The sequence below is a fragment of the Bowmanella pacifica genome (genome assembly GCF_014645355.1).
GTDB classification, from domain to species: Bacteria; Pseudomonadota; Gammaproteobacteria; order Enterobacterales; family Alteromonadaceae; genus Bowmanella; species Bowmanella pacifica.
On the sequence record NZ_BMLS01000004.1, the window covers coordinates 1 to 56,261 of the forward strand.

Consider the following 56,261-nt stretch of genomic DNA (forward strand, 5'->3'; position numbering starts at 1 on the left):
CGTTGCTTGCCTTTCCTTGAATCCTTCTGCCTTCCTGGCCTGGCGGGCTACCCCGTCGAAGTGGTGCGCATTCTAGAGATTTCCGCTCAGCCGTCAACAGGTTTTTTCATATTTCTTAATTTTTGTTGTTCAACCGATTATTTTCCACTCAATCGGCTATTTTTTGTTTTGTTTTGTTTATTTCTTGTTACTCTTGAACTCCTTTTCCGTACGAGAGTCCCATTAGAGACTTAGTCGTTTTGACACCTTCGGAAGTCTGTTCATGAAGAAAATACTATGTTCGGTATTGTTATTAGCCACGACAGGGACGATGGCAGTAGCAACAGAAACCACCGAGACAAATAAGAAGAACAGGGAAACAGTAGAGTTTATCCAGAGACAAGTGGCACAGAACATGTCTATCGGCCGCGCGGTCAAAAGCATTGTTAGTCATTATCCTCAGGATGTTGAGATAGTCGTGGGCACAGCCCTTGATCTGTATCCTGATCAATACAAGGAAGTCATTCATGCTGCGATTGCTGCGCAACCGGCTTTAACAGAAGACGTTGTGCGTATCGCTTTGGAAAAAGGCATAACCAGCTGCACTGATATAGTAGAAACTGCCATTAATGCCGAACCCAGCTATGTAGACTTTGTTGCGAGTGCAGCTGTCTATTCAACGCCTGAAGAATTAGATGACATAGTTAGGGTTGCAGTTGTCACCGAGCCAAACTCTGCAGATGCTATCGTTCGTTCTGTTGCTAAAGCCCACCCTAATAAGCTGGTCGACATTATTAAGACTTCGATGGAAGCCGTCCCCTTCGTTGGAGAATATATAGTAGATGCATTATTAGCGGCTTTTCCTGACAACGCAGACCAGGTGATAACCACAGCGATTCAGGAGTCTGCTTCTCATCATGAGAATCTGCAGCGCATACTTGAAACAGCGCGCAGTGCAGGCTTAACAGATGAACAATTAACAGAATATGCTTTTAAGGCAGGCGCGAATGCCGAGGAAGTGGCGGCAATATTAAATAAAGATTAAATAGTATAGAGAATAAAAAAACCGGGCTAAGCCCGGTTTTTTTATTTATCAGTCAGCTTATTCAGCTGCTGCTTCTTCGGTAGCTGCTTCTTCTACAACTGGACGGTCTACCAGTTCAACATATGCCATAGGGGCATTGTCACCGGTACGGAAACCACATTTCAAAATACGAATGTAGCCCCCTGGACGCTCGGTATAACGAGGACCCAGTTCATTAAACAACTTACCTACAACCTCTTTATCACCAGTGCGAGCAAAGGCCAAACGGCGATTTGCAACACTGTCTTGCTTAGCAAGTGTAATCAGAGGCTCAATAACGCGACGCAGTTCTTTCGCCTTAGGCAAAGTAGTTTTGATGATTTCGTGTTTCACCAAAGAACCTGCCATATTGCGGAACATCGCTTGACGATGGCTGCTGTTGCGATTTAACTGACGACCACTCTTACGATGGCGCATGGTTCTTTCCTTCTTAACAAATCAGTTTAACTTGCGACCTGATTAGTCTTTCTCAGCAATACTCTCTGGTGGCCAGTTTTCCAGGCGCATACCCAATGAGAGTCCGCGAGAAGCGAGCACGTCTTTGATCTCAGTCAGAGACTTCTTACCCAGGTTAGGGGTTTTGAGCAGCTCAACTTCTGTGCGCTGGACCAGGTCACCAATGTACTGGATAGCTTCTGCTTTCAAACAGTTGGCAGAACGTACCGTCAATTCCAGATCATCAACTGGACGAAGTAGAATCGGATCAAACTCCGGCTTCTCTTCTTTAGCCACTGGCTCTTTGATATCGCGCAGTTCAACGAAGGCTTCCAATTGCTCAGCTAAAATAGTAGCTGAACGACGGATGGCTTCTTCTGGGTCGATAGTGCCATTGGTTTCCATATCGATAATCAGTTTGTCCAAGTCTGTGCGTTGTTCAACACGAGCAGACTCAACACTGTATGCGATACGTTCTACAGGACTGAAAGAGGCATCCACTAACAAACGACCAATAGGTCTGTCGTCTTCTTCAGAGGTACGACGGGTAGCAGCAGGAATATAGCCACGTCCCATTTCCACCTTGATACGCATGCTGATTGAGGCTTCGCCTGTCAGCGTACAAATCTGGTGCTCTGGGTTCACAATAGTGACATCACCATCGTGCTGGATATCGCCTGCAACTACCGGGCCTGCACCAGACTTAACCAGGGTCAAGGTGGCTTCATTCTTACCTTCGAGACGAACAGCCAGACCTTTAAGGTTCAGCAAGATCTCGATAACGTCTTCCTGGACGCCTTCCTTAGTACTGTACTCGTGCAAGACGCCGTCAATTTCTACTTCAGTCACCGCACAACCTGGCATAGATGAAAGCAGAATGCGACGCAGTGCATTTCCGAGTGTATGACCGAAACCACGCTCCAACGGCTCAAGTGTTACCTTGGCGCGGGTTTTGGATACGTTATCTATCTCGACTAACCTTGGTTTAAGGAATTCAGTTACAGAACCCGACATTGTTTCCTCTCTTTGACCTTCTTTACTTACTGTAAAGTTCGACGATCAGCTGTTCGTTAATTTCGGCAGACAAGTCGCTACGCTCAGGAATACGCTTGAACACGCCTTCCATCTTCTTGCTGTCCACTTCTATCCAAGTAGGCTTTTCGCGCTGATCGGCTAGCTCAAGAGCAGACACGATACGTGCTTGCTTCTTAGCTTTTTCACGAACAGACACAACGTCTTCAGCAGATACGCTAAAAGAAGGAACGTTAACAACTGTACCATTAACCATAATGGCCTTGTGACTTACCAACTGACGCGCTTCAGAGCGAGTGCTGGCAAATCCCATGCGGTAAACCACGTTGTCAAGACGCTGCTCAAGCAATTGCAGCAGGTTTTCACCTGTGTTGCCTTTCAGACGTGCTGCTTCTTTGTAGTAGTTACGGAATTGCTTTTCCAGCACGCCGAACATACGACGAACTTTCTGCTTCTCACGCAACTGCACACCATAATCAGACAAACGGCCACGACGGGCACCGTGCTGACCAGGCGCAGTATCAATTTTACATTTCGAGTCAATTGCTCGAACGCCACTTTTCAGGAACAGGTCTGTTCCTTCGCGGCGGCTAAGTTTGAGTTTGGGACCCAAATATCTTGCCATGATCTTTCTCCAACTGTCCTAAAACGCTGCTTATACGCGACGTTTCTTAGGTGGACGACAACCGTTGTGAGGGATAGGAGTCACATCGGTAATGTTAGTGATACGGTAACCCGTCGCGTTCAGGGCACGGATCGCAGACTCGCGGCCTGGACCTGGACCTTTAACGAACACTTCAAGGTTCTTCAAACCGTATTCCTGGGCCGCAACACCGGCGCGCTCGGCAGCAACCTGAGCGGCGAATGGCGTAGACTTACGTGAACCACGGAAGCCTGAACCACCGGAAGTTGCCCAAGACAGGGCATTACCTTGACGGTCAGTGATAGTCACTATCGTGTTGTTGAAAGAGGCATGGATATGAGCCATACCATCAGCGACCTGGCGTTTTACGCGCTTACGAGTACGTACTGGTGCTTTTGCCATAAATCCCCCCGCTTACTTCTTAATCGGCTTACGAGGACCTTTACGGGTGCGCGCATTAGTTTTAGTGCGCTGACCACGAACAGGCAAGCTGCGACGGTGGCGCATGCCACGGAAACAACCTAGGTCCATCAAACGTTTGATGCTCATTGACACTTCACGACGCAAGTCACCTTCAACAGTGAATTTGGCGACTTCGTCACGCAGTTTGTCAATTTGCGTTTCATCAAGATCTTTGATCTTGGTAGTCTCTGCAACACCAGCGGCCGCACAGATGCTCTTCGCACGTGTAGCACCGATACCGAAGATCGCTTGAACAGCGATGACGGTATGCTTGTGTTCAGGGATGTTAATGCCAGCGATACGGGCCACTAACAGCACTCCTATAGTTAAATTGTCGTCAGCCTAAAAAGCCCGCTAGGATACTTATCCAACGACAAAATTGCAAATTAAGCTCTCAAATGAGCTCAGTTTTGATTAGCCTTGCCTTTGCTTATGCTTAGGGTCACTGCTACAAATCACGCGCACAACACCGTTGCGCTTGATGATTTTGCAGTTACGGCAAATCGCTTTGACAGATGCACGAACTTTCATTTCGTTACTCCGTAAATGCCAATCTTAGCGGCCGAAGCCTTTCAGATTGGCTTTCTTCAGAACAGACTCATATTGATGAGACATCAAATGGGTCTGGACCTGTGCCATAAAGTCCATGATTACCACAACGATAATCAGCAAAGATGTACCGCCAAAGTAGAACTGTACGTTCCAGGCAATCATCATGAACTCGGGCACCAAACAAATAAAGGTAATGTATAAGGCACCGGCCAAAGTCAGGCGTGTCATCACTTTATCAATATAGCGAGATGTTTGCTCACCGGGACGAATTCCAGGAACAAAAGCACCGGATTTTTTCAAATTATCGGCTGTCTCACGCGGGTTGAATACCAACGCCGTGTAGAAAAAGCAGAAGAAAATGATCGCTGCTGCATACAACATGGCATGCAGAGGTTGTCCGGGTGACAGCATCAGAGACACGTCTTGCAACCAGGATAACGATTCATTCTGACCAAACCAGCTCGCCAGTGTACCTGGGAACAGGATGATACTGGAAGCAAAGATTGGTGGAATAACGCCCGCCATGTTGACTTTCAGTGGTAAGTGGGTGCTTTGCGCCGCGAAAACCTTACGGCCTTGTTGGCGCTTAGCGTAGTTGACCACGATACGACGCTGGCCACGCTCCACGAATACCACAAAATAAGTCACTGCGATAACAATCACACCAATCAATACCAGGAACAGGAAGTTAAGATCCCCCTGTCTGGCTTGCTCCACAGTTTGACCGATAGCTGTAGGTAAACCTGCAACAATACCGGTGAAGATCAGAATGGATATACCATTACCGATACCACGCTCAGTGATTTGCTCACCCAGCCACATCAGGAACATAGTTCCTGTGACCAGGCTGACCACTGCTGTAAAGTAGAAGCCGAAACCAGGATTAATCACCAAGCCCTGCATCAAGTTTGGCAGACCGGTGGCAATGGCAATTGCCTGGAAGATAGACAACACTAAGGTAAGATACCTGGTGTACTGACTAATCTTACGACGACCCGCCTCGCCTTCTTTTTTCAACTCCGCCATCTGAGGATGAACAACCGTCAACAACTGCATGATGATGGACGCTGAAATATAGGGCATGATGCCAAGCGCCAGGATTGATGCACGTTCTAACGCACCACCGGAGAACATGTTAAACATTTCTACGATAGTACCTTTCTGCTGCTCGAATAAACTCGCCAGCACCGCCGCATCAATACCAGGAATAGGCACGAAAGAACCAAGCCTGAATACGATAATCGCACCCAAGACAAACAACAGTCTTGATTTAAGCTCGGTCAAACCGCCTTTGGCGCCTGAATCCAATCCTGGTTTAGCCATTTAGCTTATTCCTCTACTTTACCGCCAGCAGCTTCAATAGCTTCACGGGCGCCTTTAGTTACCTTCAAGCCGTTTACAGTAACAGCGCGAGCGATGTCACCACTTTTCATTACTTTAACGTGCAGCACGTCTTTCTTAACCAGACCTGCAGCTTTTAAAGTTTCCAGTGACACTACTTCACCTTCTACCTTCGCGATTTCAGCCAACGTAACCTGATCACTAACCAGAGACTTACGTGAAGTGAAACCGAACTTAGGCAGACGGCGCTGAATAGGCATCTGACCGCCTTCGAAACCGGCACGTACGGTACCGCCAGAACGTGAAGTCTGACCTTTGTGACCACGGCCACCGGTTTTGCCCAAGCCAGAACCGATACCACGGCCCAAACGCTTGGATGATTTTTTAGCTCCAGGTGCAGGAGCAATCGTATTCAAATGCATGAGTTACTCCTCAACTATCTCAACCATGTAGTTGACCTTGTTGATCATACCGCGAACAGCAGGAGTGTCTTCCAACTCACGAACATGACCAATACGACGCAGACCCAAACCAGTCAGCGTAGCCTTGTGGCTAGGCAAACGAGCGATTGAGCTCTTGGTTTGTCTTACCTTAAGTGTCTTAGCCATGATTCATTACCCCAAAATCTGTTCTACGGACAATCCACGCTTAGCCGCAACCTGCTCAGGGGACTTCATATCCACCAGGGCATTAATAGTTGCACGCACTACGTTGATTGGGTTGGTAGAGCCGTAACATTTTGAAAGTACGTTCTGTACGCCAGCGACTTCCAGTACTGCACGCATTGCACCACCGGCAATGATACCGGTACCTTCGTGTGCAGGCTGCATGTAAACCTGAGAGCCAGAGTGACGACCCTTAATTGGGTGCTGAAGGGTAGTACCATTCAGACCCACGGTAACCAGGTTACGACGCGCTTTTTCCATCGCCTTTTGAATTGCGGAAGGAACTTCGCGAGCTTTACCGTAACCGAAGCCTACACGACCGTTGCCATCACCAACTACTGTCAGCGCGGTGAAGCTCATGATGCGTCCACCTTTAACAGTCTTGGCTACACGGTTTACGGCGATAAGCTTTTCTAACAGTTCACCGTTTTGAACTTCTACTTTAGCCATAATCTACTCCTAGAACTGAAGACCTGCTTCGCGAGCAGCATCAGCCAATGCCTTCACTCGACCGTGATACTTAAAACCGCTGCGATCGAAAGACACTTCAGTAATGCCTTTTTCAATTGCGCGTTGTGCGATCACTTTGCCCACTGCAGTAGCAGCATCTGCATTACCTGTTACTTTCAGGTCTTTACGCAGATCGGCTTCAACAGTAGAGGCAGCCGCCAGCACTTCTGAGCCATTAGCGGCAATCAGCTGTGCATAGATGTGACGGGGAGTACGGTGTACTACCAGGCGGGTTGCGCCCAGTTCACTGATCTTTTTGCGAGCGCGAGTCGCGCGGCGCAAACGAGCTGTTTTCTTATCCATCGTATCAACCCCTTACTTTTTCTTGGCTTCTTTACGACGCACAACTTCATCGGCGTAACGAACACCTTTGCCTTTGTAAGGCTCTGGTGGACGGTATCCACGGATGTTAGCTGCAACCTGACCTACTTGCTGCTTATCAGCGCCTTTAACGACGATTTCAGTCTGAGTAGGAGTCTCTACGCTAACGCCAGCAGGCATTTCGTAGACTACGGGGTGAGAGAAACCCAGTGTCAGGTTCAGTTTGCTACCTTGTGCCTGAGCACGGTAACCAACACCTTGCAACTGCAGTTTTTTCTCGAAACCGTTGGTGACGCCGATCATCATGGCATTCAGCAGTGCGCGAGCAGTACCAGCCTGAGCCCAACCGTCTACAGCGCCTTCACGAGGCTGTGCTTTCAGATTGTTCTCTTCTTTAACTACTTCAACTGCACCGTTGAACTCACGGCTCAGCGTGCCGTTTTTACCTTTCAGTGTGACAACCTGACCTGCGATAGTAACTTCTACGCCGGCCTGAATCTCAACTGGGGCTTTTGCTACACGTGACATCGAATAATCCTCCGTTACGCTACATAGCCGATGACTTCGCCACCCATGCCAGCTTTACGCGCAGCACGGTCAGTCATCACGCCCTTGGACGTTGAAACAATAGCGATACCCAGACCACCCATTACTTTTGGCAGCTCATCTTTTTTCTTATAGATGCGCAGACCAGGGCGGCTGACACGCTCGATAGTTTCAATCACTTTCTTACCTTCGAAGTACTTCAACGTAACTTCAAGGGTAGGCTTAACGTCACCAGATGCCTGGAAGTCAGCAATGTAACCTTCTTCTTTCAGAACCTTAGCAATCGCAACACGCAGCTTAGAGGACGGCATAGTGACAGACACTTTGCTGGCCAGCTGACCGTTACGGATGCGGGTGAACATATCCGCGATAGGATCTTGCATACTCATATTAGCTACTCCTTACCAACTGGCTTTCTTCAGACCAGGGACTTCACCACGCATGGCGGCCTCACGCAGTTTGATACGGCTCAGGCCGAACTTGCGCAGGAAACCATGAGGACGGCCAGTAATACGGCAACGGTTATGTTGACGTGTACGAGCAGAGTCACGAGGTAATGATTGCAGCTTGAGCACAGCGTCCCAACGCTCTTCATCAGAAGAGTTCACACTGCTGATAATGGCTTTCAGCTCAGCACGTTTAGTGGCGTGCTTGGCTACCAGCTTGGCGCGCTTTACTTCACGCGCTTTCATTGATTGTTTTGCCATAACCCTACACCTTATTTCTTGAATGGGAAGTTAAAAGCAGCCAGCAGAGCGCGACCTTCCTCATCCGTATTGGCACTAGTAGTGATAGTAATATCCATACCACGTACCTTATCAACTTTATCAAAGTCGATTTCGGGGAAGATAATTTGCTCGCGAACACCCATGCTATAGTTTCCACGGCCATCGAATGATTTAGCATTCAGACCACGGAAGTCACGGACACGTGGGATAGCGATTGAAATCAAACGCTCCAAGAATTCCCACATACGCTCGCCACGTAGGGTTACTTTACAGCCAATCGGATAACCTTCACGGATTTTAAAACCCGCAACGGATTTGCGTGCAACGGTAACAACAGGCTTCTGGCCAGCAATTGCCTGCATATCGGCAGTTGCGTTTTCCAGAATCTTTTTATCCGCTACAGCTTCACCCAAACCCATGTTTAAGGTGATTTTTTCAATCCGAGGGACTTGCATGACGCTTTTGTAACCGAACTGCTTAGCAAGTTCTGCCACTACTGTTTCTTTATAGAAATCATGCAGTTTCGCCATCGTACTCTCCAATTAATTAAACCAGTTCACCGTTTGACTTGAAGAAACGTACTTTCTTCTCGTCTTCAAAACGGAAACCGACGCGATCAGCTTTACCCGTTTTAGGGTTCAGGATCGCTACATTCGATACGTGAATTGATGCTTCTTTCTCAACGATGCCACCAGCAACACCTAACTGAGGGTTAGGCTTCTGGTGTTTCTTCATCACATTCACACCTTCTACTACCAGACGGTCAGACTCAACCAGCACTTTCAGGACTTTGCCTGTTTTGCCTTTGTCTTTACCGGCCAATACGACAACTTCATCATCACGACGAATTTTTCTTGCCATTATCGTGACTCCTTATAGTACCTCTGGGGCCAGTGAGATGATCTTCATGAATTTATCTCCACGAAGCTCACGGGTTACCGGACCAAAGATACGCGTACCAATAGGTTGCTTGTTGTTGTTCAGCAACACGGCTGCGTTGCTGTCGAAACGGATCAAAGAACCGTCAGGACGACGAACGCCTTTTCTAGTACGCACCACCACTGCATTCAGTACGTCACCTTTTTTTACTTTACCGCGAGGAATTGCTTCCTTGACGGTAACCTTGATGATGTCACCGATATGTGCATAACGGCGATGCGAGCCACCAAGAACCTTAATACACATTACCCTGCGAGCGCCGGAGTTATCGGCAACATCCAGGCTAGTTTGCATTTGGATCATTGTTAGTGCTCCGCTGTTGTTAAGGCCTTTTCAGGCCGTTAGCTGCTTTAATAGTCATACCCCTATAAAAAGGGCGCGAAATAATAACAGAAAAGAATTTGCGGTGATACCCGAAATGTTGAAAAAAACGCCTGGGGTGTTCTCTCTTTAGCTTGGGGGACTCTGAGAAGCCGTATTAAGCTACAAACCTTTCCTTTTAATTCAAAGAATTAGGTGCATTTACCACGCTTGATGACAGCATCTCGCCCAGCGCTGAGTAGCCCTGTTTCTCTTGAATAGACAAAATTGGGGCACATAGCCGCAATTCCACCCCTGAACAGAAAAAAGGCCTCAAAATGAGGCCTTCAGATGTCCGTTATTTACGACTTAGTGCAATAGCACCACACGATAGCCGCTGGAAGAACTTACATCAGGCTCAATAGAGACCATGTAATTCACTGCCTCATCGATGGCTAGCGCTTCGGTACGATAGAGCAGCGTTTGATTACCACTATTATCGTCATGCAAGGCTATGATTTCGAAATAGTCACTAGGTAAGGATATATCCTCGCTATTTGCAAAGCCCAAACGCTTCACCTTATATTGCGCGGTTTCTACCGTCTCATCCTGACGAACAAAATAGATATCAATGTTGGCATAGTCCTTTACCAGGTTGACGACATTCATTTCATGTTCGTATACCTGGGGAAGCTCACTCTCTTCAAATGCTAAGGTAGTCAGCTTATCGTCTTTGTTAAGGTAAACAACCACCGTCTTCGCGTCGCCCTGGTTAAGGGTCAATAGGCGATTACTAAAGGAATAGTTATTGTCAGCTGTCAGCGCAGAAATCTGGTAATCACCATATTTTACCGAGTGGAATTCACCCAGCTCGCGGCTGACCAGTTCATCTTGATTATCCGTATCCGTGCCTTTCACACTCACGTTGGTGCTCTGTGCTTCCAGGCTGTTATATACCCGGTATTGTGCCCCGGCTCTGACATCTTTATAGCTAGAGATTGAGGTGGAGTTGATAACCAGGTCAACCGACAGGTTGTTCTGAGTCGTACCCGCAGATTGTCTGACCACCATGGTATATTCGGTGTCATAGCTGAATTTCATTGTTGGGCTTTCATAGATAACCTCAGTCTTACCCGGCTCAGTCAGGTACACCACATAGTCACCAGTATCCCAATTTGGATTCGTGCTATCCGCGTCCCAGTATTTACCTTCGACCACCTCGCCAAAACTCAGGCTGTCAATCTTACTGGCATCGTCAAAAGGCGCACCAGCATCAGCCATATATAAGTCATAGCTAGTATTTTCCACTGCGGACATAGCGTACAAAATGAAGTGATCCGTCAATTCCTGACGTTCAAACTTATGTTCAACCAGTGTGGGGGCTTCATAGTCGCCAATCAGCATAAATAGTGACTTTTGACCATCACTAAGCGTCACACTCTTGCTGATCACTTCAACCAGCTTGTCGCTCGCGTCTGTACGCTTCAGTGTCAGAGTTGCATCCCCGGCATCAACCGTGCTCAAACCCGATGCATCACCGTAGGCGGCACTGCCAAGGTCAGCATCATCAAGATAAAGATCGGTATCGGCACTGTTAGGGGAACCGTTATAGAACTGTATATAGGCGCTGGGGTACACGCTATCGTCGTCGCTGGAGCCACCGCAACCACTTAAGGCCAATACGGATGCTGATACCAGCAAGGGAAGAGAGAGAGCTTTGAAATGCATTTAGGGTCCTCGTTACATATAAGGTCGGCTTGACTTCCTGATGACCAAGCCAATACTCACAAGTTCTCGACGATTCACATTCTTTACCAATCTTTACATCGCTTTACAAAACCACCCCAAAAATGGCGCAATTAGATAGCTTTATTGTCTTAATCTTTCTCCATTTCTGCGCTAGCGGTTTATACCCTCCTGCTGATTTAGCGCCACTATGCGCCCCCTAAGACGCAATGTTGTCAGTGCTGATGCCGGCCCTTTTACATAGCCAGCTGTTATCCCCGCAGCTTTATTTACCGCCCCTCTCGTTACTTAGAAACTCAGCTCTCATGGGGGCACCATGAGAAATAGGCCGGTTACACCACCGAACTTCACCTTGCGAGCAGAAAAATGTGTATTAGAGTCATTTATGCATGCTTATGCATGTCTCACTGAGGCTGGAAGTAGTGAGCGGATGGCGTTCGCCATAACTATACAAGGAAAAGGATGGATACTATGTTGAAAAAAAGTCTGTTTCTCGGTTGTTTATTTGCCAGCTCTGTTTGTCACGCCGACCCGATACAAGATATGGGATTGTCAGGTCATGAAGCCGGATGGTTCCCTAACTTTATTCAGGGACAAGGCCCCATGACCTGCCGTAAAACCTGCGATATCTGGACAGGTCTGCCCGCAGAAACCGAAAAGGCCAACGATCTGGTGTCCGGCCGGGATATTGCGTCTGTCTGCAAGATTACCAAGGACCCTACCATTATCCACCAGGGCATTAACGACCCTTCCTCACACTGGCTATACGGAAATCAGCAGGACAAGGATCCTGTATGCACTGTTGGCTGGCAGGAAGCCTCAGGCAACCTGACGGTAACACAGCGTAAGGAATTTATGTGTTTGTGTGTATCGCCTTGACAAAGAAGGGGGCTTAGCGCCCCCAATCCTGTGTTTGAAGAGCAACCAAATACTCAGAAAAGCTCCTTCGCCCACAATAACCATGAACTGCATTCACAATGATTGCTTCATGGCTGCGTCAAGGTATCCAGATAGAAATCTTTGAGCAAAGTTTTCAGCGTACCATTCTGCCGGTATTCAATAATTTTTGCTTCGATCAGGTCAAAAGCCTGCTTATGCTTACTGTGGCAGACAATATTGTCGCGAATCACAAGCGGGGAATAATTCGCCTGGTAAGGAAAGTGGGCCTCAATACCCAATTCCTTGTAGGCAAATACAATATCCGGATAAAACGCAAAAATCAGATTAACTCGGCCAGACATCAGCAGTTTTAAGTTCTCCAGCTCGGTTTGCACCGTAAAAGTGCGGCGCGCCTTGCCCATCATCTGCTGCATTGCTGCACTAACTGGTATGCCTCTCACCAGGCTGACAACGTCCTTACTTGTCACATCCTCAACGCCGCTGACTAAACGATGTGGCTCGGTAGATACCACTCGAACCAGCGCCATATTAAATGCCTGACTGCTGAGGAGATCACCTGGCAACACATCTCGCTCTGTTTGGCTAAAGGTTTCTAGACCAGGGGAGTAGCACGCAAAGCTACCCCGTAAAAAGTTAGCTTTGGCGCGCTTCATCGGCATCACAACAACTTGATAGCTTTGAGCGAGTTCTGTTTCCGACAATATTTTCGACAACAACAGATAATAAACGCCGCTCGGAGGAAGACCTTTTGTGTTGGTTTGAAACAGTCCACTGAGTTCAGCTGCTGCGATGACATTTCGTTCATCAGCCAAAGAAGGCTTGGCGATGCAAGCAGCAAAGAATATCAAGGTTAACCACAGCCCAACTTGACATCTATGCAACAAGAGCTGGCAGGCAGGGCAACGGCGCATAATGGCTATGATGCTCAATGCAGAGCACGCATATTTGCTGGTAAACCATCATACTGGTAAGAATGACCTCTAAACACTCTCGCCTCCGCCTGTGTAAGTTAACCTTTATGTTTTCCTTTGCCTGACCACTTCATATAAACAAATCCCTGTCGCAACCGATACATTCAGACTGGATACCGAGCCCGCCATAGGCAGCTTGATCAGTTCATCACAATGCTCGCGGGTTAACCTGCGCATCCCTTTACCTTCGGCTCCCATAACTAAAGCCAGAGGGCCGGTTAACTTAGACTGGTAAATGTCCTGCTGGGCTTCTCCAGCGGTACCAACAATCCATACCCCTGCCTGCTGCAGCTCCTTGAGGGTTCTGGCCAGATTGGTCACCTGAATAAGGGGAATCACCTCGGCCGCACCGCACGCCACTTTACGTACCGTTGGCGTCAACGAAGCAGATTTATCCTTAGGCACCACCACAGCATGTACACCGGCTGCATCTGCAGTGCGCAGACACGCCCCTAAATTGTGTGGGTCGGTTACCCCGTCCAGCACCAGCAAAAACGGGCAAGCATTATCCTCAATGATCTTATCCAGATCCTTTTCGTCATATTGACGGCCTGGTCTGGCCTTGGCAACTAGACCTTGGTGTTGTTCACCCTGAGCTTTGTCATCCAGGGTTTTACGCTGACAGAACTGTATAGAAACACCAAAACGCCTGGCCTGATTAATGATATTGGTCAGGCGCTCATCTTCTCGCCCTTTCAGCACAAAAAGTTCTATCAAACGTTCCGGCTCACGCTGCAGCAGTGATTCGAGAGCGTGGATGCCATATAGCCATTCTTGCTGCGCCATTTACTTCTTTTTCCTACTGGTTGGTTTTGTCTTGCGGTCACCCTTGCGTGGTTCACTTTCTGATGACTCGCTGCGCCTGCCTTGCCGGGTTGAGGCTTTGGTTTTGCCGCCCGTTGGCCAGGCTGATTTTGCTGCTTCCTCGGCTTTAGGTTTTTTGGCCTTTTTAATCATCACCTTGCGACCGCCTTTGCCTTTACCCATAGGCTGGTCCAACACAAAGTCAATTTTACGATCATCAAGGTTCACGCCGGCCACTTTCACTCTCAGTTGATCACCCAGGCGATACACTGTGCCAAAGTTTTCTCCGATAAGATGCTGTTTCAACTCATCATAGTGATAGTAGTCATTCTCCAGCGAAGAAATATGTACCAGGCCATCAATATGAAAATCACTCAGGCGCACAAAGAAACCAAAGCTGGTTACCGAGGCAATCACACCATCAAAACTGTCGCCAACATGATCCAGCATAAACTCGCATTTCAGCCAGTCGGCCACATCACGAGTGGCATCATCGGCACGCCGCTCGGTCATTGAACACTGAATGCCTAATTGTGAGACTTCTTCCACTGTATAAGCTTTACCGCCGGTTTTGCTCTTACGCGACGCCAGTTTATCCAACACGGCCTTGATTGCCCTGTGCACCACAAGGTCAGGATAACGGCGGATCGGTGAGGTAAAGTGCGCATAAGCATCCAATGCCAAACCGAAATGGCCAACATTCTCGCGGTCATAAACGGCCTGTTTCATGGAACGCAGCAACATGGTCTGGATAAGTTCCTGATCCGCTCGGTTAGCAATCTTATCCACTACATTGGAGAAGTCCGCCGGATGTGGGTCTTTACCTATGCCATGGGGGATCCCCACTTCGCCAAGATAACTTAGGAAGCTAAGCAGTCTGTCCTGATCCGGCTTGTCATGCACCCGATATAGGGCCTCGGCTTGATTTTTTTGCAAAAAGTTAGCCGCACTAACGTTAGCCAGAATCATGCATTCTTCAATCATCTTATGCGCATCGTTACGCACCACTGGCACGATATGGTCGATTTTGCGTTGGGCATTAAAGATAAATTTGTTTTCCTGGGTTTCAAACTCTATGGCCCCGCGTCTACCACGGGCTTTTTTCAAGACCCGGAACAGGTCGTGCAAATGACGAAGATGGGGAACCAAGGGCTCATAGCGCTGATAAAGTTCTTTATCCCCTTGCAGAATATCCCACACCTTGCTGTAGGTCAGACGGGCATGAGAATTCATCACGGCTTCGAAAAAACGGTAGTCTTTCAGTTGTCCGGACTTAGACACCTGCATCTCACACACCATGCACAAGCGATCAACCTGCGGATTTAACGAGCACAGTCCGTTAGACAACACTTCCGGTAACATAGGAACAACCTGTTCAGGGAAGTACACCGAATTACCGCGTTCAATAGCTTCTTTATCCAAAGCCGTACCAGGGCGCACATAATGGCTAACATCAGCAATAGCGACCCACAGCTGCCAGCCACCATCATCCAGAGGTTCGCAGTACACTGCGTCATCAAAATCTCTGGCATCTTCGCCGTCAATGGTCACCAAAGGCATTGCCCTTAGATCAACCCTTCCTTGCTTGGCCTCTTCCGGTACCTGTTCGGCTAAGCCTTGAACCTGCTTCTCAACCTCTTTGGGCCAGTTGTGCGGAATATCGAAAGTCCGTAACGCCATTTCGATTTCCATGCCAGGCGCCATATGCTCGCCGAGCACTTCGATAATCTTACCCACGGCGTTCACGCGTTTCATCGGCCGCTGAATAATTTCCACTACCACCACATGACCTTGTCTGGCACCGTTCACATGCTCGGGTGGAATAATGATTTCCTGGCAGATGCGGCTATCATCCGGCACCACCAAGCCTAGGCCCTGTTCAAGGAAAAAACGACCAACAATGGCTTCACTGCGCGGCTCGACAATACGCACGATACGCGCTTCTTTCTTGCCTTTAAAGTTCTGACTACTCTCAGTCACCAGTACAATGTCACCGTGCAGAAGCGCCTGCATCTGGGCATTGTGAATAAACAAATCCGGCTGCCCGTCATCACGCTTTAAGAAGCCGAAGCCATCCCGATGCCCCAGCACCTTGCCGCGGATCAGATCCATCTTATCAGCCAGGCCATACTTTTTGTTGCGGTTGAACAGTATCTGTCCTTCCCGCTCCATGGCACGCAGGCGACGCTGAATACCAATCCGGCTTTCTTCGTCGCTGGCATTCACCAACTCGCAGATTTCCAGAAAGGACAGCGGCTTGTTATGTTCGGTTAAAATTTGCAGCAGGTATTCGCGGCTGGCGACAGGATTTTCATACTTTTCCTGTTCCCGTTGGAAATAGGGATCGTCAGATTGAGACAAATGGGGAGTCCGTTATATCAGGTTTAGGCCCCTAGTATAGCGAACTCGCGCATTAGTAGTAGCAGGGAATTGTTCTAAACCCATAAACAGCCAAGCCCATCTTCGGCCTAACTGTCCAGTTCACGTTTGGCAGCCCTTACGGCCTTGGGGTGCATTAGCTTTTCCAGTTCAGACAAACAATACGCAATCTTTTGGTGCGTAGGCTTATCACTGGTGATGGCGTTGTATAGCCAGTGGTAGGCATCTTCATAATCATAAGGGCTACCGTAGCCTTCAATGAAGAGCTCAGCCAGGCGAATCTGCGCGTTGAGATTGCCAAGGCCAGCCGCTTCACGCAAAAATACCACGGCTTTATGTTTGTCCTGCTGAACCAGTTTACCCAAAGCATAATACCGGCCCAATTGTTCCAGTGCTTCGGGCAGACCTTGCTGGGCAGCTTGCTTCATAAAATGTACCCCGCGCTCAGGATCAGCCTTTACACACACACCCCAGGCCAACATATCGCCCCACAAGAACTGATAAGCTGGCACCAGCAGCGTATCGGCGCGTGCCTCAATATCTTGTACCAACTGGCATTTATCCAATACCACCCGATCCAAATGGGTGTTTTGCCGAATCATGCCGATCAGTTCATCCTGAGAATACAATTGCACGGCTTTAAGCTCTTCGGCCTGTATGGACAAAGACAACAACATCAGGGTCAGACCGGCAATGGCTTTCATATTCAATCCTCTTCAAAGTCTGTTGTCTTTATCGGCGCGAGGACAGAATGCTTAAGCACACCGCCCCAAGGCGTCAGTCTAACTAAGCTTTCAACCGTTGAATCACTTGTTCTAACTGGCTACGCGGACAAGCAAAGTTAATTCGGAAGAACTGCTTATCACCGAAGTCTGCACCCGGTGAGGGGCCAACGCCGCGTTCTTCACACCAGCTTTGCGGATTGTCTACCCCCAAACCACTGGCATCCACCCAAGCCAGGAAGGTCGCTTGAGGCGCAAGCAGTTTAAGGCCGGGGATTTGATTTACTTCCTGCATCAGATAATCCCGGTTGCCACGCAAATAAGTCAACTGAGCTTCATACCAATCATCACATTGGCTAAACGCCGCTTCGGTGGCGTACAGCCCCAACACATTTGCCCAGGGCACAATCCCCATCGCCGCCTGCACAAACTGCTGGCGTACACGGGCATCAGGAATGATCGCAAAAGACGTTCCCAAGCCGGCAATATTAAAGGTTTTACTGGCCGCCATCAGCGTCACGGAGTTGTGCTTTAAGCGCTCAAGCTTGCTGGCTGGAATATGCCGTGCCTGCTCATCCAAAACCAGGTCACAATGAATTTCATCTGAGCACAACACCAGGTTGTGGCGTTCACAGATAGCGGCAACTTGTTGCAATTCAGCTTCGCTGAATACCGCTCCCACCGGGTTCATGGGGTTACACAAAATCAGCAGCTTAGCTTTAGGGTCGGCGGCTTCACGCTCCAGCGCTTCAAAGTCCAGCTCCCAGCGTCCCTCGTTTTCCAAAGTAGGAATATCTACCCTCTGCAACTGATTCAAACCAGGGGCAGCTAACAATGGCGGGTAATTGGGAACTTGTACCAGCACTTTATCGCCAGCTTCACAATAAGCTTTACAGGCCACATTAAAGGCAGGCACTACACCTGGCGTCCAGACAATCCAATCCGTATTAATCTGCCAGTCGTGGCGACGCGCCAACCAATCCTTAATCGCTATTTTGGCGGGTTCATATTGAGCCGGCAGCGTGTACCCAAGCAGCCCATGCTCCACCCGCTGATGCAGAACATCCAAAATAGGTTGTGCACATTTAAACTCACTGTCTGCAACCCACACTGGCAAAATGTCCTTGCCAGCGTATTTATTCCATTTAAACGAACAGCTTTCACGCCTGTCTATTATCTGATCAAAATCCATACAACCCACTTCATTCATCAATAAGGTCTTCCCGATAATCTCGTTGCAGCTTCTCCCGCAACACCCGGGCTAACTTTTCCTGTAATTCTTTCCTGGAGAAAGGCTTAGCAATAAACTCGGTGACACCGGCTTTAGATGCCTCAACGACATTTTCCCGGGTAGCATCACCTGTCAGCATAAGAAAGGGAGTTTGCGGTTCAAGCTTTCGAAAGGCCTGTAAAAAGCCCAGTCCATTCATTTCACGCATATGCCAATCGCAAATGACCAGATCATAGTAGCCACTACCGGTCTCGTGCAGATGTTCCAGCGCCGGACGCCCATCACCGAAAAAGCCGATGTCAGCAAAATTCATATCGCGCAATACATGTCTCAACAACTCCTGAGTGATACCGTCATCTTCCAGTACCAGTGCGTTGAGAAATACCGCGCTTATCGTTACATCCATCTGCACTCTCCCTGCTGAGCCATCACTATATGTCTTGCTACCACCCCAAGACAAATTTGATCTGGAACAATTTATTGCGTTCAGGAATTTGACTCGCGTCAAAGTTCAATTTTTGTTCAAAGCAGATAATGATGCCATCAAATCGGCGGAGAAAAACCATGAAAGAGAAAGACAATGTTGGCATTCTGGATACAGCCGTTCGTTCAATTCTGTCCTGTATCCTGTTAGCTCTTGCTGTAGAGGGGCTGTATTCCAACACTACCAGTCTAATCCTGGCGGCACTGGGAGTCGTATTGTGGATAAGCTCATCCACAGGTGTTTGCTTACTCTATAAAATGCTGGGTGTGGATACTTACCACAAGGCTTAAGGTGTGTTCATCATGCCGGCAGGGCGAATGTTGCAAAGGCGGCGTTCGCCCTTTCGTCGTTGCTGTGTAAAACTGTTGCCGGACTCTGGTCTACGAGAATACATCCAGGCACAAAAAAAGCGCTCTGAGCGCTTTTTTGCTTTCTATTAAATTGGCTAATCAGATGGCATAGCTGAACAATATACAAAGTACCAGGCCAGTGACTCCAAAAAAGCCATATTCTACTTTCTCTTTCATTGCGTCATCCACCAGCACAGGCTTGTGGATCATCGCCATAATGATGCTGCTAAAGCCAAGGACAAAGGCTAGCAGTGCCAGGCCAAACAATACGGCTTCGGTCCAGTTGCTCATAATTCACCCCAATTTCATTCAAGCTGGGGCTATTATGCACCAAAAGACAGCCGGAGATCAGTGGCTTGGATCAAATTTTTAGCGTTTAACGACAATTCTCTATCAGTCACTTAGTGGCGTAATTGACTAACAGTTAACAATGCTAACCATATTTTTATTTCTCAACATTCCCCCATATGCAATATCTATTTGTTTATAAAGGTTTTTTACACTTGGCATAGGGGTTGCTCTATTGAGTAAAAGGCAAATGCCACTGAGGGGCAATCGAAATGAAAATATTGATCGCAGCAGCAACTTTACTTTGTACCAGTGCAGTCATGGCTGAAGACTGCAATATGAACATCAAAGGTAAAATGACCTTAAGTCACAGTAATCTGACTCTGCAACTGGACGATAAGCGCAATCTTTTATTAGATGGACAGCATGCCAGTATTAACGGCACAGAAATGCAATTAAACGCCGGGCAACTTCATCTGCTAAATAGCTATCACCAAAAAGTAGAAACGCTTGCGCCTAAGGTAGCAACCTTAGCCTTGGATGCTGTTTCATTGGCTAACGAGGGCGTATCGCGGGCGTTTAATGAATTGCTGGGGGAGGACAACGAGCTGGTTGCTGACTTGTCTGGGGAAATTGAGACCCTGCACGGAAAATTAACCCAAGAATTCTACGCGCATGACGGCAGTATTCGTTTCGACTCGTCACGATTTGAAGATGGGCAGTTCCTGGGAGAAGACTTTGAGAAAGCCTTCAAACAACGTATCGAGAACCTGGTTCAGCGCTCAATGGGCAGCTTTATGATCGCCCTAGGCAAGCAAATGCTGTTCAATGGCGGGGATATGCAAGCCTTTGAGGCACGTATGGAAAACTTTGGTGCTCAGTTAGAGGCCGATATGGAAGCCCAGGCTGGGAAGATTGAAGCCCGAGCCGATGCGCTGTGCGCAGATTTACGGTCTTTGGCTCGACTGGAAGACCAGATCAGCGACGAGATCCCTGCCTTAGCAAGTCTGGATATGATCAAGGTTTCTGCGTCCCGTCATTCCATGTAAGCTGCGCTTACCACTATTTCTCCCTAAGCGGCGAAAGCCGCTTTTTTTATATGTTTAAAACCATTGGAATTTGCGGCTGTGGCTGGCTAGGGTTTCCCCTCGCCCTGCAACTAACGCGCAGCGGACATAAGGTGCTAGGTACATCCCGCAGCGAAAATAAACTGGCCCTGCTGTTGCAGCAGAATATCAGCGCTTATCGATTTTCTCTCGGCGAGCTTCTGCCCTGGTCTTCTCCACCAGATGTATTAGTGCTAAATCTCCCGCCTGGGCGTCGGCAATTTGATGAACAAAGCTTCACCAAAGATATGACAACACTGATTCAGCAGGCACTGGAACAGCAAAGTAAAATTCTTTTTATCAGTAGCACCTCGATTTACGGGCAGGCACTGGGCGAAATAACCGAGCAGCATATGCCACAGCCAGACACTGCATCGGCTAAAGCGCATCTCAGGTTAGAGCAGCAAATACTGCAAAGCGGTCAGGGCAGCATTTTACGCCTGGCAGGCTTGATTGGCCCGGGTCGACACCCAGTTAAACAACTTAGCGGCCGAGTGCTGGATAAGGGAGAGCAAAAGGTTAATCTGGTGCATCAGCAGGACGTAATAACCGCGATTGAGGCCATCATCCAACAAGGTCAATGGCAGCAGGTGTTTCACCTTAGTGCGACAGAACACCCCAGCAGAGCCGAGTTCTATACCTGGGCCGCGGCGAAAGCTGGCTTAAATGCCCCTCAATTTACCCCAGCGACAACAGCCGATAAGGGCAGATGGATAAATGCCGATGCCAGTTTAAAGACACTAGGTATCGGGCTGCGCTATCCCAGCCCTTACGATATGCCGATTGAATGTGACTGAGCAAAAACAAAGGCAGCCAAGGCTGCCTTTGTTTTCATCTATCAGAACAGCAGATTCTTGCCAAAGAACACGGTCGACACCGTGTTGACAAATATCACCGCCAGAATCACTGGAATAAAGGTGCCCAACGAGAAGTTCACGTACTTTTGCAGCAAAGAACCGGCAAAGGTACTGTTACCCTGACTGATCTCTGCATCAAAGTTCTGCTTACGCCATTTGTAGATAACAAACAAACACAGCAACAAGCCGTTCAGCGGCAGGATAGTTTCATAGAAAATATCGTACACCACATCAAAGAAAGACTTGGTCAAAGGCTCACCGGCAGCATTCAAGCCATAGGACGTCAGGCTGGAGAAAAGCTCCACCCGTCCAAACGACAGTGCGCTTATGATGGCCAGAAGAATCATCGCTCCTCCAAGCAAAAACAACGCTTTGCGGCGTCCCATCCCTTTGCCGTCCATCAGACTGGCCACCGGCACTTCAATAATAGAAACCAAGGATGTTAAGGCAGCAAAAAACACCAACAGGAAGAAGAAGCTAGCGATAAAAGAGGCACCGACATAGCCAATGTCTGATTGCAACGCCAGGAATATCTTAGGTAGGAAAGTAAAAATCATACTGATACTAGACTCAGACAACGTACTGAGCTGTACATCAGGATTAAACGAAAACACGGCTGGCAATATAAGCAAACCAGAACAAGCCGCTACTAACAACGACAAGCCTGCAACCATTTTCCCGGCCTGAACAATGTTGTTCTCTTTTTGAATATATGAGCCGTAAGTGATCAGAATGCCCATGGCCAGTGACAGTGAGAAAAATGCCTGGGCCAGCGCCCCGTTCAGCACCTTACCAGTCAACTTGTCGAATTCGGGGATCAGGAAAAATTTAACCCCCAGAATGGCATTGTCCAGCGTCATCACATAGATAACCAGTGCAATCAGCATCAGGAACAACAAAGGCATCAATACCTTAGCGGCTTTCTCTATGCCCTTTTTGACCCCGCCTTGCAGGATAAAGAACGTCATTCCAATCACCACGGCCATATAGACAAAGAGTTCATTACTATTGATAAAGACGCCGAAGCTGTCAGGTGCGGCCAGGAAATCCAGCTGTCCCATAACAGACTTTGCCAAATAGCCAAAAATCCACACCGTGATAACCAAGTAGAACACGCCGATCATAAAAGGCGTAATCACCGACATCCACCCTACCGTACGCCAGGCCCGATTCTGGCCGATTTCAGAGTATGCACCGAGAGGATTTTGTCTGGTATGACGGCCCAAACTCATTTCGGCAAGCATCACTGGCAGACAAATGAAAAAGACAAAAATGGCATACATAATCAAGAATGCAGCACCGCCATTCTTACTTGCCATAACAGGAAAGGCGACAAGATTGCCTATTCCAACCGCTGAACCTGCCGCGGCCAGGACGAATCCCAGGCTGGAACTGAATTCTTCACGCTTCATAACGTCGTGGACTCCTGGAGTTTATCATTGTAGTTGTGTTCCGGAAGGCCGATGTTAACAGCCAAGTAACAAAATGTCTTTGTAGCAAACGCAATTATTCCGCCACTTGCCGACGCCGCACTTACCAACACACTTTATCGCCCCGCCAATCGACAAAAACTGCCTGGTTTTCAGCTCTAGGCTTTTGCAACTCAGACAGCAAATACTGCGCCGCTTGCTCAGTCGAAAAACGTCTATTTCTGGGCATGCCACCGCTGAATGGGCGAGACAACTCCGTGTCTACTGTGCCTGGGTGATAGCACATAAGTTTCACCCCAGGCACCCGTCGTGCATATTCTACTTGTGCCGTTTTCACCAGCATATTAAGGGCCGCTTTTGAGGCCCGATAGCCGTACCATCCCCCCAGTCGATTATCCTCTATACTTCCCACCCTAGCGCTGAGAAACATCAAGCGGGCATCCTGCCCAGGCTCAAACAAGCTGACAAGATGCTTAAGCCACAAAGCCGGAATGATGCTATTTACAGCAAAATAACGCTGCAACTGTCTGGTGTGCAGATCTTCAAGACGTTTTTCTGGCATCATGCTCGACTCATGAAGCACGCCGACAAGACAAACCACCCACCTGAAGCGCCAGCCCTGACTGAACAGCGTTTGGCAGCACTGTGCGATGCTGGTGTCATCTTGATCTGGCAATAACATTGTTTGGTTAGATGAACCACAATGGCTTCGACTTATACAGAACACACGCTTTCCCAATAGATTAAGTTGCTCTGTTAGCGCACGCCCAATACCGCTGTTTGCCCCAATCACCAAAACCGAATCTGCGCCCATAGCAAATCTTCCAACCCGAAATAAGCTAATAGCATAAATACAGTCATAAAGATCACTTGAAGCGGATAGTCTGCGTACCCACATTAGCCAGATACTATCGTTTATCGCGAGCGACAATCTGTAGAGGCACGAGTCATGACAAAGAATATTCAACAGGCAACACTGGCCGGCGGCTGCTTCTGGTGTATTGAGTCTGCATTTAATGCACTGCAAGGGGTAGAGTCGGCCTACTCTGGGTATGCCGGGGGACAGATGGACGCCCCGACTTATAAAGCCGTTTGCGAGGGGAATACCGGGCATGCTGAGGTGGTACGCATTAATTATGATGCCGACCAGCTAAGTTATCGGGATGTACTGGAAATATTCTTTGCCTTACACGACCCAACCCAGTTGAATCGTCAGGGCAATGATATTGGCAGCCAATATCGCAGCGCGATTTTCTATCACGATGAAGAACAAAAAAGGGCGGCAGAAACCCTGATTAACGAACTGAGTGAACAAGAGATCTGGCCGGATCCCATAGTGACCGAAGTGACAGCCTTAACTAACTATCATCAGGCTGAGGATTACCATCAGGACTATTTCCGCAATAATCCTCAGAATCAGTACTGCAATATGGTGGTTGCGCCTAAGCTGGCGAAATTCAGACAGAAATTCGCCAGTCGTCTAAAGAGCTAGGTCAAGGCGAAGAAAAGCCTGCGCTATATGTGTAGGCTTTCGTGCCGCCAGAGGCTTTGAGTCGCGGTGTTTTAATGTCGGTTTCAGGTTTGACAAGTTTTGCTTTAACTGGCTTGGGCATTAACGTTGCTGTAAATCCGCACGCCAGTATTTATCGCCGCAACTACCCTAGGGCGCCACGCAAGTCCTATTCCGTCCGCCCTCTTTCGCCTGATACAAAGCTGCATCTGCGGCTTGCAAAAGTTGTTCGGCATCCAATTGCTGGCGGAATTCAGCAATGCCTAAACTCCCACTTAATGTCAATCCTGGCGCTATCGCGCTGCAATCCAGCGTCATAACCGCCAGGCGCAACCTTTCCGCCAACTTAAACCCCGCTTTGATATCTGTATTGGGAAGTAACACAGCGAATTCTTCGCCTCCCCAGCGAGCCACCAAATCGGCTTCCCGACTATGCTGGCAAAGGGATGTCGCGACCAATTGCAAAACCGCGTCACCGGCAGCGTGAGAACTGCTGTCATTAATTTGTTTGAAATGATCTAAATCCAGCAACAGTAAGCAGAAATGGCTGGACTGGCGCCTGGCACGGGAAAATTCTCGATGCAGAGCTTCATCAAAAGCCCGTCTGTTTGCCAGTCCGGTCAGGCTGTCCTGCCTGGCTTGTCGCTCAAAGGCCTCAGCCTGCTGCCTGATTTGCTCCAGCAGCTGAGATTTATCCAAGTTGGCTTGTTGCAGCGACACCGTTTGTTGACGCAATGCCGCGGTCTGCTCCTCAACCTTGTCTTCTAAACGTCGTGCGGCACGTTGCAGCACAAGCAATCGCCACTTCACTGCTAACACCAATAACAGAATGACAAAAGCGGCGACACCAAACCAAAAGCCAGTGCGCTGCCACAAACGTGGAGGAATATAAAACTGCACTTGGGTATCGGTACCTGTCCAATCGCCATTGGGATAACTGGCCATTACATGGAAACGGTACTCACCAGGCGCCAGGCTGGTATATTCGGTGCTGTTATGGGTTCCTCGGGCCACCCACATCTTGTCAAACCCATCCAGTCGGGTTCGGTAGCGGATGCGCTCTGGCACAATATACCCCAGACCAGCAAACTGGAACTCGATACGATTTACTCCCTCCGGCAACACCAGCCTTTCCGAAGGCAGATACTCTTTCCCGTCGATCTGCACCCGCTCAATGACCACAGGGAGTTGGTAATCCCCAAACTGTCTGAGACGCTCTGGCTTTACTAAGGCCGCCCCTTTGGACGTCGCCACCCAGACATGGCCATCATCGGTCAGGCTCATGGCCGGGTTGGAACCGCCATTAGCTTGCGCACTCACCATCCCATCTGACTCACCAAACAGGTTATATTCTATTTGCCCACCTTCTCCATCCAGAATGCCGTTGGCTTGCATCAAAGACAGGCGTAACACTCCGCGGTTACTGCTAAGCCAGAGATTCCCAAGTAAGTCTTCACTTACCTGGAAGTATTTATCAAATGGCATTCCTTCTGCACGACCCAGTAAGGCCAAGTCGCCATCACGATACCGATAACGAATCACACCACGATCCGTTGCCATCCAAAGCGCTTGTTGATCAGCTTGCTCATAGAGGCCAAACACGAACTGGGCACCGTCCAACCCACTGATATCCAGCGCCTGCAAATTACCATCCTGCCAACGGGCAACACCGCTGGACGTGCCTATCCAAATACCATGCTGGTTTGTCTCCAACAACGCAGCGGCAAAATTGCTTGGCAGGCCATCTTGTACCTGCAAGGTCGTGTAGCCCTGAGCGCGGAAAATATTCACCCCAGACGCCGTGGCTACCCAAAGACTGCCGTCTGAAGCTGGCAAAATAGCCCTTACCTCATTGGACAATAAACCTGCTTCACGGTCGATACACTCAACTTCGAGACCGTCTTGCCACTTGATTAGCCCATGGGTAAAAGTGCCTACCCAAAGCGCGCCATTCTGTCCTTCAGCCAAACTCAACACCGTCTGACTTATACGCTCACCCGCCAGTGCCTGAATACGTCCATCTTCAAGGACATTGACCCCTTTGCTGGTGCCAATCCAAACCCGCTGCTTGTCATCAACCAAAACCGTACGAACAAAATTATCCGTCAACCCCTGGGTTTGTGTCAGCGTACTAAAGGCCGCATCACGTAACCGAAACAGGCCGCCATTTGTACCAAACCACAGGCTACCCTCATTATCCTTATACATAGAGGTAATACGCTCATTTGGCAGACCATCTTGCTGTCCAAGACGTTCCAGACCATAGCGCCCGAGTCGATATACTCCCTGGCCGATGGAACCAAGCCAGAGTTCTTCACCATCAACTAACAGCGTGGACACCGCAGTATCTGCCAGATCTTTATGTAATAACTGAAAGCCTTTCTTTTCCAGGCGGTAAGCACCCGTTTCCGTGCTCACTAATAGTTTTTTTTGATGATCCAAGGCCATGGAAAAAACAGGGCCAGTGGGCAACCCTGGAATATTGGAGGTAGTAAGATTCGGCCCCCCATCCCAGACAAACAATCCATTGGCCGTACCCACCCAGATTCGCCCCTGGGCATCTTCTTGCAAACTGAAAATGCTCGCCTCACTGAGACCTTGCGCCACACCAAAGTACGTTCGGGCCCCCTCTCTGTCTTCACGAAATATGCCAGCACCGTCAGTACCAAACCACATGCTTCCCTGTTGGTCACATAACATAGTACGTACTAGCGCTGGAGATTGCTGCAATGCTCGCCAGTTTCCGTCCTGCATTAAACTCAGTCCACCACGGGCACTGGCAACCAGCACCCCGCCTTGGCAGGCTGGCGTTAGCGTGAATACCCCGTCATCAGGTAGTTTAGTCAGATCGCCGCGGCCGAAAGCTTTAAACTCTCGACCATTAAAACGGGTTACTCCCTCCCAAGTGGCAAACCATAAGTAGCCGTCCTGAGTTTGAAGAATACTGTTGATAGTGTTGTGAGGCAGGCCATCGCGCGTTGTCCAATGCTCACGGAAAAAGTCATGCAATCTACCGTCCGATGCAACCGCTAGTGCGCTATTGATCAGACTAAACAGAATGGCCAGGAAAGATGTTCTAAGCACAGATTCCAGACTCAAAATGGTTCCAACTGCAATTCAGCCAGATAGAAAGCATTGCCAATGCAAACTAAAAAGCAAAAAATGGGGGCGAGAAATTGCCTGATGAATAAACAAATGTCAACCACATCCGTCGCAAGGACACGAAGGCAAAGCGGGTTGCCCCGCTGCTATCAATATAACAAACTGTATAGCTTACGGCGATATTGGCTGGCTAATGGGTCTCCGGTGGGGAGTGCATTAAGGCAATCCAGCATCACTTTCCTAGCGTCACCAAAAGCCAAATCCGTTTGTAGCACTGTCATTAATAACCCAAGGGCTTCTTCTACCCGTCCGGCCTGTTGCAGTTGTACGGCTAACTTAACCTTCAATTCAAGGTTATCGGGTTGTTGCTCAGACGCCTCTTGCAAGGCTTTAATTTCCGGGCTTTCTGCCGCCTGTTCGGCCAGTTCGATACGCCCTTTCAGGCTCTGATACTGAGCATCCTGATCCACCATACCAACACTGTCCAACAGCTCCCTGGCCTGTTGTAAACGCCCCAGTTCCAAATAAGCTTCAATCAGCACAAACTTAATATCTGCACGTTGGCTATCCAGATCATAAGCCTGCTTGGCCAGCCCAAAGGCTTGTTGTGCATCGCCTTCGCTCAGACTTAAGCGCGCTTGCTCTAGCAAGGTGTCAGCTGGACTGGGCAAATGTTTTTCCAGCATGGCGCGAATCTCAGACTCACCCTGTACGCCGGCAAAGCCATCAATAGGTTGACCATCCTTAACCAAAATCACAGTCGGCAGACTGCGCACTCCGAATTGCATGGCAATTTGCTGCTGCTCATCACAATTTACCTTGGCCAAAATCAGATGCTGCGAATACTCCCCCGCCAGCTTCTCTAAAGTTGGCATCAAGCTCTTGCATTGTTCACACCAATCAGCCCAAAAATCGACCATAACCAACTTTTGCTGCGAGGCTTCCAGCATCACTTGCTGAAAATTATTCAAATCAACGTGAATGATATTTTCCACAATTCTTTCCAAATTTAGACACCCAGATGGCATTGATTATCGGGTTAAAAAACACTTTTACAAGAGCCGCGCACAGACAACAAAGGGCCTGCAGGCCCTTTGTCAGAACGACTGTAATTTTTGCCCTTCAGTTCGCAAATGCGGGAAATGCTCATCCGGGAGATAGTCGGCAAGCTCCAGCATAGTGCGGCCGAGCCGGGCATAATTGTCGCCAACCAGATTAATGTGCCCCATCTTGCGCTTGGCGCGAACGCTTTTGCCATACAAATGCAAATGACAACCACTGATTTTCAGTAGTTCCAAATTGAGCTTGTCATAGCCAATGATATTGACCATCGCACTGGCGGCCGCCGCTTTAGTGTCCCCCAAAGGTAATCCACAAACAGCTCGCAAGTGATTCTCAAACTGGCAGGTATCAGCCCCCTGCATACTCCAGTGCCCCGAATTATGTACCCGTGGCGCAATTTCGTTAACCAGCAGCTGTTCTCCTACCTGGAAAAACTCCACCGCTAACACACCGACGTATCCAAGTCCTTCAGACAAACGGGTAAAGATATCCTGGGCTTGGGCGGTTAATGCAGCACTGCAAGCAGGAGCCGGCGCTATAGAGACATGCAACTGCCCCTGGTGATGCAGATTTTCTGCCAGAGGATAGAACTTAAGCTCTCCTTGCTTGCTACGTATACCCACTAAAGAGACTTCACGGTCAAACAAGGACATTTGTTCAACCACCAAAGGCACCGCCTGCAAATCCAGTCCTGCTAACTCCTGCTTAAGCGCAGGCAGATCTTCTCGACAAGTCAGGCGCCACTGGCCATAACCGTCATAACCATCTCGGCTGGCTTTCAAAATGAGCTTTTCACCCAGCGCATCGACCACCTCATCTAACTGCGCTACATCGTCGACAATGCGGTGGCCGCAATTAGGCACTGCCAAGCGTTCAAGTAAGCGTTTTTCACGCACACGATCAGCCCCGGTCAGGATGGCTTCCATTCCGGGTAACAACTTGCCGGTTTTACGTGCCTGGTCCAGTAAGTCTTCTGGAATATGCTCAAATTCAACGGAAATCGCATCCGCCTCTAGCATGGCTTCATCCAGAGTAATGGATAACGGCATCTTACTGACCGGATCAACTACAATCCTGGCCCCCACATCGACAGCGGAGACTTCAATTCCCAAAGGTGCCCCTGCCAGATACATCATTCTGGCTAATTGACCGGCACCGAAGATCAATACCTTCATTCAGGCAGCTCCAGGGTTTGGTTAGCCAGTACCATATTGGTTTGCGCCTGACGAAACGCCTTAATGCGATCCGTCAGAGCCTTATCGCTGATGGCCAGAATCTGTGCCGCTAACAAACCGGCATTAGCCGCGCCAGCTTCACCGATAGCCAGCGTGCCAACAGCCACACCTTTAGGCATTTGTACTATAGAGTACAGAGAATCAACACCGCTCAGGGCTTTTGATTTGACAGGCACCCCTAAGACGGGAAGGTGCGTATGAGCCGCGATCATGCCAGGCAAATGGGCTGCTCCACCAGCGCCAGCAATGATGACCTCAAAGCCCTGTTGTGCCGCACCATGGGCGAATTCACACAACAGATCAGGGGTTCTGTGGGCAGAGACTACTCTGGCAGTAAAATCCACGCCTAACTCTTTCAACATCAGGGCGGCCTGCTGCATAGTAGGCCAATCAGACTGCGACCCCATCACAATGGCAACTTTGGGCATCATAGCTCCTCATTTAATCAGAAATAGCCAACCAACCGGGTAAGGTTAAACATTGCCTTAGCCTTCGGGCTGGAAAAACAGATGCGCGATTGTACATTAAACTGCCGCCCAGCCAAAGCGCCACTAAGGTCGACCGTCATTGCCCCCCAGGAATTGTTATTCCGTCGAATAACCATCCTATCTACCACTTTAAAATCAATCAGTTAAGCCATGAAAATGCGCCCTACTCAGCTGATTTACGACGCTTTTACTGGCGGCGGACTCAGGAATAGCTGACAAAAGTACCGGGACGCAGACCAGCTCCTTATAACGAATAATGAAGTCACGTTCCATGAATGCATGGAAGGATTTTTTCAAACTGGAGTCAGCAAGCGGCATCTTGTTCATGATCGCCGCCGCTCTCGCTCTTATCGTAGCCAACTCCCCACTGGCCACACTCTAGGATTCATTTCTTAATATTCCCGTTGCCGTTCAGGTCGGGAAACTGGAAATTGCTAAACCTCTACTGCTTTGGATCAATGACGGATTCATGGCGATATTTTTCTTCTTAGTCGGTCTGGAACTCAAACGAGAAATCCGCTCCGGCCAATTATCCAAACCGGATAACATTATATTGCCAGCTATTGGCGCCTTGGGTGGCATGGCAATTCCAGCCGCAATCTACGTGTTTTTTACCATGGGCGACGAACATGCGTTGTCAGGCTGGGATTCCTGTTGCAACCAACATCGCGCTTGCCCTGGGCGTACTGACGCTGTTAGGGAGCCGCATCCCCACCAGCCTTAAGGTGTTTTTAGTGTCGTTGGCTATTATCGATGACATTGGTGCAATTTTGATTATTGCCCTGTTTTATACCAACCATATCTCTACTGGGCCACTGATTGTTGCAGGTATAAGCTTGTTTATTCTGTGGTGGATGAACAAACGCAACGTCACAGAAATCGCCTCCTATGTGCTGATAGGCGTCGTTCTGTGGGTAGCCATGCTTAAATCCACAGTGCACGCCACATTGGCTGGTGTACTGCTGGCCTTTTTTATTCCCATGTACGACAAGAAAAAAGCCGGTTATCTGCCCGTTCAAGAGTTGGAGCACAGCCTCCACCCAGCAGTAACCTAGGTTATTCTGCCTTTATTTGCCTTTGCCAATGCCGGTATCAACTTTTCGGATATGGGCATGGAGTCCATTGCTCACCTGGTCACATTAGGGGTTCTGCTTGGCTTGTTTGTTGGTAAGCAAATTGATGTATTTGGTTTCTGCTACGTATGTGCTGTAAAGACAAAAACGTGGCCTGACATTTCAGGCCACGTACCCTGTGAGTTTTACCTCAATTTGCCGGCAAGGCTTGCATAGCTTGCCGGCAGACACCGAGGGCAACAGCGTAGTCCATCACTTCCATCGCAGCCTCTATTTCTCCTGCCAGTTTCGGTAATTGTTGACGCAACTGACCGAGCAACCGTTCACTTTGGCGTAGGGCTTCAACATCAGAGGCAACCAGCAAGGCTTCCAGTTTGGACAATTCCTCAGATAAGTTTAGAGAACAGGGAACGTCCCCCTCTGCCTGTTCAGCAGGATTCTGCGCCAACCAACCTGCTGCCGCCTCTTCAGCTTGTTGCAATTGTGTCAGCAAAAGCGCATGTAAGGCCTCATAATCGCCTTGCGTATCATGACGAAGTAAAGCCTCTAATTGGCTGGCCGTCTGGCTGGCCGCGTTCGCCCCAACCATAGCCGCCGAGCCTTTCATAGTGTGAAAAACATCCGCCGCCGACTGGCAGTCAACTTTTGGACGTTCGATTGACATTTCACTGGTCAATGCCGGTATATCTGTAAGGAAGCTTTGTATCGCTTTTCGGTAGACACTGAGGTTGCCCCCCATGCGCTGAATAGCAGCCTGAGAAGCAAAGCACTGCTGAGCGTCCTTTTCAGTGATTGAAGCCGCAGGCGCAACTCGGGCAGACCCCTCTGACAAATTACGTAAGATAACGTCTACCAACCGGTCTAGTTCAAAGGGCTTGCCGATATGGTCATTCATCCCAGCCTCTATGGCTGCTACCTTGTCACTCTCCATCGCATTGGCAGTCATCGCGATAATAGGCAAGGCAGCATTCGCCGTGGATTTTCTTATCGCTGTGGTCGCCGCATAGCCATCCATATAAGGCATCTGAATATCCATTAGCACCAGATCAATAGCCCCACCATGCGACATCACCATTTCCACGGCCTGCTCACCATTGTGGGCGACCTCAACCAAAGCACCTTCTAATTGCAGCAATTCGGTGGCAACTTGCTGATTGGTTGGGTTGTCCTCAGCAAGCAAGATAGTCACTCCCTGTAAGCGCGGTTTATCTGAAAATAATGCTGGTGTGAAACGTTTTTTTTGCCCAAAGGTATCGGCAATAGTATCCAGCAGTACAGAGGGGGTCACAGGCTTCAACAAGTGCGCGTTAATAACCTCGCCCTGCTCAACGTTGTGCTGACGTAACAATTCATCACCATGTGCAGTTACCATAATGATCATCGGCAACTTATCGGCCGGATACATGGCACGAATACATTCACAAGTTTCCCAGCCATCCATGCCCGGCATTACCCAATCCATCAGCAAAACATCACATGGTGGACGTGTCCCTCCTTTGGCCATATAGCTAATTGCCATATCGCCCTGAGGCAAGGTATCTGCCTGCCAGCCAAAAGACTCAACCATTCCACTTAACACATCCCTGGCACCGGCATTGTCATCCACAATAAGCACCTTGAGATTCTTTGGCAAACTATGCCAATCGCGCTCTTCAGCAAGCTGGCAAGGCAAGTTAAAGTAGAACTCACTGCCCTTACCCGGCTCACTGAGCACCTTTAGCTCCCCTCCCATCTGATGGACCAAGCGTTGGCTGATGGCTAGCCCCAGCCCAGAGCCGCCGTAACGTCTGGCAGTTGAACTTTCAGCCTGTCGAAAGCCGTCAAAGATATGCGCCAGCTGCGACTCTGCAATACCTATTCCGGTATCCTTCACCCGGAACTCTAGCTCTAACTGGTCATCTTCGCGGCTCAGCAACTTCAATGACAATATCACTTCACCACTTTCGGTGAACTTAATCGCGTTACCAGCCAGATTGATCAACACTTGCTGCAGCCGCAGCCCATCCACTATCGCCAGCTTAGGACTGTCAGCGCCAATATCAAACAAAACCTCCAGAGGTTTATTGCCAATATCAGCAGACACTATAGAGCCAACTTCAACCATCATCATATCCAGGTTGCAAACCTGTGGGTCCAGCTCCAGCTTGCCGGCTTCTACCCTTGAGAAATCAAGGATATCGTTAAGAATACTGAGTAGGAGTCGACCGGCTGACTCGGCTTTCTTTACATAGTCCAGTTGGTTGGATTCCAGTTTGCCCTTTGACAGTAACTGCAGTAACCCCAGTATGGCATTCATAGGCGTGCGAATTTCATGGCTCATATTGGCCAGAAACACCGATTTAGCTCTGTTAGCACTGTCCGCCTCCAGCCTGGCGGCTTGTAATGTCTGCTCGTACGTGCGCCGAACCGTCACATCCCGGTTTATCCCAACCACTCTCACAACCTCATGGAGCTGATTCCACTCCATGGCGGCGGATGCTTGTACAATACGTACATCACCATTTGGCCTGACAATACGAAACTCAGGATTAAAAGTACCGTTACCCGCAAGAGCTTCGGTCAGGGTAGACACGGCCATATCCCGGTCTTCGGGATGCAACATCCCAAACCACTCTTTATAAGTTAACTGTTGCGACTCAGGAACCTGATAAATGCGATGCATCTGCTCATTCCATTCGAGCTTGTCGCTCGCAACGTCCCAGGTCCATACACCAAGCTCCCCCACCTCTACGGCTTTAAGCAAATGCTCCTTGGTACTTTCCAGTTCATTACGTATTTGCACCTGCTTGCTGATATCCGTGGCCATGCCCAGATATCCCGATACTTGTCCCTGCTCGTCGTACAAGCTAGTCACCGACAACAGCACCGGAAATTGTGTGTGATCCGCACGCACATAGGTCCATTCGTGAACATTAGGCAGCCCATGTCGGGATTTGCAAATAAACACATCAAACCCCGGCCGGATCTCTTCACCCAACTCCTCGCTGAACTTCTCAGCGCGCTGAGCAACCTCCCTTTCCAGATGGAACATAGCAGGGGTTTGCTTGCCGATAATATCCCGGGCGGCATAACCCAACATTTTCTCCGCTGCCGGGTTAAACATCAGTATGGTGCCATCAACGTCCGCGGCTATGACGCCATAACCTGCCTGGGCCAAAATCGCCTTTTGTAGCCGATGCATTTCAGAAATTTCCGCCGTTTGCTCTGCAACACGGTGTTCCAATTCCTGGTTAAGCTTTTGAATCTGCCGTTCAACCGCTTTTTGTCGACCGATATCACGCATGATGGCCGCGACACCAATAGCGACCTTGTTTTCATCCAAGACGGGCGTAACCGAAACCGACAACTCTGCCAAACTGCCATCTTTGCGTTTTCGCACTGTGTCATAAGGCAATATCATTTTGCCTTGACGAATCATCTCCAGTGCACGCTCTGATTCATCCTGTTTATCCTCGGGCACCATTAAGCTGACATACTTCTTACCAAGTACTTCCTCGTGTCCAAAGCCAAAGATGCGCTCTGCCGCTAAGTTCCAGTCAGTGATAACACCATTGAGATCGGTACTTACCACCGCATCCTGGCTGTTGGTCACTATTGCCGCCAGGCGTCCCTGTTGTCGTTGCAACTGCTGACGCTGCTGCATATTCAACCAATACAGCAGCAACAAGCTGCCAATGGCCCCCATGCCAAGCAACATGCTTACAAACAGCTTGCCAGTAGCCACAGCCGCCGCATGATCTACACGGGTTTGTGAATACAGCATGCTAAGCGTGATAAACCTTGCGTTTTCAGCGGTATCCAGCGAAACCTCACGCTGTACAACATAGAAGATTTCGTTATCTCGTTGTGCCATCAGGTGACCCGACTCAGAAAAACCGCTTTGAAATTCATCCTGCCAGCGCCACGCCGCGCCCTTTTCAAAGGCGAAAGCGCGCTCAGGTTCCGGGTGCCATAAAAAGTCACCGTGTTGGTTGGTCAGAAATAAAGGCTCGCGGGACGAAACGCCTTCACTGGCATTATTGATAATGACATTAGCATCTACATTAAGAATAACGATGCCAAACAGCTGATTGAACTCATCAAAAACAGGAGTAGATATACGCAGTGTCGGGCGGTAAGGGATTTCCAACTCCCCAAATTCGCGGTTTAGATTGATGTCGGACACATATAATTGTCCGGCCTGTAGCCTGCTGGTTTCCTGAAAATAGTCGCGATGTGCTTTATGTTGCAATTCCGCAGGTGGTACCGCCTGCAACTGGTTGTTGACACGATTCACTCGCACCAACTCCAGACCGTCATCTGCCACGCCAATGTACCTGACCTGCAAAGCTATGGGATGGCTCTGCATAAAACCGACAAAGATCTGACTAAGGCGTGATTTCCAGGATTCACTGCTACTTTGCTCTAAAGCATCAAAGCCGTCGTTGTGAGCGGCCCGCGCCAAGCCGCTGATCGGTGGCACCGACGCCAAAAACAACACGCTGCGTTTTAGCGTTTCAACCGACGCCTGCAAATGCTCAGCCCGCAGCGACACTTGTCCGTTTAATTTGCTGTCAAGTTGGTCAATGCTCCGCTGACGCTCTTTACCTACGTTCCAAACAAATGCCGCCGCTGCCGCCGCAGCAAATAGCACCACAACCGCCAACCAGCTAATCCTGCGCAACACTGCTATTCCCCAACCTTATTGACACAACATGAACTTAACATCATCTATCCCTTTATAAACCCACGCATTACCAGCATATTATTCCCAGCAGTCAAAGGGTGATTATCAGCCAACGGTTGAAAAATGCCAGACCCATCCCAATCTCTGACCGATTCCCAAGTCCCAAGGCCATCAATCCGCCAACCCAAACAGGATACCCTGAAAATGCAAAATGCTTTGGAAATTCAGGGGCTGCGCAAAACCTATCGAGGTGGTGTCGAAGCCCTTAAAGGTATAGACCTGACAGTAAAAGAAGGGGATTTTTTCGCTCTTCTTGGCCCCAATGGAGCAGGTAAATCCACCACCATCGGCATTATCGCCAGTTTAGTCAACAAATCTGCTGGCAGTGTGGTTATCTTTGCCGACGACATGGATAAAAACCTGGTCAAGGCGAAGTCTCATATCGGCTTAGTGCCACAGGAGTTCAACTTCAACCAGTTTGAAACACTATTGCAGATAGTCTGCAATCAAGCTGGCTATTACGGAGTACCTCGCTCTGTTGCTATAGAGCGCGCTGAAAAGTACCTGAAACAACTCGACTTGTGGGAAAAGCGTAATATGCCAGCTCGCACCTTATCAGGTGGCATGAAGCGAAGGCTGATGATAGCCAGGGCATTAATGCATGAACCTAAGGTACTGATCCTGGATGAGCCCACCGCAGGCGTAGATATTGAAATTCGCCGCTCCATGTGGACATTCCTGCAAGAGATAAACCGTCAGGGCATCACCATTATTCTGACAACTCACTATCTGGAAGAAGCGGAAATGCTGTGCCGCAACATTGCGATCATCGATAAAGGGCGCATTATTGAAAACACCAGTATGAAAGGCTTACTGTCTAAGTTAAACGTAGAAACCTTTATTCTCGATCTTCCCCCAAACAGCGTAAAACCGCGGCTTGAAGGCTTTGACTACAGACAACTGGATGACCATACCTTGGAAGTGGATGTGCCTAAAGCCACAGGGCTGAACGGCGTCTTTAGCCAGTTATCGGAGCAAGGCGTACAAGTACTCAGCATGCGAAATAAGGCCAACCGTCTGGAAGAACTGTTTGTACGGCTGGTTGAAGACGGGCGCAACCAATCCATTAAGGATAAGGAAGTACAACATGGCTAATCTGCAGTTTATCGCCCTGAAAACCTTGTGGCGTAAAGAATGCACCCGTTTTCTGCGCATCTGGGTGCAAACCCTGGTTCCCCCCGCTATAACTATGAGCCTGTATTTTGTGATTTTCGGCAGTCTCATTGGTAGCCGTATCGGCGAAATGGGTGGCTTCAGCTATATGGAATTTATTGTACCCGGCCTGATTATGATGTCGGTGATCACTAATGCCTACGCCAATGTGTCTTCTTCCTTCTTCAGCGCCAAATTCCAGCGCAATGTGGAAGAGTTATTAGTGGCGCCGCTGTCCAATTGGATCATCATTCTCGGCTTTGTCGGTGGTGGCGTGGCCCGTGCCCTGCTGGTCGGCTTGATTGTTACCCTGGTGTCGCTGTTTTTTGTGGATATTCAGATCCATCACCCGTTGATGCTGGTTACCACCCTGGTATTAACCTCGACCTTGTTTGCCGCCGCTGGACTGGTGAATGCGGTGTATGCCAAAACCTTTGATGACATCAGCGTGATCCCCACCTTTGTGCTGACCCCCCTTACCTATTTGGGCGGTGTATTTTATTCCCTCACCTTGTTACCGGAGTTTTGGCAATGGGTGAGCAAAGCCAACCCCATAGTGTATATGGTCAATGGATTCCGTTACGGTTTTCTCGGTGTGTCGGATGTCGGCATTGGCACCTCCATTGCGGTACTGCTAGCCTTTAACCTGGCGCTGTTCGCCACCGCATGGCATTTGATTAATAAAGGCGTAGGGATCCGTAGCTGATGGGTGAGTCTAAAATTGTCACCAGTAACCAACAGGGGCCGCACGAGAAGCTTGAAGAGCTGGTCAGGCGTCACCTGAGCAGTGAATCACAAAAGCCCTTTAGCCAACATACCCTGGATGCCTTTGCCGAAGCACAGGCCTGGCTCAAAGACTGGCAAGGGCCGCTGATTATGGACTCCTGCTGCGGCGTGGGCGAAAGCACCGCGGTAATTGCCGCCCTCTATCCTGAGGCGAAAGTCATTGGTGTGGATAAGTCTGCACTGCGCACCAGCAAACACGAGCGTGGTTATGCAGTGGATCAGGACAATTACCTGGTACTGCGGGCCGATCTGAATGACTTTTGGCGGCTGGCTTATCAAAGTGGCTGGAAACTGCAGCGGCACTTCCTGCTCTACCCCAACCCCTGGCCCAAATCCATGCATGTAAAGCGGCGCTGGCATGGCGGGGCCTCCTTTGCTGATATCCTCAAGCTGGGCGGTACCCTAACAGTGCGCAGTAACTGGCCCTTGTATATCGAAGAATTTGCTTTGGCACTAGGTATTGCAGGTATTCAGGCAACCCCCGCGCTTTATCAGGCCGACCAGTCCATGACACCCTTTGAGCGTAAATACTGGGCGAGCGGTCAGCAAAGCTGGCAGTTGGAAGTCGCGCTGCCTTAATACCAGAGCCCGTTAATCCGGGCTCCTTTCTTAAAGAAACGTAGCAATCTCTCTTAAGTCTTTTTTTACCAGTGCATGTTCAGGCACGGTGGCGTCCTCGGCGGGATAACCTGCTATCAGCAGCATATAGGGGCGTTCATTATCCGGATTACGCTGGCATATTTCAGTCAGAAAACTCATGGGTTTAGGCGTATGGGTTAGTGTCACCAACCCAGCCTGATGTAAGGCCTGAATCAAAAAACCAGTGGCCAGTCCAACCGACTCGTGCACATAGTAATTTTGCTGGTTATCCTGAGCATGAATGCCCCCGCGTTTCTGGCTAAACACAGCGATAAGCCAAGGCGCGTGCTCCAGATAAGGCTTCTGCGCATCGGTACCCAGGGGCTTCAGCGCCCCCAGCCATTCTTCTCCGGCGCGTCCTTCATAGAAAGAGCGCTCCAAAGCCTCGGCCTGTTGCCGAATCTGTTGTTTAACGCTGGGGTCTTGAATGGCGACAAAGTGCCAGGGTTGATGGTTGGCACCACTGGGGGCGGTTCCTGCCGAACGAATACAGGTTTCAATCAACGCTTGACTGACTGGGCGATCCGAAAACGAGCGTATCGTATGGCGACGACAACAACTGGCATAAAATGCCTGGGCGCGGGCCAACATTTCCTCTGGGGGGAACTCCTGATAATCCATCAGGGGAACACAAGCATGATCCTGCATAACAAATCCTTGGCATTGAGCAAGGACTTATAAGTACCGCATCCTAGCCTGGCGGGTCAATTCACCCAACAAACAGGAATAGCTACATTTTCTTTACCACTGTCAAGAATCGCAGCCAGATAGAAGAATGAACGGGACAGCCCCCTTAGCTTAAGAATGCCTGGGGGCGGCTAAAATAAAAGCCCTGCCCATAGCGAATTCCCATTCCCTGCACAGCGTCAAGCGCACTTTTATCTTCAATATGCTCGGCAATCACCGCAATACCCCGTTCATCGGCCAGTTGGTTCAGATGGCCGACAAAATCCAGCGTTTCCTGGCTGTTTACCATTTGACGGATCAGTGCGCCATCAACCTTCACACCATCAATGGGTAAATCCAGAATACTGGTGATATTGCTGGAAATAGCACCGAAGTGATCGACAAAGAGTTTGATATTCAAACGTTTGCAGAGGGCCAGAAAGGACATAAAGTCATCACGAAAATCAAAGGCCGTGGAAGCCATCAATTCAAGAGTGACTCGACTTGGAACGGGGTAATCATCCAGAAACTCGGCAAGAAATTTGGCGAAGGCAGGTTCCACTATGTCCTGCTGACTGATATTGATGCTAAATGCCATATTGTTGTTGCGAAAGTAGCTGGCACAGCGGTAGAAAATGCGTTGGCTGAGCTCACCAAAACATTGATGGCGCTCGACAAGATATAGAAACTCGCTGGGTAGGAAGGTTCTTTCATCATCGGTGACCAACCTTGCCAAACACTCGTAGCTCCATACAGCATGATGTTGCAGATCCATAATCGGCTGGAAATAGGGCACGATACGCTCAATATCGAATAAACCGTCTATCTCTTTAATTCGCATGCAATTTCTTCTTATCAACCCGATAATCTCAATATAGCAGCGCAGTTGCTGGCCGGATACCAATTTGTCCGGCTTGTTTGCGGTGGATGACGCAAGAGGGGAAAAAGGGTAAAGTCCGCGTCCGGACGGTTGAATAGAGAATGTCAGTGACTAATGCCCAAGCCAGCCTGGCGCATCTGTATCGAGTATTTACCAAGCCTGAAGGTCAGGATTCCAAGCTGGCTCAGATAGAGCGCCACCTGTCCGACAATCTGGCGGATTTTTTATCCCGACATGTAGTAGCCAGTAACCGTTCCTTGGAAGATATCGAACAGGACTTCAACCAGTCACTGATCCCCGAGCAGCCGCAATTTGTCTCTGAGCATGCCGAACAGCTGCTGGATAAGCTGGTTGCCCATTCGGTTAATACCTACTCTCCACGCTTTATCGGTCATATGACCTCCGCCCTGCCCTATTTCCACCTGAGCCTGGCCAAGTTGTTAGTAGGCTTAAACCAAAACCTGGTAAAAATCGAAACCTCTAAGGCATTCACTCCCTTGGAACGCCAGGTCTTGGGCATGATTCACCGTCTGGTTTACAACCATGATGATAATTTCTATCAACAGTATCTGCATAATGCCAACCGCAGTCTGGGAAGCTTTTGCAGCGGGGGGACTATTGCCAACATTTCCGCCCTTTGGGTGGCCCGCAACAAACTTTTTGCCCCCCGGGGTAAGTTTCGCGGTATCAGCCAGGACGGATTGCTGGCCGGCATGCGTGAATACGGTTACGAAAAACTATCGGTTATCACCTCCAAGCGCGGCCATTATTCACTCGGCAAAGCAGTGGATGTTCTTGGCCTGGGTCGCCAAAGCTTATTGACCTTGCCTTGCCCGCGACAAACTCTCGACCCCGAATTGGCACTTAAAGAAGGGCAAGCCATTTTAGCCGAAGGCGGCAAAGTCATGGCTCTGGTTGCTCTGGCCGGAACCACGGAAACCGGCCATATCGATCCTCTGAATGAACTGGCCGATGTAGCAGCCGAGTTAGGTTGTCACTTACACGTTGATGCCGCCTGGGGCGGTGCTACCCTGTTTTCCCGACGCTATGGCAACTTGCTAAAAGGTATTGAACGCGCCGACTCGGTTACATTAGATGCCCATAAACAGATGTACGTGCCCATGGGGGCTGGCATGGTGCTGTTTAAAGACCCCGACGCCGGCAATCAGGTTCGTCACCATGCGCAATACATTCTGCGACAGGGCTCAAAAGATCTGGGCGCCACCAGTCTGGAAGGCTCACGTAATGGCATGGCCATGATGCTGTATGCGTCACTACATATTCTGGGCAGAAATGGTTATGAGTTATTGATTGATCAGAGTATTGAGAAAGCCGCCGCCTTTGCCACCTTAATTGAAGCCCATCCGCACTTTCAGCTGACGACTTCTCCGATACTCTGCTTACTGACCTACCGTTTCGTTCCGCAAGCTGTGCAGTCAATACTGAAGGGGCAACCTGAACTGGCCGCGCAGCTTAATCCGTTGCTGGATGAGTTAACGGTGGCGATTCAAAAACAACAACGAGAATCAGGGCACTCTTTTGTATCCCGTACCCGCCTTGAGATACAAGATTATGACAGCCCCATCAATGTGTTCCGGGTTGTACTGGCCAATCCACTAACCAGTACAACAGACTTGACGGATATTCTGGCAGAGCAGGAGCGGCTGGCTCATACACTACCTCAATACCAAGAGTTGTTAACGCTAGTGTCCAGAGCTTCTATCTGAGCCTGTTGTTGTGCTCCACCACATAACGCAACTCTCTTTCTACGGCGGGTACTAACTCGGCATAACGTCGATGCAAATAATGATAGACCTCGCCCTGATAGACAGCAGGCAGGGCGATTTGTACCCCTTGAGGACCAATCATACGGATATGTTCATAAGAGAGCACCAGTAAGGCATAGTCAATGCGTTGGTGAGCCAACATATCCAGTACCTGCTGGTGCGAAGACAACTCCATACGCCTTATTTTTGTAGACCGTAACACCTCACTCAGCACGGTTTTTCCCCCTACCAGGGCAACCATTTTGCTCGCATCCTGCAAAATCTGTTGCTGACACACCACAGTTTGCGCACATACCAGATAGACTTCTACCTCCATTAACGCCACGTTTGCACGCACCATGTCTGGTAACTGTTCTTCTGCCATAGCGAACTTGGCGGCAATGCCATCAACTTCGCCACGATTACCAACGATAAACTCTCTTTCGCTCGCTACCGGCGTAAATGCCAGTTCGATGCCCAGGTTTGCATATGCTTGACGTAATTCATTCTGAATAAGGCTGATTTGCGGATGACTGATATAGGAAAATAATAGCGCGGAGGGAGGTGGCTCAGCATAAGCCTTTTGAAAAAAGGCGCCGGACAATAGCAAAATGCCGGCGCATAGTTGTCTGATAAGCATATAGCATTCCCTGGCTGAAATCAGACAAGTGTAGTCGTTATTCGTGCAATTCCACCTGAATATTATCGATCAATCTGGCCCTACCCAGGAAAGCAGCCCCCAGGATAACCAGATGGGTATCTTCATGGCTGGGATGCAATAAGGACTGTGCAGAACGTATTTCTATGTAATCAGGCTTCAGCCCCTCTTCCATCAGTTGCTGCTTATGCTCCTGAATCAAACGGCTGAAATCCCGGCGTCCAAGTTGGATGGCATCAGCAACAGACTGCAGAGTACGGTACAAGGCAGGCGCAATTTCACGTTCATCGGTGGTCAGGTAGTTGTTTCTGGAACTCATCGCCAGACCATCACCTTCCCGTACCGTCGGCACACCGTGAACCTTCAGATTCATGGACAAGTCCGTCACCATAGCCTTAATCACTTGAAGCTGCTGGAAGTCTTTCTCACCGAAAAAGGCATGATTAGGTTGCACCATATTGAACAGCTTGCACACTATGGTGGCTACGCCCCGAAAATGTCCCGGGCGGCTGGCACCGCAGATCATATAAGAGATGCCAGGTACCTCGACGAAGGTTTGTTGTTCCAAACCACGGGGGTATATGTCTTCCACCTGCGGGGTAAAAACCACATCAACCCCTAAGGACTCTAGCGCCGCCAGATCGTGCGCCATAGTACGAGGGTAGGCCGCCAAATCTTCATCTGGGCCGAACTGAAGAGGGTTAACGAAAATAGAAGCCACCACCATATCGGTCACTTCCCTGGCTTGTTTAACCAAACGCAGGTGGCCATGGTGCAGATTCCCCATGGTGGGTACAAAGCCAATTACTTTGCCTTCCAGTTGCCAGCGTCGTCTGATGTCGCGCAAGCTGGCAATATCACTGATCACTTGCATCATTCACCTCAACTAAAACTGTGTTGCTCTGACGGGAAGCGCCCGTTTTTGACCTCTTCGATATACAAGCTCACCGCTTTACGGATATCACCGGTCTCGGCCAGATAGTTTTTGGAAAATTTAGGCATGTAATTAGCACTAATGCCAAACATGTCATGCATTACCAATACCTGCCCGTCGGTGTGAGGACCAGCGCCGATTCCGATCACCGGAATACTGAGCGTTTGGCTGATGCGCTCGCCCAACTCGGTAGGAATACATTCCAGTACCAGCAACTGAATGCCCGCCTGCTCCAAGGCCAGCGCCTGAGCAACGATTTCATCGGCCGCACTTTGCTCACGCCCCTGTACTTTAAAACCACCAAACTTATGCACTGATTGCGGGGTTAATCCCAGATGGCCGCATACCGGCACGCCACGCTCAGCCAAGCCTTTGATGGCTTCAACCAGCCACAAGCCGCCTTCCATCTTGACCATTTCCGCACCGGCAGCCATAAGTTGCGCTGCGTTGGCATAGGTCTGTTCGGCCGTGGCGTAAGACATAAACGGCATATCAGCAACAACGAATGCACGCTGCGCACCATTTTTAACCGACTTTGTATGATAAGCCATCTGTTCTACGGTAACAGGTAAGGTGCTGTTTTCACCCATCAGTACCATCCCCAGAGAGTCGCCTATCAACATCACATCGATACCCTGCTCATCAAACAACTTGGCAAAGCTGGCATCATAGGCCGTGATAACACTGATTCGCTCACCCTGTTGTTTCATTTTTGCCAGGGTTGAGATCGTCACTTTTTTCATAGGTTCCCCCACGTCGCTGCACGCGACTTATCCCATCTGGGCCGACCACATCAGCCAGGCCCCCAAATCGGCACACCGCAGTCAGGACTTCGCCAGTTGTGCGTGAACGCTGTCACTATCCAGCAAGGTTAGCAGACCATTACCCGGACAAGCATCCAGTAGCACACCGAGTTTACGGCCATCCGGCATGACTAGGTCCGGCGCAATCTCAAACAACGGGTACAATACAAACTCCCGCTCTGCCATCCCATAATGGGGCACAGTCAGCTCGGGTAACTCAATCACTTGATCGTCGTACAACAGAATATCCAGATCCAGAGTTCGTGCGCCCCAACGACGCTCTCTCACCCGTCCCTGATGATTTTCTATTGTCTGTAAAGCATGCAAGAAATCCAGCGGTGCCAGCAAGGTTTCCACCACCGCCACAGCATTGACATAGTCAGGCTGGTCCTGTGGTCCCATCGGTTTGCTGGCATAAAAAGAAGAGCTGCGCAGGAGCTTGGCAACGCTCGGCTGGTCAAGCATTCTCAATGCTTGCAGTAATTGCTCCTGAGGCTGGTCTAGATTACTACCCAACCCGATATAACAACGGCGCATCAGGATTGCGGCTTTTTAGTGGTTCTTGGCCGTCTGCGGCGACGGTTGCTACGTTTGCTGCGGTCTGAATCCTGCAAACGTTCAAGCATTGACTTACGTCGCTCTGCATCGGCGTCCTGGAAATCCGTCCACCAACTAGCCAGCACTTCGAGCTCACCACCTTCGATGCTCGCTCTGAGTAATAGAAAGTCGTAGGCAGCTCGAAACTTTGGATGTTCCAGCAACACATAGGCACGTTTACCAAAACGTCTGCTCAGACGATGCTGCAGAGCCCAAATATCACGCATCGGCAACGTAAAGCGCTTAGGGATCATAATCCGCTGCAACTGGCGATTGAGCACATCATTCATCGCCATATTGAAGGCATCCTGATTACTCAATCCGCCATCAGCCTGCAATTGCTGGCAACGCTGTTCTACCGGATACCACAACAAGGCGGCATAGATAAAAGCGGGGGTCACCCGCAACTCAGCGTTGATTCGCTCATCGGTATTAACCAAGACCTGCTCAACAAACTGACATTCTTTACTGCCAGGTACTTTGAGCATGGGCTGCAATTGCGGGAATAGCTGACCAAACAAGCCATACTGTTGCAGCAAGCGATAGGTGGCTAAACCCTTGCCGGATAAAAACAGCTTAAGCACTTCCTCAAACAAACGAGCAGGAGGAATATTTGCCAGCAGAGGAGCCAATTGCGGAATAATATCGCCGGCTTCATTCGCGATCTGCATATCCAATTTAGCGGCAAAACGCACAGCCCTTAGCATACGCACAGGATCTTCGCGATAACGGGTTTCCGGGTCACCAATCAGGTGAATCTTTCGCGTTTTCAACGCCTGCATACCGCCAGCAAAATCCGTCACACTGAAGTCAGCAATGTTGTAATACATGGCGTTAAAGGTGAAATCTCTGCGCTGAGCATCTTCTTCAATACTGCCAAACACGTTATCGCGCAGAATCAAGCCTTCATCACTGTGTTTGCTGAGTTTGTCATCTACCGCTTCGGATTGTGACTGGTGATGCCCCCGGAATGTAGCCACCTCAATAATTTCTCTGCCAAACACCACGTGTGCCAAGCGAAAACGCCGCCCGATCAGGCGACAATTGCGAAACAACGCCTTAACCTGTTCAGGTTCAGCGTCAGTGGCAACATCAAAGTCCTTAGGATGCAGACCAAGCAGCAAATCACGTACACAACCGCCCACTAAATGCGCCTGAAAGCCGGCATTATGCAGACGATACAATACCTTCAACGCATTATCGCTGATGTCCTGACGGGAAATTCCGTGCTCAGCACGGGGGATGATCACGGGCGTAAGCTTAATCTTCGCTGGTTGGCCGGAAAGCACCTGTTTGACCTTGTTAATGACACGGGAAATGATAATGCTGTCTCCTGCACTGCCCATGAGCCTAAAAAATGGGCGCTAATGATATACCAGCAAGGGAAAAAAGAGAATCGAACAGCTTAGCTGTACCTATTGTTCAACCAGCACTTCTCGTTGCGGGGGCAACAGTGCCGGTGACCAATTCCTGCAAGCCCATTCCAGCAACTTCTCCAATTGACTAAATTCAGTCAGCACGGCGTCGGGAAAACCCAGTATGCTCAAGGCCCGGCGCACATTTTTCAGCGCCTGATAGTTATCCAGTGCAGGTGCATGATTCTGCTTGCTAAGCTTTAGTCCTGGCCGGGTCGATGCGACGGGAAGGTGTAACCAGGTTGGCGCAGCGGCGCCCAAGGCATGATACAAAGCCACCTGCAGCACTGTGACATCGAGCAAATCGGCGCCGCGAACCACCTGCGTAATGCCTTGTTCAATATCATCCGCCACCACCGCCAATTGATATGCGTACAAGCCATCTTTACGACGCACCACAAAATCCTCTTCAGCCTGTGTCGCCTCAACCTTAACCAGGCCCAGATGTTCATCACGAAAACTGTACACAGGTTGCTGATTCAAAAAGCGAATAGCAGCGGGGCCTGCCTGCGTATTCTTGGCTGCCAGGCAACGTACATGGCCACCCTCTTGTTTGATTTTCGCCCTGGTACAATGGCAAGCATAGCTCTGGCCAGCGCCAGACAACTGTGCCAACAGCGCATCATAACGTTCACTCTGCTGACTTTGGTACAACACCTGGCCATCCCAGTGTAAACCGTGAGCGTCTAACTGAGACAGAATAAGCCCGGAGGCGCCCGCCACTTCCCTTGGAGGATCGATATCTTCTATGCGCACCAGCCACTGTCCCTGTTGGCTTCTAGCCTGTAAAAAACTGCCTAATGCGGCTACCAGCGAACCTAAATGCAGCGGACCAGAAGGGGAAGGGGCAAAACGACCGATGTAAGCGGATTCAGCCATCATGGATTACGTATTGATGCGAGATATGCGGTAGTAAGCACGAGCGACACCCATGCTTAGTAGATATGGAAACCTGTAAGTAAGCTATGACCTTGAAAAACAGCACGGAGCGACAATAAACCGCTCCGCAAACAGTCATATCAGCCTTGCATCTGCTTTTCTTTGATCTCAGCCATCGTCTTACAATCGATACAAAGGTCGGCTGTGGGGCGCGCTTCAAGGCGACGTACACCAATCTCAATACCACAGGCATCACAGAATCCGAAATCATCTTCTTCAATGCGTTTCAGCGTTTTTTCGATCTTCTTGATCAGCTTGCGCTCACGATCCCTAGTACGTAACTCCAGGCTGAATTCTTCTTCCTGAGCTGCGCGGTCAACAGGGTCGGGAAAGTTTGCCGCTTCATCCTGCATATGGTGCACGGTACGATCCACTTCCTCACGCAACTGATCACGCCACGCCTTAAGAATACGGCGGAAATGTTCCAGTTGCGGCTCATTCATGTACTCCTCGCCGGGCTTCTCCTGATAGGGAGCCAAACCAGCCAGAGCCAATAATCCGAGTGACTTATGTGAATTTTCTGTTGGCATCAGCCAAGTCTCCTAAACAGCTTTCCGAGCTAAAGCAAGCGGCTATCTATAGCAGAAAGGCACTTACCAGGCAATTTTTATCACAACCAGCTCTTCGAGCGCTGTACTGTCCAAAATCAGAAGCCTTATATGGTCTTTAGGGGTTAAAAATCAACCCTAAAATTCAACAAACAAAATCGAGTGGTTGATTTAACAGAATTTTTTCAGCGCTAAAGGTGCAATTATAGGCCATCACTTCCACACCAGATGCCTGCGCTTTCGCCAACGCCTGTGCATATTGTGGATCAATGTGTCGGGCCACCTTTACCGACTGAATACCGCTATGCTGTACACAAAAAAACAGCACAGCACGCGCCCCTTGGGCTGCCATATAAGCCAACTCGGCTAAATGACGCTGACCACGCTGCGTAACCGCATCCGGGAAGTAACCTTGCTCGTTGTCCAGCAAGGTAACGGATTTTATTTCAACATAGCAATCCGCTTTATCCGCTGCTCTCAACAATAAGTCGATACGGCTATTCTCCTGTCCATATTTCACTTCCCTGGCAATCTGCTGATAGCCGGTCAGTTCGACAATCACCTCTTTACGCACCGCTTCTTCAACAACGCGATTGGCATTGAGGGTATTAATACCAATCCACTGCTGCTGATGGTTTTGGGCAAGCTGCCAGCTATAAGCAAGTTTACGCTTGGGGTCATTATGATAGGACAGCCAGACCACAAATCCCGGTTCGGCACAGCCGGTCATGGCACCGGTATTAGCACAATGAGCGGTCACAATCTCACCGCTATCTAACTGTACATCGGCTAAAAAACGCTTGTATCTCTTCAGCAATACACCGCGAATTAATGGAGGATCAAAGAGCATGGCTTGAGAGAGGCCCCTTAGCTGGTAAAATGACAGTACTTAACTGCCTGGGCAAACAAGCCGCTCAGGATAGCATAACAGGAGTATTTCATGTCCAGCTTGCAAGTCCGTCTTAGTTCGTCCGCCCCTGAAAGCCAATGGGGAAGCAAAGCCCCGGTATCTTTCGATAACCAAACGGCCACAATTCACCTGTCTGGTGTCGATAAAGAGCAAACCCGCAGCATTCGTAAAGCCGCTCGTGTATTGGACGGCATGGGGGTTGAAAAAGTCCAACTCGTTGGCACCTGGAGCCTTGATCAGCAGTGGGCGTTTGCCGGTAGCTTCACCACAGCCAAAAAGCAGAATCATATTCAATGGGCCGATGATGCCAACCAGGACAAACTGGTGAAGATGTATCAGGCTTTATTATTTACCCGTAATTTGATCAACCGCACACCAGAAGACGTCTATCCGCAGAGTCTGGCCAAGGATGTTGTGGACTGGCTGTCACAATTAGCACCGAACCAGGTATCGGCCAAAACCTGGGTAGGCGAAGAGCTCAAAGACGCCGGTTGGGCCGGCATTTACAATGTAGGCAGAGGCAGTGAACGCCCGCCGGTATTACTGGAACTGGATTTTAATCCCAGTGGTAAAAGCGATGAGCCGGTAGCCGCCGCCTTGGTTGGCAAAGGCATTACCTTTGACAGTGGCGGTTACAGCATTAAAGCCAGTGAAGGCATGTTGACCATGAAGTGTGATATGGGTGGTGCTGCCACCGTCAGTGGCGCTTTGGGACTGGCAATTCTGCAAGGATTGAGCAAGCGAGTGAAACTCTTCCTGTGCTGTGCTGAGAACCTGATCAGCGGTCATGCTTATAAGTTAGGAGATATCCTGACCTATAAAAATGGCGTGACCGTTGAGATTGTCAACACCGATGCCGAGGGTCGTTTAGTGCTGGCCGATGGCTTGCTGGCGGCGGGTGAAACCGGCGCTCCCTTAACCATCAATGCGGCCACCCTAACCGGTGCCGCTGTAATGGCCCTAGGTGGTGAATATCACGCCTTGTTTGGCTTGGACAAAGACACTCAAGGCCGTATGCAGCAATTTGCCGAACAGGAAATGGAGCCGGTATGGCCACTGCCTCTTGATGCCTGGCATCAGGAAATGTGCCCATCTCCCTATGCTGATACCGCCAACAGTCGCCCCATGAAAGGTGGTGGTGCCGGTGGCGCTTCCAATGCGGCAGGCTTCTTGTCACGCTTTGTGGCCAATGAAGGTAAAGGTTGGGTTCATATGGATTTGGCTGGCGCCTTTAATAACAGCGCCACATCAACCATGCCAGCCGGTGCCACGGGTATGGGCATCAGAACCATCGCCCGCGCTCTGCTTGATGCATAGTTCAAAATAGAAGGGAAGCCAGTGGCTTCCCTTTTCTCAGATACCGCCTAAGCGTTCTGCTAATTCTTTGTATCTGCGTACGTCATCGCTATCGAAAAGAGGCCTGCCCTCACCATCTTTGTCTCTCGCGACCAGCAAGCTCTCGCGTTCCAGGCGCTCGACCCTAATCTCCGCTACGCCCAGATAATCCGCAACCTCAGACACTGACATCAAACTCATTACTGTAATCCCCGTAAATGGTATAGGTGTTTTAGCACAGACCTTTTATCACTAGCTCCCTCCGAGGAGGCACAGTATTTTGCACTGCTGCTACCACTCGGCAGCCATATGTCGGCCTTTTTAATTAACTTACTGAAAATCTACCTGTTTTGACAGATAATACGCAGACACAAAGAATGTCACTCAACTCCTGGGAAATCAATGGATACCTGGTCTGCCGCTATCATGCTGTTTTTCATCATGGATCCGTTGGGCAACTTGCCCATTTTCATGTCTGTGCTGAAAGGGATCCCATCACGCCGACGACGTATTATTGTAGCCAGAGAGTTGTTGTTTTCCCTGGCCATCATGTTGTTATTTCTGTACAGCGGCCAGGCAGTTCTTGATTTTCTCAACGTCAGGCAGGAAACCGTCAGCGTAGCGGGCGGTATCGTGCTGTTCCTTATCGCTATTCGTATGATATTCCCGCAACCCGGCGGCCCCACAGGGCACAGTTCAGATTCAGAGCCCTTTTTAGTGCCATTGGCCATTCCATTGGTCGCCGGCCCTTCCCTGCTTGCAGCACTTATTCTTATTGCTAACCAGGATCCCAGCCGGATGACGGACTGGACTATCGCCGCCGTATCGGCCTGGTTTGTTTCTTCCGTTATTTTAATGTTTTCCGGCTTGTTTCACCGCATTCTGGGGGAACGCGGTTTGACCGCGGTAGAACGTCTGATGGGCATGATCCTAGCCATGATTTCCATCCAGATGTTTCTGGACGGTATCGCCAAATATTTGGAGCATAGTGTATGAAGTTAAACACCTTTCAACGTGTCAGAGCTTTGCAAGGTTGGCAGGCCGTTGCTTTTGGTGCCACCCTAGTGGAGCGCAGCTTGCCGAACTATCAGCTATTCTGCGAGGTCAGCAATTTTGGCGATGCCGAGCAATATCGTAATAGCTTGAACGCGGTGTGGGACTGGTTAGCTAACCCTAAAGCCAAATTGAACTTAGGGGTGCACTTGGAGCGTATTGAAGAGGCCACCCCGGATGCTGAAGCATTCGATTCTTTTGGTGTTTACCCCGCCATTGACCTTTGCATGTCTTTTGCTGCGCTGTTGCAACTGATGATGGGAGAAGACCTGCAAGGTGCAGTGGTAATCAGCAAGTTGTCGCAAGGCTCCGTTGAAGCCTTTATAGAGGCCACCAGTGATGCAGAATTAGATGCCAAACAAATCAAAGCCCACCCTCTGATGGAATGGGAAGTGGCCTTTCAAAATGAGTTGTTAGACCGTCTCGACACCCTAAACAGAGACAAGGACGGGATTCAACTGCTGCGCACCATGGCCGTAGAAGAAGGCATCAGTAATATTGGCTTGGAAATCGGCTGATAGCGCTTAGTCTGCAGTTCGCCAACGCAGGCCACAAGGGGCTGGATTTGTCCAAATATGCACTCGACAGATAAAACAGCCTCAGCGTTTAATGTGTTTGTAACTGTTGCATCTGAAACGCCTGCCAGGCGGACGGCTCAAGTGTTTGCACATCAAGCAAGCGCAGTCTGACTGAGTCATAGCCGGGCTCATCGCCAAGGGGGATGACATAACCAATCAGCCCATGACGTTGTTTATCAAACCAGATATCCCCCTGTTTACCAGACAGGCCTACACCGCCAATGCGGTAATGCAGGCTGTCCCTTCCATCTCGTTGTACCTCGCCTATAAACTGCAATTGCACCTCGCCAAATGATTTAAATTGCCCTGGCTTTTGGCGAAAATCAAAGTCTAATCGCTCAAATGTCATTGTGCTTTGCTTATCGGCCTTATGAGCGACAAATCCGCTGAGACTAGCGAAGTCAAAATCATAGCTGTGCCAGTATTGCCCGCCCAACGCAAACTGCATTTGTTGCGCATTGAGCTCTATCTGCAAATAACCATCATGTGCTAGCAGGCTAGCGGTTTGCCGTTGCTCGCCCTGCGCATTTAATCGGTATACAACAAAGCTTGTAACATTGTTAGTCAATGGATGGGTAACCGCCCGGACTAGCGTTGCTCTGCCTGCGCCGCTATGCCATTTAAACGACTCTATGTGATTTTTGGCAGGAAAATACACGGCAATAAAAGCGGCGTTGCTGCCATCCAGATTTGATTTTTCATACCACCGCATTTGCCCGTTCTGGTCAGCATAAACTGCCGCAGTAATGAGCCATCCGCTCAGAACAAGCCCGATAGTGTTGAACAATATACGCACAGCCCTTCCCCTTTGTTGGCAGAACCAGCATAGTTCCCCTGTGGGCAAAGGCAGTTACAAAGTGTAAGGAATTATATGGCTAGAGTTTAGGCAGTAGGATGGCAAGCCAGCTCACTACTATGATCAGCAGAGTAAAAAAGACCGCGGCTGAGCCTAAGTCTTTCGCTTGCTTGGAGAGAGGATGACACTCGGTACTGATTCTATCTATGGCCGCTTCAATAGCACTATTCAGGCATTCCACCATCAGTAACAATAGCAGTGGACCAATCAGCAGAATAAGCTCCACCGGGGAGTCGGCCAGCCAAATCGCCACTGGCAACAGCAGCACACACAGTAGCAACTCCTGACGAAAAGCCGCCTCATAACGAAACGCATAGCCAATGCCATCCATGGAACAAAGCGTAGCGCGCCAGACCCTGGCCAATCCAGTTCCGTTGGGCTTTTTCATGCTGTCTCCAGATACTCGAACAACTGATAACTCACTTGTTTGGTCTGCTTGTGCTTTAGCAACTGCCAATTGGCTGGTATGGGCAAATTCGCGCCGACCTCGGCTTCAACATAAATCAATGCACCGTTATTAAGCCGTTGATTGACGCTTAACAAGGGGATGACTTCATCCAACAATGACTTATGAAAAGGGGGATCAAGAAACACCAGGTCAAAGCTTTCATCACTCTTGGCTAGATAGGCTTGCACATTACCTTTGATCAGTCTGGCCTGATTTTGTGCTCCCAGAGTCTGAATATTTTTGTCCAATAACAGGGCTGCCTGACGATCCTGCTCAACAAAAGTTACTGAGGCTGCATGCCGCGACAGCGCTTCGAACCCCAGCCCCCCGGTGCCGGCAAAGGCATCCAGACAGCGGCTATCCGCCACATGCGCGGTCAGCCAGTTGAATAGGGTTTCTTTGGTACGATCTGTGGTGGGGCGCAAGCCGTCCAAATCCATGACAGGGAGCTTTCTTCCCCGCCATCGTCCACCTATGATACGAATACTACCCGTGGCAGTAGCCTGGCTTTTAACAGCTCGCTTCATTTGTCAATTCAAGAAATGCTATGATTGCGCACAGTCTAATCGGCTGCGGCCGATAACCCAACGATTTTCAAAGGATCCGCAACGCCCATGTCAAAGTTTTTCGGCTGGTTCAAAAAAGATAAACCAGCGCCCGTAGATGACAAACCCACGCCTCAGGCGGAACCCTCAATCCCAGCGACTGAAGAAAACGAATCTACCGTTGCAACCCCTGAGACCACGGCACCCGCGCTGGCCCCGGAGGCAATCACTGAAGTTGAAACGACAACGGCGGACATAACGCCTGAGCCTGAGCCTGAGCCTGAGCCTGAGCCTGAGCCTGAGCCTGAGCCTGAGCCTGAGCCTGAGCCTGAGCCTGAGCCTGAGCCTGAGCCTGAGCCTGAGCCTGAGCCTGAGCCTGAGCCTGAGCCTACAAGCAAAACCGGTTTCTTTGCCAGACTCAAGCAAAGTTTATCCCGCACCAGCAGTAATATCGGCAGCGGTATTGCCAGTTTGTTTCGGGGTAAAAAGATCGATGACGAACTATTCGAAGAATTGGAAACACAGCTGCTGGTCGCCGATGTGGGCATTAACACCACAGGAACCATTATTCAGCAGCTGACCGAGGGCGCCAAGCGCGGCCAATTGCGCGACGGCGATGCCTTGTATGGCCTGCTGAAAACGCAAATGGCGGGCATGTTGGAAGGCGTCAGCCGGCCCCTGGACGTTAATTCTGCATCGGGCCCCTTTGTAATCTTAATGGTTGGAGTAAACGGCGTAGGAAAAACCACCACTATAGGTAAGTTGGCTAAACAGTTCCAACAACAGGGCAAGAGTGTCATGCTGGCAGCCGGTGATACCTTCAGAGCGGCCGCCGTTGAACAGTTGCAAACCTGGGGAGAGCGCAACAAGATTCAGGTGGTTGCCCAACATACCGGGGCCGACAGTGCTTCGGTCATCTTTGATGCCCTGCAATCGGCCAAATCCCGCAATGTGGATATACTGATCGCGGATACCGCCGGTCGTTTGCAAAACAAAGATAACCTGATGGAAGAACTAAAAAAAATCGTACGGGTTATGAAGAAAATCGACCCCGAAGCGCCGCATGAAATCATGCTGACATTGGATGCAGGAACGGGCCAGAATGCCATCTCTCAGGCCCGCCTGTTTAATCAGGCGGTGGGGCTGACCGGTTTATGCCTGACCAAGCTCGATGGTACGGCTAAAGGCGGCGTGATTTTTGCCCTGGCGGACCAATTTTCCTTACCCATTCGCTATATCGGCGTGGGCGAAGGTATTGATGATTTGCGTCCCTTTGACGGCCCGCAGTTTGTCGATGCCCTGTTTGCTGAGAAAGACTAACCATGATCCGGTTTGAGCAGGTCAGTAAAACCTATCCAGGGGGCCAGCAGGCCCTGCGTCAGGTGAATTTTCATATTGCCCCTGGAGAGATGGCTTTTCTGACTGGCCATTCAGGCGCAGGTAAAAGTACCTTACTGAAACTCATCAGTATTATGGAGCGGCCAACTGTTGGTCGGGTGATGATCAATGGCCATGACCTGAACCGCATTCGTCGTCAGCAAATCCCTTTTATCCGCCGCGACATCGGCATGATTTTCCAAAGCCATCAACTCCTGATGGATAAAAGCGTGTTTGACAATGTCGCGCTGCCTTTGATCATTGAAGGTTATTCCCATAAGGAAGTCAGCAAACGCGTCAGTGCCGTACTCGATAGGGTGGGTTTATCAGATAAAAGCCGTTGCTTACCCATTGCGTTATCGGGTGGTGAGCAGCAGCGCGTAGGGATCGCCAGAGCGGTGGTGAATAAGCCGCCATTATTACTGGCCGACGAGCCCACGGGTAACCTTGACCCTAAGCTGTCGCTTGAAATCATCCGACTATTTGAAGATTTCAATCAGGCCGGTGTGGCGGTCTTAATAGCGACCCATGATTTAGGTCTGATAGCACGAATGAAATACCGGACCCTGACTTTGAAAAAGGGCCAGATGATTACCGACGGACTGACCGAAGACTGGCCGGGAGATGACGATGAGTCTGCTATTTAAAGGGCGCAGTCAAGGCGCTGAACGCACCGGTATCTCGTTACCGCAGCGACTGGTTATGTTTTTTATCAGCCATGTTCGTCAGGCACTGGCCAGTCTGGGGGAATTGTGGCGCAATCCTGCCGCATCCATGATGACAATAGCGGTATTAGGTCTGAGCATCACCTTGCCCAGTACCTTATATATACTGCTAAAGAACACCGAGCGAGTCAGCGCAGGTTGGGACCAGGCTTCTGAAATCACCCTGTTCTTGCACCGGGATACTCAGGCAGGCGATATTCAGCAACTACAAACCCGCCTCAAACTGTGGCCTGAAGTTGAAAGCGTCGTGCATATAGACAAAGCCCAGGCGATGGAAGAGTTTCAGCAACTTTCTGGCTTTGGTGAAGCCCTTAGCTATCTGGATAATAACCCTCTGCCCGATGTTTTGTTAGTGACCCCAACCAGTAAACACACCTCTCCCACTGCTGCAGGTCTGCTGCTAGACAAGCTGCGCAAAGAGCGGGAAGTCGAAGTTGGACAATTAGATATCCAATGGCTGGAACGCTTACATGGTTTAGTGGGCATTGCCAAAGAGCTTGTTTCCGTTGTGGCCTTATTACTCTTTCTGGCCGTGGTACTGATTATTGGCAACACCATTCGTTTGAATATTCTCAATAAGCGCGATGAAATTCTGGTGATGAAACTGGTGGGTGCCACCGATGCCTTTATCCAGCGACCGTTCCTATACA

Annotated in this window: 62 protein-coding genes and 1 pseudogene (1 of these 63 running past the window's edge); 17 read left to right on the forward strand and 46 right to left on the reverse strand. The window is 49.6% G+C overall.

The window, feature by feature from the left end; genetic code table 11:
* The first annotated feature begins 262 nt into the window (after positions 1-262).
* Entirely contained in the window at positions 263-1,024 is a 762-nt protein-coding gene (locus tag IEX02_RS12760) for a hypothetical protein (protein WP_188695736.1), read from the forward strand.
* 57 nt (positions 1,025-1,081) lie between these two features.
* Here IEX02_RS12760 and rplQ read toward each other — a convergent pair whose 3' ends face one another.
* The 18 genes from rplQ to IEX02_RS12850 form a co-directional block, all read right to left on the reverse strand.
* Entirely contained in the window at positions 1,082-1,480 is a 399-nt protein-coding gene (rplQ, locus tag IEX02_RS12765; protein ID WP_188695739.1) for a 50S ribosomal protein L17, read from the reverse strand.
* A 42-nt stretch (positions 1,481-1,522) separates the two neighbouring features.
* The gene (locus tag IEX02_RS12770; protein ID WP_188695742.1) at positions 1,523-2,512 is read right to left on the reverse strand and encodes a DNA-directed RNA polymerase subunit alpha; all 990 of its coding nucleotides are present in this window, start codon (positions 2,510-2,512) and stop codon (positions 1,523-1,525) included.
* Positions 2,513-2,534: 22 nt separating this feature from the next.
* Complete coding sequence (rpsD, locus tag IEX02_RS12775; protein ID WP_188695745.1) at positions 2,535-3,155, reverse strand: 30S ribosomal protein S4; 621 nt, start codon at positions 3,153-3,155, stop codon at positions 2,535-2,537.
* Positions 3,156-3,185: 30 nt separating this feature from the next.
* On the reverse strand, positions 3,186-3,575 hold the full coding sequence (rpsK, locus tag IEX02_RS12780) for a 30S ribosomal protein S11 (RefSeq protein WP_102798683.1): 390 nt from the start codon (positions 3,573-3,575) through the stop codon (positions 3,186-3,188).
* A 12-nt stretch (positions 3,576-3,587) separates the two neighbouring features.
* Positions 3,588-3,944, reverse strand: a complete 357-nt coding sequence (gene rpsM / locus IEX02_RS12785; protein WP_188696578.1) for a 30S ribosomal protein S13 — start codon at positions 3,942-3,944, stop codon at positions 3,588-3,590.
* Between the two features lie 105 nt (positions 3,945-4,049).
* The gene (gene rpmJ, locus IEX02_RS12790) at positions 4,050-4,166 is read right to left on the reverse strand and encodes a 50S ribosomal protein L36 (RefSeq protein WP_102798681.1); all 117 of its coding nucleotides are present in this window, start codon (positions 4,164-4,166) and stop codon (positions 4,050-4,052) included.
* A 24-nt stretch (positions 4,167-4,190) separates the two neighbouring features.
* A complete protein-coding gene (gene secY / locus IEX02_RS12795) occupies positions 4,191-5,510 on the reverse strand; it encodes a preprotein translocase subunit SecY (RefSeq protein ID WP_188695748.1) in 1,320 nt (439 codons plus the stop codon).
* Positions 5,511-5,515: 5 nt separating this feature from the next.
* Positions 5,516-5,950, reverse strand: coding sequence for a 50S ribosomal protein L15 (rplO, locus tag IEX02_RS12800; protein ID WP_188695751.1), 435 nt, complete (start codon positions 5,948-5,950; stop codon positions 5,516-5,518).
* 3 nt (positions 5,951-5,953) lie between these two features.
* Positions 5,954-6,136, reverse strand: coding sequence for a 50S ribosomal protein L30 (gene rpmD / locus IEX02_RS12805; protein WP_188695756.1), 183 nt, complete (start codon positions 6,134-6,136; stop codon positions 5,954-5,956).
* A 6-nt stretch (positions 6,137-6,142) separates the two neighbouring features.
* Positions 6,143-6,643 (reverse strand): 30S ribosomal protein S5, encoded by a 501-nt coding sequence (rpsE, locus tag IEX02_RS12810; protein ID WP_188695759.1) that lies wholly within the window; start codon positions 6,641-6,643, stop codon positions 6,143-6,145.
* 9 nt (positions 6,644-6,652) lie between these two features.
* Positions 6,653-7,006, reverse strand: coding sequence for a 50S ribosomal protein L18 (gene rplR / locus IEX02_RS12815; protein WP_188695761.1), 354 nt, complete (start codon positions 7,004-7,006; stop codon positions 6,653-6,655).
* A gap of 12 nt (positions 7,007-7,018) precedes the next feature.
* Complete coding sequence (rplF, locus tag IEX02_RS12820; protein ID WP_188695763.1) at positions 7,019-7,552, reverse strand: 50S ribosomal protein L6; 534 nt, start codon at positions 7,550-7,552, stop codon at positions 7,019-7,021.
* A 14-nt stretch (positions 7,553-7,566) separates the two neighbouring features.
* A complete protein-coding gene (gene rpsH / locus IEX02_RS12825) occupies positions 7,567-7,959 on the reverse strand; it encodes a 30S ribosomal protein S8 (protein WP_188695766.1) in 393 nt (130 codons plus the stop codon).
* Positions 7,960-7,971: 12 nt separating this feature from the next.
* The gene (gene rpsN / locus IEX02_RS12830; RefSeq protein WP_102798673.1) at positions 7,972-8,277 is read right to left on the reverse strand and encodes a 30S ribosomal protein S14; all 306 of its coding nucleotides are present in this window, start codon (positions 8,275-8,277) and stop codon (positions 7,972-7,974) included.
* An 11-nt stretch (positions 8,278-8,288) separates the two neighbouring features.
* Positions 8,289-8,828, reverse strand: coding sequence for a 50S ribosomal protein L5 (gene rplE, locus IEX02_RS12835; RefSeq protein ID WP_188695769.1), 540 nt, complete (start codon positions 8,826-8,828; stop codon positions 8,289-8,291).
* Between the two features lie 16 nt (positions 8,829-8,844).
* Complete coding sequence (gene rplX, locus IEX02_RS12840) at positions 8,845-9,159, reverse strand: 50S ribosomal protein L24 (protein WP_188695772.1); 315 nt, start codon at positions 9,157-9,159, stop codon at positions 8,845-8,847.
* Positions 9,160-9,171: 12 nt separating this feature from the next.
* A complete protein-coding gene (gene rplN, locus IEX02_RS12845; RefSeq protein WP_188695774.1) occupies positions 9,172-9,540 on the reverse strand; it encodes a 50S ribosomal protein L14 in 369 nt (122 codons plus the stop codon).
* A 366-nt stretch (positions 9,541-9,906) separates the two neighbouring features.
* The gene (locus tag IEX02_RS12850; protein WP_188695777.1) at positions 9,907-11,265 is read right to left on the reverse strand and encodes a DUF4397 domain-containing protein; all 1,359 of its coding nucleotides are present in this window, start codon (positions 11,263-11,265) and stop codon (positions 9,907-9,909) included.
* A 489-nt stretch (positions 11,266-11,754) separates the two neighbouring features.
* Between IEX02_RS12850 and IEX02_RS12855 the strand changes: the two genes are divergently transcribed.
* A complete protein-coding gene (locus tag IEX02_RS12855; protein ID WP_188695780.1) occupies positions 11,755-12,162 on the forward strand; it encodes a hypothetical protein in 408 nt (135 codons plus the stop codon).
* Between the two features lie 107 nt (positions 12,163-12,269).
* Here the strand turns inward: IEX02_RS12855 and IEX02_RS12860 are convergent, their stop codons facing one another.
* From IEX02_RS12860 to IEX02_RS12885, 6 genes are all read right to left on the reverse strand, one after another.
* A complete protein-coding gene (locus IEX02_RS12860; protein ID WP_188695784.1) occupies positions 12,270-12,836 on the reverse strand; it encodes a hypothetical protein in 567 nt (188 codons plus the stop codon).
* A gap of 363 nt (positions 12,837-13,199) precedes the next feature.
* Entirely contained in the window at positions 13,200-13,940 is a 741-nt protein-coding gene (gene rlmB, locus IEX02_RS12865) for a 23S rRNA (guanosine(2251)-2'-O)-methyltransferase RlmB (protein ID WP_188695787.1), read from the reverse strand.
* Positions 13,941-16,319, reverse strand: a complete 2,379-nt coding sequence (gene rnr / locus IEX02_RS12870; protein ID WP_188695790.1) for a ribonuclease R — start codon at positions 16,317-16,319, stop codon at positions 13,941-13,943.
* A gap of 107 nt (positions 16,320-16,426) precedes the next feature.
* Positions 16,427-17,041, reverse strand: a complete 615-nt coding sequence (locus tag IEX02_RS12875; protein ID WP_188695793.1) for a tetratricopeptide repeat protein — start codon at positions 17,039-17,041, stop codon at positions 16,427-16,429.
* Positions 17,042-17,123: 82 nt separating this feature from the next.
* Complete coding sequence (locus tag IEX02_RS12880) at positions 17,124-18,251, reverse strand: MalY/PatB family protein (protein ID WP_188696582.1); 1,128 nt, start codon at positions 18,249-18,251, stop codon at positions 17,124-17,126.
* A gap of 10 nt (positions 18,252-18,261) precedes the next feature.
* Positions 18,262-18,696, reverse strand: coding sequence for a response regulator (locus IEX02_RS12885; RefSeq protein WP_188695795.1), 435 nt, complete (start codon positions 18,694-18,696; stop codon positions 18,262-18,264).
* Positions 18,697-18,854: 158 nt separating this feature from the next.
* Between IEX02_RS12885 and IEX02_RS12890 the strand changes: the two genes are divergently transcribed.
* A complete protein-coding gene (locus IEX02_RS12890; protein ID WP_188695798.1) occupies positions 18,855-19,064 on the forward strand; it encodes a YgaP family membrane protein in 210 nt (69 codons plus the stop codon).
* Positions 19,065-19,223: 159 nt separating this feature from the next.
* Here the strand turns inward: IEX02_RS12890 and IEX02_RS12895 are convergent, their stop codons facing one another.
* Entirely contained in the window at positions 19,224-19,415 is a 192-nt protein-coding gene (locus IEX02_RS12895) for a hypothetical protein (RefSeq protein ID WP_188695801.1), read from the reverse strand.
* A 269-nt stretch (positions 19,416-19,684) separates the two neighbouring features.
* Between IEX02_RS12895 and IEX02_RS12900 the strand changes: the two genes are divergently transcribed.
* Together IEX02_RS12900 and IEX02_RS12905 are read left to right on the forward strand one after the other, a co-directional pair.
* The gene (locus IEX02_RS12900) at positions 19,685-20,461 is read left to right on the forward strand and encodes a DUF2884 family protein (protein WP_188695804.1); all 777 of its coding nucleotides are present in this window, start codon (positions 19,685-19,687) and stop codon (positions 20,459-20,461) included.
* 50 nt (positions 20,462-20,511) lie between these two features.
* Positions 20,512-21,315, forward strand: a complete 804-nt coding sequence (locus IEX02_RS12905) for an SDR family oxidoreductase (RefSeq protein ID WP_188695806.1) — start codon at positions 20,512-20,514, stop codon at positions 21,313-21,315.
* Between the two features lie 41 nt (positions 21,316-21,356).
* Here IEX02_RS12905 and IEX02_RS12910 read toward each other — a convergent pair whose 3' ends face one another.
* Positions 21,357-22,787 (reverse strand): sodium-dependent transporter, encoded by a 1,431-nt coding sequence (locus IEX02_RS12910; protein ID WP_188695809.1) that lies wholly within the window; start codon positions 22,785-22,787, stop codon positions 21,357-21,359.
* Positions 22,788-22,908: 121 nt separating this feature from the next.
* Complete coding sequence (locus IEX02_RS12915) at positions 22,909-23,703, reverse strand: SDR family NAD(P)-dependent oxidoreductase (protein ID WP_308422498.1); 795 nt, start codon at positions 23,701-23,703, stop codon at positions 22,909-22,911.
* Between the two features lie 51 nt (positions 23,704-23,754).
* On the opposite strand from IEX02_RS12915, the gene msrA reads away from it, so the two are divergent.
* The gene (gene msrA, locus IEX02_RS12920) at positions 23,755-24,297 is read left to right on the forward strand and encodes a peptide-methionine (S)-S-oxide reductase MsrA (protein ID WP_188695815.1); all 543 of its coding nucleotides are present in this window, start codon (positions 23,755-23,757) and stop codon (positions 24,295-24,297) included.
* Positions 24,298-24,465: 168 nt separating this feature from the next.
* Here the strand turns inward: msrA and IEX02_RS12925 are convergent, their stop codons facing one another.
* The 4 genes from IEX02_RS12925 to purE form a co-directional block, all read right to left on the reverse strand.
* Positions 24,466-27,414, reverse strand: coding sequence for a ligand-binding sensor domain-containing diguanylate cyclase (locus IEX02_RS12925; RefSeq protein WP_188695818.1), 2,949 nt, complete (start codon positions 27,412-27,414; stop codon positions 24,466-24,468).
* 152 nt (positions 27,415-27,566) lie between these two features.
* Positions 27,567-28,424 carry a thioredoxin gene (gene trxA / locus IEX02_RS12930; protein WP_373285006.1) on the reverse strand — a complete coding sequence of 286 codons (858 nt, stop codon included), beginning with the start codon at positions 28,422-28,424 and terminating at the stop codon, positions 27,567-27,569.
* A 90-nt stretch (positions 28,425-28,514) separates the two neighbouring features.
* On the reverse strand, positions 28,515-29,654 hold the full coding sequence (locus IEX02_RS12935) for a 5-(carboxyamino)imidazole ribonucleotide synthase (RefSeq protein ID WP_188695823.1): 1,140 nt from the start codon (positions 29,652-29,654) through the stop codon (positions 28,515-28,517).
* On the reverse strand, positions 29,651-30,142 hold the full coding sequence (gene purE / locus IEX02_RS12940) for a 5-(carboxyamino)imidazole ribonucleotide mutase (protein WP_188696585.1): 492 nt from the start codon (positions 30,140-30,142) through the stop codon (positions 29,651-29,653). The genes IEX02_RS12935 and purE overlap by 4 nt, the downstream gene beginning before the upstream one ends.
* Before the next feature lie 505 nt (positions 30,143-30,647).
* On the opposite strand from purE, the pseudogene nhaA reads away from it, so the two are divergent.
* A pseudogene (gene nhaA, locus IEX02_RS12945) lies at positions 30,648-31,491 on the forward strand (Na+/H+ antiporter NhaA).
* Here nhaA and IEX02_RS12950 read toward each other — a convergent pair.
* Positions 31,466-35,941, reverse strand: coding sequence for a PAS domain S-box protein (locus IEX02_RS12950; RefSeq protein ID WP_188695826.1), 4,476 nt, complete (start codon positions 35,939-35,941; stop codon positions 31,466-31,468). The pseudogene nhaA and the gene IEX02_RS12950 sit on opposite strands and share 26 nt — an antisense overlap.
* Positions 35,942-36,145: 204 nt before the next feature.
* Between IEX02_RS12950 and IEX02_RS12955 the strand changes: the two genes are divergently transcribed.
* From IEX02_RS12955 to trmB, 3 genes are read left to right on the forward strand one after another with little or no spacing between them, the layout of a single operon-like run.
* A complete protein-coding gene (locus tag IEX02_RS12955) occupies positions 36,146-37,096 on the forward strand; it encodes an ABC transporter ATP-binding protein (protein WP_188696588.1) in 951 nt (316 codons plus the stop codon).
* Positions 37,089-37,859 carry an ABC transporter permease gene (locus IEX02_RS12960; RefSeq protein ID WP_188695829.1) on the forward strand — a complete coding sequence of 257 codons (771 nt, stop codon included), beginning with the start codon at positions 37,089-37,091 and terminating at the stop codon, positions 37,857-37,859. The genes IEX02_RS12955 and IEX02_RS12960 overlap by 8 nt, the downstream gene beginning before the upstream one ends.
* Positions 37,859-38,518 (forward strand): tRNA (guanine(46)-N(7))-methyltransferase TrmB, encoded by a 660-nt coding sequence (gene trmB / locus IEX02_RS12965; protein ID WP_188695832.1) that lies wholly within the window; start codon positions 37,859-37,861, stop codon positions 38,516-38,518. The genes IEX02_RS12960 and trmB overlap by 1 nt, the downstream gene beginning before the upstream one ends.
* Before the next feature lie 30 nt (positions 38,519-38,548).
* On the opposite strand, the gene IEX02_RS12970 is transcribed toward trmB, so the two are convergent.
* Together IEX02_RS12970 and IEX02_RS12975 are read right to left on the reverse strand one after the other, a co-directional pair.
* Entirely contained in the window at positions 38,549-39,226 is a 678-nt protein-coding gene (locus IEX02_RS12970; protein ID WP_188695835.1) for a nitroreductase family protein, read from the reverse strand.
* 145 nt (positions 39,227-39,371) lie between these two features.
* Positions 39,372-40,085, reverse strand: a complete 714-nt coding sequence (locus tag IEX02_RS12975) for an EAL domain-containing protein (RefSeq protein ID WP_188695838.1) — start codon at positions 40,083-40,085, stop codon at positions 39,372-39,374.
* A gap of 146 nt (positions 40,086-40,231) precedes the next feature.
* Here IEX02_RS12975 and panP point away from each other — a divergent pair, with 146 nt between their 5' ends.
* A complete protein-coding gene (gene panP / locus IEX02_RS12980) occupies positions 40,232-41,851 on the forward strand; it encodes a pyridoxal-dependent aspartate 1-decarboxylase PanP (protein ID WP_188696590.1) in 1,620 nt (539 codons plus the stop codon).
* On the opposite strand, the gene IEX02_RS12985 is transcribed toward panP, so the two are convergent.
* From IEX02_RS12985 to sfsA, 8 genes are all read right to left on the reverse strand, one after another.
* Positions 41,844-42,530, reverse strand: coding sequence for a transporter substrate-binding domain-containing protein (locus IEX02_RS12985; protein WP_188695840.1), 687 nt, complete (start codon positions 42,528-42,530; stop codon positions 41,844-41,846). The genes panP and IEX02_RS12985 overlap by 8 nt on opposite strands.
* Positions 42,531-42,567: 37 nt before the next feature.
* The gene (gene panC, locus IEX02_RS12990) at positions 42,568-43,422 is read right to left on the reverse strand and encodes a pantoate--beta-alanine ligase (RefSeq protein WP_188695844.1); all 855 of its coding nucleotides are present in this window, start codon (positions 43,420-43,422) and stop codon (positions 42,568-42,570) included.
* 8 nt (positions 43,423-43,430) lie between these two features.
* Positions 43,431-44,225, reverse strand: coding sequence for a 3-methyl-2-oxobutanoate hydroxymethyltransferase (gene panB, locus IEX02_RS12995; RefSeq protein WP_188695846.1), 795 nt, complete (start codon positions 44,223-44,225; stop codon positions 43,431-43,433).
* Positions 44,226-44,306: 81 nt separating this feature from the next.
* On the reverse strand, positions 44,307-44,822 hold the full coding sequence (gene folK / locus IEX02_RS13000) for a 2-amino-4-hydroxy-6-hydroxymethyldihydropteridine diphosphokinase (protein ID WP_188695849.1): 516 nt from the start codon (positions 44,820-44,822) through the stop codon (positions 44,307-44,309).
* On the reverse strand, positions 44,822-46,228 hold the full coding sequence (gene pcnB / locus IEX02_RS13005; RefSeq protein ID WP_188695851.1) for a polynucleotide adenylyltransferase PcnB: 1,407 nt from the start codon (positions 46,226-46,228) through the stop codon (positions 44,822-44,824). Before pcnB ends, folK begins: the two co-directional genes overlap by 1 nt.
* Positions 46,229-46,297: 69 nt before the next feature.
* On the reverse strand, positions 46,298-47,176 hold the full coding sequence (gene gluQRS / locus IEX02_RS13010) for a tRNA glutamyl-Q(34) synthetase GluQRS (RefSeq protein WP_308422499.1): 879 nt from the start codon (positions 47,174-47,176) through the stop codon (positions 46,298-46,300).
* A gap of 140 nt (positions 47,177-47,316) precedes the next feature.
* A complete protein-coding gene (dksA, locus tag IEX02_RS13015) occupies positions 47,317-47,766 on the reverse strand; it encodes an RNA polymerase-binding protein DksA (protein ID WP_188695857.1) in 450 nt (149 codons plus the stop codon).
* 163 nt (positions 47,767-47,929) lie between these two features.
* Positions 47,930-48,634, reverse strand: coding sequence for a DNA/RNA nuclease SfsA (sfsA, locus tag IEX02_RS13020; protein ID WP_188695859.1), 705 nt, complete (start codon positions 48,632-48,634; stop codon positions 47,930-47,932).
* A gap of 90 nt (positions 48,635-48,724) precedes the next feature.
* Here sfsA and pepB point away from each other — a divergent pair, with 90 nt between their 5' ends.
* Complete coding sequence (pepB, locus tag IEX02_RS13025) at positions 48,725-50,011, forward strand: aminopeptidase PepB (RefSeq protein WP_188695862.1); 1,287 nt, start codon at positions 48,725-48,727, stop codon at positions 50,009-50,011.
* A gap of 36 nt (positions 50,012-50,047) precedes the next feature.
* Here pepB and IEX02_RS13030 read toward each other — a convergent pair whose 3' ends face one another.
* A complete protein-coding gene (locus IEX02_RS13030; protein WP_188695865.1) occupies positions 50,048-50,230 on the reverse strand; it encodes a MerR family transcriptional regulator in 183 nt (60 codons plus the stop codon).
* A 201-nt stretch (positions 50,231-50,431) separates the two neighbouring features.
* Between IEX02_RS13030 and IEX02_RS13035 the strand changes: the two genes are divergently transcribed.
* The gene (locus IEX02_RS13035) at positions 50,432-51,025 is read left to right on the forward strand and encodes a YhgN family NAAT transporter (protein ID WP_188695868.1); all 594 of its coding nucleotides are present in this window, start codon (positions 50,432-50,434) and stop codon (positions 51,023-51,025) included.
* Positions 51,022-51,600 carry a YjaG family protein gene (locus IEX02_RS13040; RefSeq protein ID WP_188695871.1) on the forward strand — a complete coding sequence of 193 codons (579 nt, stop codon included), beginning with the start codon at positions 51,022-51,024 and terminating at the stop codon, positions 51,598-51,600. Before IEX02_RS13035 ends, IEX02_RS13040 begins: the two co-directional genes overlap by 4 nt.
* 88 nt (positions 51,601-51,688) lie before the next feature.
* Here the strand turns inward: IEX02_RS13040 and IEX02_RS13045 are convergent, their stop codons facing one another.
* The 3 genes from IEX02_RS13045 to rsmD form a co-directional block, all read right to left on the reverse strand.
* A complete protein-coding gene (locus IEX02_RS13045; RefSeq protein WP_188695874.1) occupies positions 51,689-52,372 on the reverse strand; it encodes a hypothetical protein in 684 nt (227 codons plus the stop codon).
* A 163-nt stretch (positions 52,373-52,535) separates the two neighbouring features.
* On the reverse strand, positions 52,536-52,904 hold the full coding sequence (locus tag IEX02_RS13050; RefSeq protein ID WP_188695875.1) for a diacylglycerol kinase: 369 nt from the start codon (positions 52,902-52,904) through the stop codon (positions 52,536-52,538).
* Complete coding sequence (gene rsmD / locus IEX02_RS13055; protein ID WP_188695878.1) at positions 52,901-53,491, reverse strand: 16S rRNA (guanine(966)-N(2))-methyltransferase RsmD; 591 nt, start codon at positions 53,489-53,491, stop codon at positions 52,901-52,903. The genes IEX02_RS13050 and rsmD overlap by 4 nt, the downstream gene beginning before the upstream one ends.
* Positions 53,492-53,578: 87 nt before the next feature.
* Here rsmD and ftsY point away from each other — a divergent pair, with 87 nt between their 5' ends.
* The 3 genes in view from ftsY to ftsX are tightly spaced (at most 2 nt apart) and all read left to right on the forward strand, a layout consistent with a single transcriptional unit that may run on beyond the window.
* Positions 53,579-54,829 (forward strand): signal recognition particle-docking protein FtsY, encoded by a 1,251-nt coding sequence (gene ftsY, locus IEX02_RS13060; protein WP_188695880.1) that lies wholly within the window; start codon positions 53,579-53,581, stop codon positions 54,827-54,829.
* Positions 54,830-54,831: 2 nt separating this feature from the next.
* Positions 54,832-55,533, forward strand: a complete 702-nt coding sequence (gene ftsE, locus IEX02_RS13065; RefSeq protein ID WP_188695883.1) for a cell division ATP-binding protein FtsE — start codon at positions 54,832-54,834, stop codon at positions 55,531-55,533.
* Positions 55,517-56,261: the 5' portion of a permease-like cell division protein FtsX gene (ftsX, locus tag IEX02_RS13070; RefSeq protein WP_188695886.1), read on the forward strand. Its footprint extends 236 nt past the window's final position; only the first 745 of its 981 coding nucleotides appear in the window; its start codon is at positions 55,517-55,519; its stop codon lies beyond the right edge, outside the window. The genes ftsE and ftsX overlap by 17 nt, the downstream gene beginning before the upstream one ends.

Coding starts and splice junctions, on each gene's coding strand:
- IEX02_RS12760 (WP_188695736.1), top strand. CDS start 263: ATGAAGAAAATACTATGTTCGGTATTGTTATTAGCCACGACAGGGACG.
- rplQ (WP_188695739.1), bottom strand. CDS start 1,480: ATGCGCCATCGTAAGAGTGGTCGTCAGTTAAATCGCAACAGCAGCCAT.
- IEX02_RS12770 (WP_188695742.1), bottom strand. CDS start 2,512: ATGTCGGGTTCTGTAACTGAATTCCTTAAACCAAGGTTAGTCGAGATA.
- rpsD (WP_188695745.1), bottom strand. CDS start 3,155: ATGGCAAGATATTTGGGTCCCAAACTCAAACTTAGCCGCCGCGAAGGA.
- rpsK (WP_102798683.1), bottom strand. CDS start 3,575: ATGGCAAAAGCACCAGTACGTACTCGTAAGCGCGTAAAACGCCAGGTC.
- rpmJ (WP_102798681.1), bottom strand. CDS start 4,166: ATGAAAGTTCGTGCATCTGTCAAAGCGATTTGCCGTAACTGCAAAATC.
- secY (WP_188695748.1), bottom strand. CDS start 5,510: ATGGCTAAACCAGGATTGGATTCAGGCGCCAAAGGCGGTTTGACCGAG.
- rplO (WP_188695751.1), bottom strand. CDS start 5,950: ATGCATTTGAATACGATTGCTCCTGCACCTGGAGCTAAAAAATCATCC.
- rpmD (WP_188695756.1), bottom strand. CDS start 6,136: ATGGCTAAGACACTTAAGGTAAGACAAACCAAGAGCTCAATCGCTCGT.
- rpsE (WP_188695759.1), bottom strand. CDS start 6,643: ATGGCTAAAGTAGAAGTTCAAAACGGTGAACTGTTAGAAAAGCTTATC.
- rplR (WP_188695761.1), bottom strand. CDS start 7,006: ATGGATAAGAAAACAGCTCGTTTGCGCCGCGCGACTCGCGCTCGCAAA.
- rplF (WP_188695763.1), bottom strand. CDS start 7,552: ATGTCACGTGTAGCAAAAGCCCCAGTTGAGATTCAGGCCGGCGTAGAA.
- rpsH (WP_188695766.1), bottom strand. CDS start 7,959: ATGAGTATGCAAGATCCTATCGCGGATATGTTCACCCGCATCCGTAAC.
- rpsN (WP_102798673.1), bottom strand. CDS start 8,277: ATGGCAAAACAATCAATGAAAGCGCGTGAAGTAAAGCGCGCCAAGCTG.
- rplE (WP_188695769.1), bottom strand. CDS start 8,828: ATGGCGAAACTGCATGATTTCTATAAAGAAACAGTAGTGGCAGAACTT.
- rplX (WP_188695772.1), bottom strand. CDS start 9,159: ATGGCAAGAAAAATTCGTCGTGATGATGAAGTTGTCGTATTGGCCGGT.
- rplN (WP_188695774.1), bottom strand. CDS start 9,540: ATGATCCAAATGCAAACTAGCCTGGATGTTGCCGATAACTCCGGCGCT.
- IEX02_RS12850 (WP_188695777.1), bottom strand. CDS start 11,265: ATGCATTTCAAAGCTCTCTCTCTTCCCTTGCTGGTATCAGCATCCGTA.
- IEX02_RS12855 (WP_188695780.1), top strand. CDS start 11,755: ATGTTGAAAAAAAGTCTGTTTCTCGGTTGTTTATTTGCCAGCTCTGTT.
- IEX02_RS12860 (WP_188695784.1), bottom strand. CDS start 12,836: ATGAAGCGCGCCAAAGCTAACTTTTTACGGGGTAGCTTTGCGTGCTAC.
- rlmB (WP_188695787.1), bottom strand. CDS start 13,940: ATGGCGCAGCAAGAATGGCTATATGGCATCCACGCTCTCGAATCACTG.
- IEX02_RS12875 (WP_188695793.1), bottom strand. CDS start 17,041: ATGAAAGCCATTGCCGGTCTGACCCTGATGTTGTTGTCTTTGTCCATA.
- IEX02_RS12880 (WP_188696582.1), bottom strand. CDS start 18,251: ATGGATTTTGATCAGATAATAGACAGGCGTGAAAGCTGTTCGTTTAAA.
- IEX02_RS12885 (WP_188695795.1), bottom strand. CDS start 18,696: ATGGATGTAACGATAAGCGCGGTATTTCTCAACGCACTGGTACTGGAA.
- IEX02_RS12890 (WP_188695798.1), top strand. CDS start 18,855: ATGAAAGAGAAAGACAATGTTGGCATTCTGGATACAGCCGTTCGTTCA.
- IEX02_RS12895 (WP_188695801.1), bottom strand. CDS start 19,415: ATGAGCAACTGGACCGAAGCCGTATTGTTTGGCCTGGCACTGCTAGCC.
- IEX02_RS12900 (WP_188695804.1), top strand. CDS start 19,685: ATGAAAATATTGATCGCAGCAGCAACTTTACTTTGTACCAGTGCAGTC.
- IEX02_RS12905 (WP_188695806.1), top strand. CDS start 20,512: ATGTTTAAAACCATTGGAATTTGCGGCTGTGGCTGGCTAGGGTTTCCC.
- IEX02_RS12910 (WP_188695809.1), bottom strand. CDS start 22,787: ATGAAGCGTGAAGAATTCAGTTCCAGCCTGGGATTCGTCCTGGCCGCG.
- IEX02_RS12915 (WP_308422498.1), bottom strand. CDS start 23,703: ATGTGGGTACGCAGACTATCCGCTTCAAGTGATCTTTATGACTGTATT.
- msrA (WP_188695815.1), top strand. CDS start 23,755: ATGACAAAGAATATTCAACAGGCAACACTGGCCGGCGGCTGCTTCTGG.
- IEX02_RS12935 (WP_188695823.1), bottom strand. CDS start 29,654: ATGAAGGTATTGATCTTCGGTGCCGGTCAATTAGCCAGAATGATGTAT.
- purE (WP_188696585.1), bottom strand. CDS start 30,142: ATGCCCAAAGTTGCCATTGTGATGGGGTCGCAGTCTGATTGGCCTACT.
- IEX02_RS12955 (WP_188696588.1), top strand. CDS start 36,146: ATGCAAAATGCTTTGGAAATTCAGGGGCTGCGCAAAACCTATCGAGGT.
- IEX02_RS12960 (WP_188695829.1), top strand. CDS start 37,089: ATGGCTAATCTGCAGTTTATCGCCCTGAAAACCTTGTGGCGTAAAGAA.
- trmB (WP_188695832.1), top strand. CDS start 37,859: ATGGGTGAGTCTAAAATTGTCACCAGTAACCAACAGGGGCCGCACGAG.
- IEX02_RS12970 (WP_188695835.1), bottom strand. CDS start 39,226: ATGCAGGATCATGCTTGTGTTCCCCTGATGGATTATCAGGAGTTCCCC.
- IEX02_RS12975 (WP_188695838.1), bottom strand. CDS start 40,085: ATGCGAATTAAAGAGATAGACGGTTTATTCGATATTGAGCGTATCGTG.
- IEX02_RS12985 (WP_188695840.1), bottom strand. CDS start 42,530: ATGCTTATCAGACAACTATGCGCCGGCATTTTGCTATTGTCCGGCGCC.
- panC (WP_188695844.1), bottom strand. CDS start 43,422: ATGCAAGTGATCAGTGATATTGCCAGCTTGCGCGACATCAGACGACGC.
- panB (WP_188695846.1), bottom strand. CDS start 44,225: ATGAAAAAAGTGACGATCTCAACCCTGGCAAAAATGAAACAACAGGGT.
- folK (WP_188695849.1), bottom strand. CDS start 44,822: ATGCGCCGTTGTTATATCGGGTTGGGTAGTAATCTAGACCAGCCTCAG.
- pcnB (WP_188695851.1), bottom strand. CDS start 46,228: ATGGGCAGTGCAGGAGACAGCATTATCATTTCCCGTGTCATTAACAAG.
- gluQRS (WP_308422499.1), bottom strand. CDS start 47,176: ATGGCTGAATCCGCTTACATCGGTCGTTTTGCCCCTTCCCCTTCTGGT.
- dksA (WP_188695857.1), bottom strand. CDS start 47,766: ATGCCAACAGAAAATTCACATAAGTCACTCGGATTATTGGCTCTGGCT.
- sfsA (WP_188695859.1), bottom strand. CDS start 48,634: ATGCTCTTTGATCCTCCATTAATTCGCGGTGTATTGCTGAAGAGATAC.
- pepB (WP_188695862.1), top strand. CDS start 48,725: ATGTCCAGCTTGCAAGTCCGTCTTAGTTCGTCCGCCCCTGAAAGCCAA.
- IEX02_RS13030 (WP_188695865.1), bottom strand. CDS start 50,230: ATGAGTTTGATGTCAGTGTCTGAGGTTGCGGATTATCTGGGCGTAGCG.
- IEX02_RS13035 (WP_188695868.1), top strand. CDS start 50,432: ATGGATACCTGGTCTGCCGCTATCATGCTGTTTTTCATCATGGATCCG.
- IEX02_RS13040 (WP_188695871.1), top strand. CDS start 51,022: ATGAAGTTAAACACCTTTCAACGTGTCAGAGCTTTGCAAGGTTGGCAG.
- IEX02_RS13045 (WP_188695874.1), bottom strand. CDS start 52,372: ATGCGGTGGTATGAAAAATCAAATCTGGATGGCAGCAACGCCGCTTTT.
- IEX02_RS13050 (WP_188695875.1), bottom strand. CDS start 52,904: ATGAAAAAGCCCAACGGAACTGGATTGGCCAGGGTCTGGCGCGCTACG.
- rsmD (WP_188695878.1), bottom strand. CDS start 53,491: ATGAAGCGAGCTGTTAAAAGCCAGGCTACTGCCACGGGTAGTATTCGT.
- ftsY (WP_188695880.1), top strand. CDS start 53,579: ATGTCAAAGTTTTTCGGCTGGTTCAAAAAAGATAAACCAGCGCCCGTA.
- ftsE (WP_188695883.1), top strand. CDS start 54,832: ATGATCCGGTTTGAGCAGGTCAGTAAAACCTATCCAGGGGGCCAGCAG.